53 protein-coding genes, 2 pseudogenes, 1 riboswitch and 1 other annotated feature (2 of these 57 running past the window's edge) are annotated in these 57,671 nt (G+C 40.8%); of the genes and pseudogenes, 43 read left to right on the top strand and 12 right to left on the bottom strand.

Going from position 1 to position 57,671, the window contains the following annotated elements:
- A protein-coding gene (locus tag R2B72_RS01130) for a M3 family oligoendopeptidase (protein WP_318614277.1) crosses the window boundary here: on the bottom strand, positions 1 to 161 show its 5' portion. 1,537 nt of this gene lie to the left of the window's left edge; only the first 161 of its 1,698 coding nucleotides appear in the window; its start codon is at positions 159 to 161; the stop codon falls past the left edge of the window.
- A 215-nt stretch (positions 162 to 376) separates the two neighbouring features.
- On the opposite strand from R2B72_RS01130, the gene R2B72_RS01135 reads away from it, so the two are divergent.
- On the top strand, positions 377 to 661 hold the full coding sequence (locus R2B72_RS01135; RefSeq protein WP_318614279.1) for a DUF6509 family protein: 285 nt from the start codon (positions 377 to 379) through the stop codon (positions 659 to 661).
- Between the two features lie 208 nt (positions 662 to 869).
- The gene (locus tag R2B72_RS01140; RefSeq protein WP_318614280.1) at positions 870 to 1,853 is read left to right on the top strand and encodes an NAD(P)/FAD-dependent oxidoreductase; all 984 of its coding nucleotides are present in this window, start codon (positions 870 to 872) and stop codon (positions 1,851 to 1,853) included.
- A gap of 44 nt (positions 1,854 to 1,897) precedes the next feature.
- Here the strand turns inward: R2B72_RS01140 and R2B72_RS01145 are convergent, their stop codons facing one another.
- From R2B72_RS01145 to R2B72_RS01155, 3 genes are all read right to left on the bottom strand, one after another.
- A complete protein-coding gene (locus R2B72_RS01145; protein ID WP_318614282.1) occupies positions 1,898 to 3,004 on the bottom strand; it encodes a DUF1648 domain-containing protein in 1,107 nt (368 codons plus the stop codon).
- 3 nt (positions 3,005 to 3,007) lie between these two features.
- Positions 3,008 to 3,391 (bottom strand): GntR family transcriptional regulator, encoded by a 384-nt coding sequence (locus R2B72_RS01150; RefSeq protein ID WP_318614283.1) that lies wholly within the window; start codon positions 3,389 to 3,391, stop codon positions 3,008 to 3,010.
- A 101-nt stretch (positions 3,392 to 3,492) separates the two neighbouring features.
- Positions 3,493 to 5,004 (bottom strand): polysaccharide deacetylase family protein, encoded by a 1,512-nt coding sequence (locus tag R2B72_RS01155; protein ID WP_318614284.1) that lies wholly within the window; start codon positions 5,002 to 5,004, stop codon positions 3,493 to 3,495.
- 404 nt (positions 5,005 to 5,408) lie between these two features.
- Here R2B72_RS01155 and R2B72_RS01160 point away from each other — a divergent pair, with 404 nt between their 5' ends.
- Positions 5,409 to 6,383, top strand: a complete 975-nt coding sequence (locus R2B72_RS01160; RefSeq protein ID WP_318614285.1) for a rhodanese-related sulfurtransferase — start codon at positions 5,409 to 5,411, stop codon at positions 6,381 to 6,383.
- A gap of 161 nt (positions 6,384 to 6,544) precedes the next feature.
- Here the strand turns inward: R2B72_RS01160 and R2B72_RS18595 are convergent, their stop codons facing one another.
- Complete coding sequence (locus R2B72_RS18595) at positions 6,545 to 6,712, bottom strand: hypothetical protein (protein WP_412177772.1); 168 nt, start codon at positions 6,710 to 6,712, stop codon at positions 6,545 to 6,547.
- A 195-nt stretch (positions 6,713 to 6,907) separates the two neighbouring features.
- Here R2B72_RS18595 and R2B72_RS01165 point away from each other — a divergent pair, with 195 nt between their 5' ends.
- From R2B72_RS01165 to R2B72_RS01260, 20 genes and pseudogenes are all read left to right on the top strand, one after another.
- On the top strand, positions 6,908 to 7,678 hold the full coding sequence (locus R2B72_RS01165; protein ID WP_318614286.1) for an SDR family NAD(P)-dependent oxidoreductase: 771 nt from the start codon (positions 6,908 to 6,910) through the stop codon (positions 7,676 to 7,678).
- A gap of 30 nt (positions 7,679 to 7,708) precedes the next feature.
- Positions 7,709 to 8,857, top strand: coding sequence for a thiolase family protein (locus R2B72_RS01170; protein ID WP_318614287.1), 1,149 nt, complete (start codon positions 7,709 to 7,711; stop codon positions 8,855 to 8,857).
- Between the two features lie 45 nt (positions 8,858 to 8,902).
- The gene (locus tag R2B72_RS01175; RefSeq protein WP_318614288.1) at positions 8,903 to 10,051 is read left to right on the top strand and encodes an acyl-CoA dehydrogenase family protein; all 1,149 of its coding nucleotides are present in this window, start codon (positions 8,903 to 8,905) and stop codon (positions 10,049 to 10,051) included.
- Between the two features lie 367 nt (positions 10,052 to 10,418).
- Positions 10,419 to 11,261 (top strand): AraC family transcriptional regulator, encoded by an 843-nt coding sequence (locus R2B72_RS01180; RefSeq protein WP_318614289.1) that lies wholly within the window; start codon positions 10,419 to 10,421, stop codon positions 11,259 to 11,261.
- A gap of 206 nt (positions 11,262 to 11,467) precedes the next feature.
- Positions 11,468 to 11,759 (top strand): annotated as a pseudogene (locus R2B72_RS01185) (substrate-binding domain-containing protein); the annotation flags it as partial.
- 167 nt (positions 11,760 to 11,926) lie between these two features.
- Positions 11,927 to 13,534, top strand: a complete 1,608-nt coding sequence (locus R2B72_RS01190; protein WP_318614290.1) for an extracellular solute-binding protein — start codon at positions 11,927 to 11,929, stop codon at positions 13,532 to 13,534.
- Between the two features lie 94 nt (positions 13,535 to 13,628).
- Positions 13,629 to 14,579 (top strand): ABC transporter permease, encoded by a 951-nt coding sequence (locus R2B72_RS01195; RefSeq protein WP_412177773.1) that lies wholly within the window; start codon positions 13,629 to 13,631, stop codon positions 14,577 to 14,579.
- 13 nt (positions 14,580 to 14,592) lie between these two features.
- The gene (locus R2B72_RS01200) at positions 14,593 to 15,483 is read left to right on the top strand and encodes a carbohydrate ABC transporter permease (RefSeq protein ID WP_318614293.1); all 891 of its coding nucleotides are present in this window, start codon (positions 14,593 to 14,595) and stop codon (positions 15,481 to 15,483) included.
- A 27-nt stretch (positions 15,484 to 15,510) separates the two neighbouring features.
- Complete coding sequence (locus R2B72_RS01205; protein ID WP_318614294.1) at positions 15,511 to 16,128, top strand: YesL family protein; 618 nt, start codon at positions 15,511 to 15,513, stop codon at positions 16,126 to 16,128.
- Positions 16,129 to 16,740: 612 nt separating this feature from the next.
- The gene (locus R2B72_RS01210) at positions 16,741 to 16,890 is read left to right on the top strand and encodes a hypothetical protein (protein ID WP_318614295.1); all 150 of its coding nucleotides are present in this window, start codon (positions 16,741 to 16,743) and stop codon (positions 16,888 to 16,890) included.
- 1 nt (position 16,891) lies between these two features.
- Positions 16,892 to 18,295, top strand: coding sequence for a sulfatase-like hydrolase/transferase (locus R2B72_RS01215; RefSeq protein WP_318614296.1), 1,404 nt, complete (start codon positions 16,892 to 16,894; stop codon positions 18,293 to 18,295).
- A 48-nt stretch (positions 18,296 to 18,343) separates the two neighbouring features.
- Complete coding sequence (locus tag R2B72_RS01220; RefSeq protein WP_318614297.1) at positions 18,344 to 18,583, top strand: hypothetical protein; 240 nt, start codon at positions 18,344 to 18,346, stop codon at positions 18,581 to 18,583.
- A 26-nt stretch (positions 18,584 to 18,609) separates the two neighbouring features.
- Entirely contained in the window at positions 18,610 to 20,499 is a 1,890-nt protein-coding gene (locus tag R2B72_RS01225; RefSeq protein WP_318614298.1) for a family 20 glycosylhydrolase, read from the top strand.
- Positions 20,500 to 20,586: 87 nt separating this feature from the next.
- Positions 20,587 to 21,972 (top strand): sulfatase, encoded by a 1,386-nt coding sequence (locus R2B72_RS01230; RefSeq protein ID WP_318614299.1) that lies wholly within the window; start codon positions 20,587 to 20,589, stop codon positions 21,970 to 21,972.
- 120 nt (positions 21,973 to 22,092) lie between these two features.
- A complete protein-coding gene (locus R2B72_RS01235) occupies positions 22,093 to 23,340 on the top strand; it encodes an anaerobic sulfatase maturase (RefSeq protein WP_318614300.1) in 1,248 nt (415 codons plus the stop codon).
- 2 nt (positions 23,341 to 23,342) lie between these two features.
- Positions 23,343 to 23,492, top strand: a pseudogene (locus tag R2B72_RS01240) (acyl-CoA dehydrogenase family protein); the annotation flags it as partial.
- A 198-nt stretch (positions 23,493 to 23,690) separates the two neighbouring features.
- Complete coding sequence (locus tag R2B72_RS01245; protein ID WP_318614301.1) at positions 23,691 to 24,518, top strand: DUF368 domain-containing protein; 828 nt, start codon at positions 23,691 to 23,693, stop codon at positions 24,516 to 24,518.
- A 164-nt stretch (positions 24,519 to 24,682) separates the two neighbouring features.
- Positions 24,683 to 26,578, top strand: a complete 1,896-nt coding sequence (locus R2B72_RS01250; RefSeq protein WP_318614302.1) for a PrkA family serine protein kinase — start codon at positions 24,683 to 24,685, stop codon at positions 26,576 to 26,578.
- A gap of 193 nt (positions 26,579 to 26,771) precedes the next feature.
- Positions 26,772 to 27,938 carry a sporulation protein YhbH gene (yhbH, locus tag R2B72_RS01255; RefSeq protein ID WP_318614303.1) on the top strand — a complete coding sequence of 389 codons (1,167 nt, stop codon included), beginning with the start codon at positions 26,772 to 26,774 and terminating at the stop codon, positions 27,936 to 27,938.
- The gene (locus R2B72_RS01260) at positions 27,935 to 29,332 is read left to right on the top strand and encodes a SpoVR family protein (RefSeq protein WP_318614304.1); all 1,398 of its coding nucleotides are present in this window, start codon (positions 27,935 to 27,937) and stop codon (positions 29,330 to 29,332) included. The genes yhbH and R2B72_RS01260 overlap by 4 nt, the downstream gene beginning before the upstream one ends.
- Before the next feature lie 87 nt (positions 29,333 to 29,419).
- On the opposite strand, the gene R2B72_RS01265 is transcribed toward R2B72_RS01260, so the two are convergent.
- On the bottom strand, positions 29,420 to 30,967 hold the full coding sequence (locus R2B72_RS01265; RefSeq protein ID WP_318614305.1) for a diguanylate cyclase: 1,548 nt from the start codon (positions 30,965 to 30,967) through the stop codon (positions 29,420 to 29,422).
- A 219-nt stretch (positions 30,968 to 31,186) separates the two neighbouring features.
- Between R2B72_RS01265 and R2B72_RS01270 the strand changes: the two genes are divergently transcribed.
- The 3 genes from R2B72_RS01270 to recQ all read left to right on the top strand — a co-directional run bounded on the left by R2B72_RS01270 (position 31,187) and on the right by recQ (position 34,587).
- Entirely contained in the window at positions 31,187 to 32,212 is a 1,026-nt protein-coding gene (locus R2B72_RS01270) for an LD-carboxypeptidase (protein ID WP_318614306.1), read from the top strand.
- A gap of 110 nt (positions 32,213 to 32,322) precedes the next feature.
- Positions 32,323 to 32,757, top strand: coding sequence for a hemerythrin domain-containing protein (locus R2B72_RS01275; RefSeq protein WP_318614307.1), 435 nt, complete (start codon positions 32,323 to 32,325; stop codon positions 32,755 to 32,757).
- Between the two features lie 51 nt (positions 32,758 to 32,808).
- Positions 32,809 to 34,587, top strand: coding sequence for a DNA helicase RecQ (gene recQ, locus R2B72_RS01280; protein ID WP_318614308.1), 1,779 nt, complete (start codon positions 32,809 to 32,811; stop codon positions 34,585 to 34,587).
- Positions 34,588 to 34,625: 38 nt separating this feature from the next.
- Here the strand turns inward: recQ and R2B72_RS01285 are convergent, their stop codons facing one another.
- From R2B72_RS01285 to R2B72_RS01295, 3 genes are all read right to left on the bottom strand, one after another.
- Positions 34,626 to 35,270 (bottom strand): queuosine precursor transporter, encoded by a 645-nt coding sequence (locus R2B72_RS01285; RefSeq protein ID WP_318614309.1) that lies wholly within the window; start codon positions 35,268 to 35,270, stop codon positions 34,626 to 34,628.
- Between the two features lie 16 nt (positions 35,271 to 35,286).
- Positions 35,287 to 35,784 (bottom strand): preQ(1) synthase, encoded by a 498-nt coding sequence (gene queF, locus R2B72_RS01290; protein ID WP_318614311.1) that lies wholly within the window; start codon positions 35,782 to 35,784, stop codon positions 35,287 to 35,289.
- A gap of 87 nt (positions 35,785 to 35,871) precedes the next feature.
- Positions 35,872 to 35,915, bottom strand: a riboswitch (PreQ1 riboswitch).
- A 26-nt stretch (positions 35,916 to 35,941) separates the two neighbouring features.
- Complete coding sequence (locus R2B72_RS01295) at positions 35,942 to 37,108, bottom strand: MFS transporter (protein ID WP_318614312.1); 1,167 nt, start codon at positions 37,106 to 37,108, stop codon at positions 35,942 to 35,944.
- Between the two features lie 158 nt (positions 37,109 to 37,266).
- Between R2B72_RS01295 and R2B72_RS01300 the strand changes: the two genes are divergently transcribed.
- The 3 genes from R2B72_RS01300 (at position 37,267) to R2B72_RS01310 (ending at position 39,858) form a co-directional block, all read left to right on the top strand.
- Positions 37,267 to 38,247: a diaminopimelate dehydrogenase gene (locus R2B72_RS01300; protein ID WP_318614313.1), complete on the top strand. Its 981-nt coding sequence runs from the start codon at positions 37,267 to 37,269 to the stop codon at positions 38,245 to 38,247.
- Positions 38,248 to 38,560: 313 nt separating this feature from the next.
- Positions 38,561 to 38,971 (top strand): nucleoside 2-deoxyribosyltransferase, encoded by a 411-nt coding sequence (locus R2B72_RS01305; protein ID WP_318614314.1) that lies wholly within the window; start codon positions 38,561 to 38,563, stop codon positions 38,969 to 38,971.
- 167 nt (positions 38,972 to 39,138) lie between these two features.
- Positions 39,139 to 39,858, top strand: a complete 720-nt coding sequence (locus R2B72_RS01310) for a TspO/MBR family protein (protein ID WP_318614315.1) — start codon at positions 39,139 to 39,141, stop codon at positions 39,856 to 39,858.
- A 154-nt stretch (positions 39,859 to 40,012) separates the two neighbouring features.
- Here the strand turns inward: R2B72_RS01310 and R2B72_RS01315 are convergent, their stop codons facing one another.
- A complete protein-coding gene (locus R2B72_RS01315; RefSeq protein ID WP_318614316.1) occupies positions 40,013 to 40,480 on the bottom strand; it encodes a DinB family protein in 468 nt (155 codons plus the stop codon).
- 154 nt (positions 40,481 to 40,634) lie between these two features.
- On the opposite strand from R2B72_RS01315, the gene R2B72_RS01320 reads away from it, so the two are divergent.
- The 5 genes from R2B72_RS01320 (at position 40,635) to argF (ending at position 44,815) form a co-directional block, all read left to right on the top strand.
- Positions 40,635 to 41,528 (top strand): PhzF family phenazine biosynthesis protein, encoded by an 894-nt coding sequence (locus tag R2B72_RS01320; RefSeq protein ID WP_318614317.1) that lies wholly within the window; start codon positions 40,635 to 40,637, stop codon positions 41,526 to 41,528.
- Between the two features lie 19 nt (positions 41,529 to 41,547).
- Positions 41,548 to 42,036 carry a diadenosine tetraphosphate hydrolase gene (locus tag R2B72_RS01325; protein WP_318614318.1) on the top strand — a complete coding sequence of 163 codons (489 nt, stop codon included), beginning with the start codon at positions 41,548 to 41,550 and terminating at the stop codon, positions 42,034 to 42,036.
- 32 nt (positions 42,037 to 42,068) lie between these two features.
- Positions 42,069 to 42,509, top strand: coding sequence for an NUDIX hydrolase (locus R2B72_RS01330; RefSeq protein WP_318614364.1), 441 nt, complete (start codon positions 42,069 to 42,071; stop codon positions 42,507 to 42,509).
- Positions 42,510 to 42,619: 110 nt separating this feature from the next.
- On the top strand, positions 42,620 to 43,708 hold the full coding sequence (locus R2B72_RS01335; RefSeq protein ID WP_318614319.1) for a M42 family metallopeptidase: 1,089 nt from the start codon (positions 42,620 to 42,622) through the stop codon (positions 43,706 to 43,708).
- A 144-nt stretch (positions 43,709 to 43,852) separates the two neighbouring features.
- Positions 43,853 to 44,815, top strand: a complete 963-nt coding sequence (gene argF / locus R2B72_RS01340; protein ID WP_318614320.1) for an ornithine carbamoyltransferase — start codon at positions 43,853 to 43,855, stop codon at positions 44,813 to 44,815.
- Between the two features lie 195 nt (positions 44,816 to 45,010).
- Here argF and sspI read toward each other — a convergent pair whose 3' ends face one another.
- A complete protein-coding gene (gene sspI, locus R2B72_RS01345; RefSeq protein ID WP_318614321.1) occupies positions 45,011 to 45,223 on the bottom strand; it encodes a small acid-soluble spore protein SspI in 213 nt (70 codons plus the stop codon).
- A gap of 92 nt (positions 45,224 to 45,315) precedes the next feature.
- Here sspI and R2B72_RS01350 point away from each other — a divergent pair, with 92 nt between their 5' ends.
- The 3 genes from R2B72_RS01350 (at position 45,316) to pheT (ending at position 50,201) form a co-directional block, all read left to right on the top strand.
- Positions 45,316 to 46,080 carry an RNA methyltransferase gene (locus R2B72_RS01350; RefSeq protein WP_318614322.1) on the top strand — a complete coding sequence of 255 codons (765 nt, stop codon included), beginning with the start codon at positions 45,316 to 45,318 and terminating at the stop codon, positions 46,078 to 46,080.
- A gap of 361 nt (positions 46,081 to 46,441) precedes the next feature.
- Positions 46,442 to 46,672 (top strand) — a binding site (T-box leader).
- Between the two features lie 67 nt (positions 46,673 to 46,739).
- Positions 46,740 to 47,777: a phenylalanine--tRNA ligase subunit alpha gene (gene pheS / locus R2B72_RS01355; RefSeq protein ID WP_318614323.1), complete on the top strand. Its 1,038-nt coding sequence runs from the start codon at positions 46,740 to 46,742 to the stop codon at positions 47,775 to 47,777.
- A gap of 12 nt (positions 47,778 to 47,789) precedes the next feature.
- Positions 47,790 to 50,201 (top strand): phenylalanine--tRNA ligase subunit beta, encoded by a 2,412-nt coding sequence (pheT, locus tag R2B72_RS01360; protein ID WP_318614325.1) that lies wholly within the window; start codon positions 47,790 to 47,792, stop codon positions 50,199 to 50,201.
- A 204-nt stretch (positions 50,202 to 50,405) separates the two neighbouring features.
- Here the strand turns inward: pheT and rnhC are convergent, their stop codons facing one another.
- Positions 50,406 to 51,341 (bottom strand): ribonuclease HIII, encoded by a 936-nt coding sequence (gene rnhC / locus R2B72_RS01365; RefSeq protein WP_318614326.1) that lies wholly within the window; start codon positions 51,339 to 51,341, stop codon positions 50,406 to 50,408.
- Between the two features lie 323 nt (positions 51,342 to 51,664).
- On the opposite strand from rnhC, the gene zapA reads away from it, so the two are divergent.
- The 6 genes from zapA to R2B72_RS01395 all read left to right on the top strand — a co-directional run.
- Positions 51,665 to 51,925 carry a cell division protein ZapA gene (gene zapA / locus R2B72_RS01370; protein WP_318614327.1) on the top strand — a complete coding sequence of 87 codons (261 nt, stop codon included), beginning with the start codon at positions 51,665 to 51,667 and terminating at the stop codon, positions 51,923 to 51,925.
- 9 nt (positions 51,926 to 51,934) lie between these two features.
- Positions 51,935 to 52,474 (top strand): CvpA family protein, encoded by a 540-nt coding sequence (locus R2B72_RS01375; protein ID WP_318614329.1) that lies wholly within the window; start codon positions 51,935 to 51,937, stop codon positions 52,472 to 52,474.
- A 48-nt stretch (positions 52,475 to 52,522) separates the two neighbouring features.
- Positions 52,523 to 54,229, top strand: coding sequence for a DNA polymerase/3'-5' exonuclease PolX (gene polX, locus R2B72_RS01380; RefSeq protein WP_318614330.1), 1,707 nt, complete (start codon positions 52,523 to 52,525; stop codon positions 54,227 to 54,229).
- Between the two features lie 10 nt (positions 54,230 to 54,239).
- Positions 54,240 to 56,600 carry an endonuclease MutS2 gene (locus R2B72_RS01385; RefSeq protein ID WP_318614331.1) on the top strand — a complete coding sequence of 787 codons (2,361 nt, stop codon included), beginning with the start codon at positions 54,240 to 54,242 and terminating at the stop codon, positions 56,598 to 56,600.
- An 81-nt stretch (positions 56,601 to 56,681) separates the two neighbouring features.
- Entirely contained in the window at positions 56,682 to 57,095 is a 414-nt protein-coding gene (locus R2B72_RS01390; RefSeq protein WP_318614333.1) for a DUF350 domain-containing protein, read from the top strand.
- A 252-nt stretch (positions 57,096 to 57,347) separates the two neighbouring features.
- Positions 57,348 to 57,671, top strand: the 5' end (the start) of a protein-coding gene (locus tag R2B72_RS01395) for a long-chain-fatty-acid--CoA ligase (protein ID WP_318614334.1). Its footprint extends 1,374 nt past the window's final position; only the first 324 of its 1,698 coding nucleotides appear in the window; the start codon lies at positions 57,348 to 57,350; the stop codon falls past the right edge of the window.

A 57,671-nucleotide genomic window follows, 5' to 3' on the forward strand; every position in this document is an offset into this window, starting at 1 on the left:
TGAGTGGAATAGTTGCGACCGATAGCATTAATCTTTTCCATCACTTCGTTTTGTTGTTCAAAAGAGCCTGCGGAGCGGAATTCCTGAAGTAGAGCTTCGAATTCATTTTTTAACGTCGCCATTTCAGGTCTTGTGTATTGATAGTCTTCAAATTTTAACATACGATTTCCCCCTGAATGTTTACTAGTGAAATACTTCACTGTTTCTATTGTTCACGAAGTTCGGACATATTGCAAAAGAAAATTGCTAGAAATGGAAAATTATTTAGGGGAAAGAGTTCATTGCATCTTTTTTTCGTCGAATGGGTTATGATTGGAGTAGTGTGCAAAGTGTGCATTGTTATGTGAAAAATTGTAAGTGAGAGGTTGTTGCAACTATGGAAATTAACGAACATATTGTCGATAAAATGCTTGATCCAACTGGAATTATTGCTGGGGAACGTTATCAATTTCGATTATACCTAACTTTGGATGAAGAAGATGAGCTTTACGCTGAAGGCGGAACGGGCCTACGCGTCATTTTTGCAGTTGATGGAGACGAAGAGCGAATTGCATCGTATCACTTTTTTGAGCGAGCTTCTGAAAAAGTCCTTGATTTTGAATTAGAGGATGATGAAAAAGAAATCGTTCTGGCGTTTTGTAAAGCGAACAAAGGAGAATAAGCAAGTTAAGCCTGTACATTAAATTGTGCAGGTTTTTCTCTACTTGGCCTTATTAATGTAAAACATATTATGTGTTTTTTTTAGCGAATTAGTAGATAATGAGTAAAGTGGATGCAGAGGGCTTTGTTTTTCATCCAGACTCCGGGCGCCAGACGTTCGGGTAACTCATCGAGACGAAAAAGAAAAACTATAACAGGAGTGTTTGCAGATGAATAACGAAATCGTCGATATTACAATCATCGGGGGAGGACCAACCGGGCTTTTCTCTTCATTTTACGCGGGAATGCGAGAGATGTCTGTTAAGATTATTGACAGCTTGCCACAACTTGGCGGTCAGTTGATAGAACTATACCCTGATAAATATATATATGATGTTGGTGGATTCCCGAAAATCCTTGCGAAGGATTTCGTTGCAAATCTAGTGACACAAGCACATTATGCCAAGCCAGAAATTGTTTTAGGCGAAACGGCTTTATCGGTTACACGTGATGGTGATCACTTCATCCTTCAAACAGATAAAGGTGTTCACTTGACGCGTACTATATTATTAACAGCTGGAATTGGTGCGTTCCAACCACGGAAAATTGGCTTGAAGGAAGAAGTCGATTACGAAGGAACAACACTGCATTACGGCATTAAAGATTTGTCGATTTTCAAAGATCAAAACGTTGTCGTTTGTGGCGGCGGAGACTCAGCAGTAGATTGGTCACTTATGCTTGAGGATATAGCGGCAAACGTGACACTTGTTCACCGTCGTGAACGTTTCACAGCGCATGAAACAAGCGTCAATCAGCTAATGGAATCCAAAGTGAATGTCAAAACATCACGTGCGATCAAAGCGATAGAAGGCGAAGCAGGAGCGATTAGCGGCGTTGTACTTGCTGATAAAGAAGGCGTGGAAGAACGATTAGCTGTCGATCACTTGATTGTCAATTATGGAAATATCTCATCACTTGGACCATTGAAAGAATGGGGTCTTGAGATGGATCGCAACTCTATTTTAGTCAATACACGCATGGAGACGAATATTGAAGGCATTTACGCAGCTGGCGATATTACGAACTATGATGGCAAGGTGAAGTTAATTGCTGTTGGATTAGGTGAGGCGCCGATTGCTGTCAACCATGCGAAATCACATATTGATCCTAAAGCAAGAGTACAGCCGCTTCATAGTACGAGTGTGTTTAGCTGAATAGATTAATTGAAAAAAAGCCGCAAAATTGCGGCTTTTTTGATTTATAATAGAAAAGAAATGACCAAGATTAGCACTAACGGAACAAATAAGATGATGTAGCCAAGAGGCTGCCCAAAGTTGATGGTCCAACCGATACCAAATCTTTTTTCCACGAAAATGGATGGGTCGTTTTTATTGACGTAAATGGCACCAAACTTCCAATATTGGTCATCGTCAACATCCGTGATGCCGGGTGTGGCTTCATCCTCAAATGCAACTGCTATGCGTGAACCACTTTGGCCAACTTTGAAGGCATAGACGGCTGTCCCGATAAGGATTAGTAATAGAAAACCGAGTGGCATGATGAGCATAAGCGCAGTGTTGCCAATACCTTCGTGAATCGTTGATAAGTGCAGAAAACTCATAAGAATTGTCGAGAGTACAGTTGTCATAAATAAAAACCAACTGCTATATTTTCGGAAGGACAGCTGTTGAACTTGGGAACTTTTACTTTTAGCGGCATTCAATTTAATGCCTGACCGTTTTATTAACGCATTGAATCCAAGTAACATCCCTTGCATGATTAATTGAATAAGTAAAAGGGCAATAACAGAAAATGGTGTTTTAGGGCTGAAAGCATCCGGTTGCCCATTAGGTCCCCAGTGCGTCGGAATCATATCGGGCATATTGCCGTATTGCGATGCGGTATAGGCGATCAGACCAATTGTGATCGCCATTGGTAAGGCATAGATAGACGATGGAAGCATTTCATCTTTCGTACGAATGGCTAAGTCGACAATTCGTATTTGCTTCAAGTCGGCACCCCAGTTATGAGCGCGTTTTAACTGGGTCGTTTTCGCGTGGAAATATAAATAAAGAGCCATGGTGAGAAAAAGAATACCAAATTGAATCGCTAATCCTATCAAGACAATTTGTTCTTCAGTAACGGTGTTGCTGTTGGCCCAAAATGCAAAACCGAAGAGCGAGATAAGTCCGATGCTACTGATGATTGCTGAATACATTTTTCTATAAGACGCAACAACCATATTATCCGTATAGCCTTCTGGAATAGTGACACCGAAAGCGATTGTCCGTCTTAGTAAAAATGGAATGGCAGACTCCATAACGACAATGAAGCCGAAAATAATCAAAAAAATGGTGATCGTCATTTTTTATTCCCCCTTGATGTCTGCGAAGATAGATGATGCAAGTGTTACAAGATCCTCTTTTCCCATCCCAAGCACGATTGCTTCAGCAAGTATGGGTTTCAATTCTTCTACAATTCTTGCGCGATGACTGTCCTGGATCCCAGCTTGGACAGGCGGATTAATAATCGCTCCTGATTTCGGCACAATTGCAATAATGCCTTTCTTTTCTAGCGTATGATAGGCTTTGTTAACCGTATGCATATTCATGCCAAGATCCGCTGCTAGCGAGCGGACGGAAGGCAAAGCATCCCCGCCGCTAAGTTCCCCCCGTGCAATCAATTCAATTAGCTGATTGGCTAATTGTGTATAAATCGGAATATCCGAAGAAGGCTCAATTTGAATAAACATGGTGACATCTCCTAACTGTTCTAATATTAGTATAACAAAATACGGGGCATTCCTCAAGGAAAAAAATCCCCTGAACAATTACTGTTCAAGGGACCTGATTATTATTCCATCTCTGAAACTGTCACAAATACATAGCCTTCACTCTGTAAATAAGCAAGAATAGCGTCAAGGCCATCAGCTGTTGCTTGGTGGATATCATGCATGAGAATGATACTACCATCCTTAGTTTTTTCTTTGACATTTGCTAACAGTTGATTTGGATCGCGGTGTTTCCAATCTAGTGTATCGACATCCCATAAGACGACAGGTAAGTTTGTTTGGCTGCGAACCGTTTGATTAATAGCACCATACGGCGGTCTGAAAGCTGTTGCTTTCGTTCCAGTTACCGTTTCGATAATGGATGACGTTCGATTAATTTCATTGCGTACTTTTTCTACTTCTGCTTTGGTCAAATCAGGGTGATTCCATGTATGGTTGCCCAGTTCATGACCTGCATCTTTGACATTTTTAGCGATATCCGGGTAATATTCAACTCGGCTACCAAGCATGAAAAATGTTGCTTTTGCATCGAACTTTTCTAATGTCTCAAGTATTTGCATCGTAACTTTCGGGTCTGGTCCATCATCAAATGTTAGCGCAACTTTTTTTACATCTGCATCCTCGGGAGCATCAGGTATTGTTGTTCCTTCAGAATCTTGCTCGATGCTATCTGACTCTTCCTTATCAATAGGTTGCTCGGGGGTTACGTTATCATTAGGATTTTCAATTACTTGATCCTCGTCTTGCTCCTGATTAGGTATCTCGACTTTTAACTTGAATTCATCCGCTAGCAAGTCGTTGATATCATGAAGTGCAATTGCCACAACTGGGGGTCCTACGGCTCCGGCAGCTAATTCATATTCATCGAAATAAAAGATGATAGAGTCATCCGTTAGAGCAAAATTAGAATAATTACTCCAAATAGGTTCTGTATTTATATGAAGCTCTTCCGGGAAAAGATAGTTTTTCAAAGCAACATCATTATACAGATGACCTCTTACTAAAGTGGCAACTGTCTCAAGTTGTTCCAAATCAGATCCAAAGACATCTTCAATTGAAATGATTTTTCCGGTTTCGGGATTCAAATGGAAGGAGCGGACTTCTGTCGAGCCATTCGCTCCACCGGTAGAACTATTATTGACGATAACAAATGAATAATTCCCGGAGTGATGGGACAACGTTTCAAAAGAAATATTCAATTCCCCCTTATAATGACTGGCTAGTTCACTGTTTTTTTCCATCTCTATCAAATAGTTTTGTTTGGCTTTTGAAATATAAGTGGAAATAGCATCGTTGAATGTATTATGTAAGCTTTGCGGATATTGAATGGCAAATGGAGAATAGGTATCATTGGATGTTTCTGTAATAATTTTGATGCCTGGATAATTAGAGTCAATCGTATCAATAAGGACAGAATCCGGATTGGCAGCTTGTGTTTTAGGGGGGGAAGCAGCTGCATTATTTTTATTGCCAAGGGAAAATAAATAAATGGCAGCAACGGTTAGCCCGATAATGGTAAATGAAAATGTAATGTCAATCCAGGTAGAACGGCGTTTGCGGTGTGTTTTTGTCATGCTGAGGGCTCCTTTATTGGTTGTAAAAAGTTAGACGGGCGAATCTAGTGGAAAGTTTCATAAAAATATAGAAAGATGTCGAATGGTAGTGATAAACATATTCTTTTAGTATACATGAAAGATAGTGCTAGACCAATGATAGAAACGAATTTGGAAGACACTTACTTTTCGATAGAGGAGAAACCATTTTAGTAGCTATTTTGCGGTATTGTGAATAACTTTTGACAATGACGATAGGAGTGGTTCGTATCAATGGAAATCCCTTTTGCACTTTGCGCTCATATGGTACAATAGCATCGTCTCGTATTGTGCATATACGGGCATCTTTTGTATGTTTACACTTAAAACCGATCCGGTTGTTGACTTATAACATGCAATTATAAAAAAACAAGGTGGTTGGAAAATTGGAAAAAAGTACTTATCGGGTTCTTCTGTATTACAAATACGTCCCTATCGAAGACCCAGAAACATTTGCGATGGAACATTTGAAGGATTGTAAAGAAATCGGACTAAAAGGTCGTATTTTAGTCGGTACTGAGGGTATCAATGGTACATGCTCAGGAACGATTGAACAGACGGATGCTTATATGGATCTTCTGAAAAAGGATGAGCGTTTTGCGGATATGGTTATCAAAATCGACGAGACAGATCGACATGCATTCAAGAAAATGCATGTGCGTGCACGTCAAGAAATTGTGAACCTTAGCCTTGAGGAAGATATTAATCCGAATGAGCTAACAGGTAAACGCTTGAGCCCAGAAGAGTGGTTCAAACAAATGCAAGAGGAAGATACCATCATCATTGATGCACGCAATGATTATGAGTTCGATTTAGGTCATTTCCGCGGTGCAGTTCGTCCGGATATTGAGAACTTCCGCGATTTACCAGAGTGGATTCGTGATAACAAGGAGCAATTTGAAGGGAAGAAAATCCTGACATATTGCACGGGTGGTATTCGTTGTGAGAAATTCTCGGGATGGCTTGTACGTGAAGGTTTCGAGGACGTATCCCAATTACACGGCGGAATTGCGACATACGGCAAAGACCCTGTGGCAAAAGGTCAGCTTTGGGATGGACAAATGTACGTATTTGACGAGCGCATTGCTGTGCCTATCAATCAAGTCGAGCAAGTCATTGTTGGACGTGATCATTTTGACGGGACGCCATGTGAGCGCTATGTAAACTGTGCGAACCCAGAATGTAATGCGAAAATCATTTCTTCTGAAGAAAATGAGCATTTGTATATGCGCAGTTGTTCAGATGAATGCCGTACGCATCCGCGCAATCGCTATTTCGTGGAGCATAATATGACGGTTGAAGAGTATGACGAACGTCTTAAAGCAATTGAAAAGCGTAAAAACGCAACGCACGTATTGTAACTAAAAAAGGTTGCCTGGACATTTTAATGTTTAGGCGACCTTTTTTATATTTCAATTTCTTTACGTCTACTAGAAAGAGGAATTCTTAGTTCTTCTCGGTATTTACTAATCGTCCATCAAGAAATCGTAATGCCTTCATCCGTTTTAAAATAATCAGCTATTTATTGATCGGAATACGGTTTGAATTTATTTTTTTGAGCCACAAAGCTTTGTAGCAGCAAGCATTCTGCTAAATAGCGAGCACCAATTTCAGTAGGTACCACTGTTTGTAACAGATGAATCCCTTCGTTAATTTGCTGTTCATTGAGCCTTGTAAGTCGAATATATATATTATTGCATTAGAGAGATTGTATGGTGACAAGGAAAAAGAATAGTCTGATAAAAGTGGTGCTTCCTGTTTACTATTCAATTCCAATAGTTTAGTATGAATCCAAATCCTGCTTACTTATTTATGAAAGCGTATACATTGTTTTGGGAAGATGAAGTATTCTTGGGTCGAAAATCAATTGTGGGGGAGTGGGACAATGGATATCAAAGGTAAGGTCGCAATTGTGACGGGTGGAGCTTCCGGATTAGGGCTAGGAACAGTGAGAGGTCTAGTAAGTAAGGGGGCGAAGGTCGTCATATTCGACTTAAATGAAGAGGCCGCCATTGAAATCTGTTTAGAACTAGGGGCAAATGTTGATTTTGCACGTGTCGATGTGACAAGTGAAAAGTCTGTTGAGGCGGGTATTCAAAAAGTGTTGGAAACGTTTGGTGCGATTCACATATGTGTAAATTGTGCCGGTGTGGCTCCACCGCAAAAAGTCGTCGGCCGAACGGGTGCAATGCCTCTAGCAAACTTTAAAAAAGTATTGGATGTTAACCTAAATGGTACGTTCAATGTCCTCCGATTAGCGGCAGCTGAAATGACGAAAAATGAACCTTTAACAGAGGATGGTGAACGGGGAATTATCATTAATACCGCATCGATTGCTGCATTTGATGGGCAGATGGGGCAAGCCGCTTATGCTGCTAGTAAAGCGGGTGTCACGGGGATGACGTTGCCCATTGCACGCGATTTGTCATCCTATGGCATTCGCATTAATACAATAGCACCGGGATTATTTCGTACACCGATGGCTGCGGGACTGGCTAAACCTGTTATAGAGAAATTAGAAAGTATGGTTGAGTTTCCAAAACGCTTAGGTATTCCGGCTGAATATGCCTCCTTAGCCATATTCATGATGGAAAATGGCTACATCAATGGAGAAGTCATTCGTTTGGATGCCGGCATTCGTATGTCGCCGCGATAAAAACTATAGTAAAGAGGGAGTGGGATGGTCATGATAGAAGTAGTAATTGTAGAAGGGGTTCGCACAGCAGTAGGGCGGAGAAAAGGAACGTTTGCAGGCTATCGACCGGATGAATTAGCAGCAGTTGTACTCGATGAGCTCGTACAACGTGCTGGAGTTTCGAAGGATGAAGTGGAGGATGTCATTTTAGGCTGTGTGACACAAACGGGAGAGCAGGCGAGTAATGTTGCCAGAACGGCTTTACTCATTGCAGGGTTTCCGATCGAAGTGCCGGGTGTCACGATTGATCGCCAATGTGGCTCCAGCCAACAAGCGGTTCATTTTGCTGCGCAAGCCATCGCTTCCGGCGATATGGATATTGTCATTGCAGGCGGCGTCGAAAATATGACACGCGTGCCGATGATGTCCAATATAGGCGCTATTAAACCAAGTGTCAAACTGACGGACAAATACGAAATTATTAACCAAGGTTTATCGTCAGAACGAATGGTTAAAAAATGGGGGTTGACGCGTGAGGCGTTGGATCGTTATTCAGTCGACAGCCACAGCAAAGCAATAGCGGCGATTGAAAAAGGCTATTTCCAGGCTGAAATCGTCCCGGTTGATGTTACTCAGGAAGATGGCACGATTATTCGTTTTGCTGTCGATGAAGGACCGCGACCTGGCACGACAATGGAAGTACTTGGTGATTTGAAAACAGTTTTTGATGAAAATGGCGTCATTACGGCTGGCAATGCGAGTCAAATTAGTGATGGTGCATCAGCAGTGTTGCTCATGTCGCGTGCAAAAGCGGACGAACTTGGGGTGAAACCGAAAGCGCGTATCGTCGCTCGCAGTGTAACAGGATCAGATCCAACACTGATGCTAACTGGTCCTATTGAAGCGACGAGAAAAGTGTTGCGAAAAGCAGGACTGACGATTGAAGATATCGACACGTACGAAGTGAATGAAGCTTTTGCACAAGTGCCGCTTGCGTGGTTGCAAGACATTGGGGCAGACCCCGAAAAACTGAATCCAGACGGGGGAGCCATTGCGCTTGGGCATCCATTGGGCGCAACGGGAACAAAATTATTAGTGACATTAATGAATAGATTGGAAAGAACGGGTGGCTGCTACGGCTTGCTGGCAATCTGCGAGGGCATGGGGATGGCTAACGCGACAATTATTGAACGATTGTGATGCGGATTATTAGTAGTACGGGCTGTAAGGGAAAGGGGAGTTTCAGTGGGGAGATATAAATTTGAAACAGAAGAACATATGATGTTCCGGGATTCGCTAAGAAAGTTTCTTCAAAAAGAAGCAGTCCCACATTATGATACATGGGAAAAACAGCGTATTATTCCGATTGCATTTTGGAAAAAGCTTGGGGAAATGGGCTTCCTTTGTCCGCAAGTGGCTGACGAATACGGTGGACTTGGACTGGACTTTAGCTTCGGTGTCATCATTTCCGAAGAATTAGAAAGAGTGGGTACGAGTTTGGTTGGAGTCGGCCTGCATAATGATATTGTTGTGCCTTATATCGAGTCGTATGGTTCAGCTGAACAGAAAAAACGCTGGTTGCCGGGTTGTGTATCCGCAGATATTATTACAGGAATTGCCATGACTGAACCAGGAACAGGATCTGATTTGGCGAATGTGCAGACGACTGCGATTCGTGACGGGGATCATTATGTCGTTAATGGGCAAAAGACGTTCATTACAAATGGCATTAATGGAAATCTTTTTGTTGTCGTGGTGAAAACAGATACACATGTGGAACCAAAGCATCACGGCATTAGTCTACTTGTTGTAGAAGAGGGAACACCCGGATTTACGAAAGGCCGTAAGCTTGACAAGGTCGGTCTTCATGCGCAGGATACGGCTGAATTATACTTTGAGGATTGCCGAGTTCCTGTTGGCAATTTGCTTGGTGAAGAAGGAAAAGGCTTCGGTTATCTCATGTCGAAACTCCAGCAGGAGCGGTTAGTCGTCGCGATTGCTGCACAAATTGCATCGGAGGATATGTTAGAGACGACCATTCGTTACGTGAAATCCCGTCAGGCGTTTGGCAAACCTGTCTCATCATTTCAAAATACACAGTTTAAAATTGCGGGGATGGCTACGAAGATTGAACTTGGAAAAGCGTTTTTAGAATCGCTGATTGAAGATCATATTGCCGGTAAAGCCGTCGTGACGAAAGTATCAATGGCGAAATATTGGCTGACCGAAACGGCGCAGGAGATTTCTACGGAATGTATGCGACTGCATGGCGGCTATGGGTATATGGAGGAGTATACGATTGCTAGACGCTATCGGGATATCCCAGTAGCCTCGATATACGCTGGAACGAATGAGATTATGAAAGTGATTATTGCGAAGAATATAGGGTTATAGATATTCTAAAAGTGCCAGTGAAACTTGCTGGCACTTTTATTACGTTAGTTGAAGAAATAAATGCTATTGAAAATTTAACTCTTGGGATATATTGTCTAAAGGGGATGATCAATCTGTTATTCGCAGCCATAATTGCCTACGTTCTGCTCAAATTTATTCACATACAAGGCGGTAAGCAAAAACACATCATATACTTGTCATTCGCAGGTTTTACACGCCTGTTTCTTTGTGATGACCTGCCAATTGAGTGGCGAAATGGTTTGAAAGAAACACTGGAATTTCCTTGGTGATTAAATCATTTAAAAGATGTATAATTTTGGTTACTCAACACGCGTGTTAAAAATACCGAATAATGGAGTGATTTCTCTTGTCATTTACGATTAGTGATCAGCTTAATATTACCTTGTTTGATGTGAAAAAAATTCGCTATAAATCTCGGATTGTTTTTGATTATGTACAGTCCTGCTATACGGTTGCTTATATTAAAGAGGGAGAAGTGATTACAACTTTTGAAGGTAAGGAATTTGTTGCGAAGAAGGGGGATGTGATGATTCATCGCCCGAATAAACCATTTAACGTTATTTCGAAGACGGAGGGAATCCATTATCTTTTTAATATCGATTTAAAGGTAATGGAAGAAATGGATTTTTTCAGTGTTTATTCATTAGGGAAAGTCGTGACAATACGAAACCCAGAGCTCTATGAAAAGACGTTCGACGAACTACACAGTATTTGGCTTCAGGAGGCTGTCGATTTAAGAACAGTCCAGTCTAGTTTTTTAGCATTTTCAATGTTGCATGAAATAGTGGAGAGCACAAAGCTTGGGGGGGAGAGTGACCCAAAAGAGCCTTATATAACGGACCGCTTTAATAATGTTTTGCATTATATTGGGAATCATTTAGGTGAAGTCATCACAAGAGAAGATCTTGCTCAAATCTGTCATTTAAATCCTGTTTATTTCAGCCGAGTATTTAAAGAGATTTACGGATTAACACCTATGAAGATGGTCAGAAAGTTAAGGCTTATCCATGCGAAACATCTACTTGAAACAACGGACCAATCGATTGAAGTGATTGCCCAAGCCTGTGGATTTTGTGATACTTCTCATTTTACAAAAGTATTTCGTAGTGCTTTTAAATCCTCTCCGAGCAACCATCGGAAAAGTATCAAAAGTACAAAAAGACCCTTCATCTCTACATTGTTAGTTTAAAGGAAGTTTATTAGTATAAAAGGTAAGGGTCTGTTCATTCGCGTAAATCTTTTAGTATATCTCACTTGTTTTTTCATAATTTTTTCTGTTTCGGATGAAACGCGTGAAAAAATTTACAAAAAAGCAAAACAGCTAAACTACCGTATGAAGAGGATACGACCATTGGTGAAAAATGTTGCGTTCTTATACTGGCTAACCGATATGGAAAAATGCCAACAGCTTTCTTTGTTGTAGCAGACCCAATAAGCTATTGGTTGTCTGCAAGCTTTTAATGAGCATGGTTTCGCAATACCTAAACAAGTAAGCGTTATCAGTGTGAATAATATTAGTGTTACAAAATATGTTTCTCCCCCACTGAATACTCTTCATATTAATATGAGGGAAATTTGCAAAGAAGCAATAGAGCTACTAATCGAACAAATAGTGGAAAAACGCAAAGTAGTTAAAACTCTCTTTATTGGAGCGGAAATAGTAATGAGGGAAAGTGTCAGAAGATAAAAATATTTACTATATGGTTCTATATTATTAGTAGTAACCGCTTTCATTATTAAGAGATTGGTTGCATTCGATAATAAATAATTATGAATGTACTTGAGGAGGTGACTTAACAAGTAAGGTTTCAATAATAAATGGGAAGAAATGAAAAAATACAGGGGGTTCGTTAGATGAAAAAAGGAAAAGCATTATTTGGTATATCTACAGCATTGATTTTACTATTGTCTGCTTGTAGTGGTGGTAACAACGAGGGAGAAAATGAAAAGGTTGATAAAGAAATACTGGAAAAAGTAAGTAAAACAGGATTTCCAATTGTAGAAGAACCACTAACTATTAAAATGTTTACAGGAAAATCAAATGCAAATTTGAATTTCAACTGGAATGACCCTTTACTCGTTTGGGACGAATACGAAAAAATGACAAATATTAATATAGAATGGACAGAACAAGTCTTAAAAGACAACCTTGAAGAGAAACGTAATCTAGCATTGGCTGGTGGCACTATTCCGGATGTTTTTTATTCTGCTAATCTATCAAATTTAGACATTTTTAAATATGGAAAGCAAGGTACTTTCATTGATTTAAGCAGTTATATTGAAGATTATGCGCCTAATTTACAGAAATTTCTGGAAAATAATCCGGATGTGAAAAAGGGTATTACATTCCCTGACGGAAAAATTTATTCATTGCCAGCATTAAGAGACAATGATTTTCTAGCTATCCGTATTTCAGCATTCCCTTGGATTAACAAAAGCTGGTTAGAAAAACTAGGCATGGAAGAACCTGGAACGACTGAAGAGTTCTATGAGTATTTGAAAGCGGTTAAAGAAAAAGATCCAAACGGTAATGGGGAAGCAGATGAGATCCCTTATGGCGGAGTGAACTTGGAATACTTAACAAACTGGTTAAGAGGTTCATTTGGTTTAGGAAATAGAGGTTCAGGTTTTGTTGATGTAGCTCCAAATGGCGATAAAACTCGTTTTATTGCGACTACTGACAATTATAAGGAACTTCTTCAATATGTTAATAAACTATATAGTGAAAAGTTAATTGAACAAAATATCTTCTCTATTAAATGGGATCAAATTATGGCAAATGGTGCCGAAGGTAAATATGGAAGTACCGTATTCTGGGATCCACAATCTACATTTAAAGGACCTGAAGGTGGAAACTATGTTGGTTTATCTGCTTTAAAAGGACCTTCTGGAGAACAACTATTTTCACCTGTATCATCTCCATTATTCTCTAATGGACAATTTGTTGTTACAAAAGAAAATCCAAACCCGGCAGCTACTGTAAGATGGTTAGATTATTTCTACAGTGATGAAGGTGCTAGATTACTGTATATGGGTATTGAAGGTGAATCTTTCGAAGTAGTAGATGGAAAATATAAATACTTTGATGAAACGATTGAAGCAAATGATGCATCTAAATTTGTACCTTGGGTAGGGGTAAATCCTCCAGGAATTGTAAAACAAGATTACTTTAGTGGAGCAGAGGGAACAGAAAAGTCCCTAACTGCAGCTGAAAAAATCAAACCATTCGTTCCAGAACAATTATGGCCATCAGAATTCACATATACCGAAGATGAGAACAAAACGCTCTCTACTATAGGTGCTGATATCGAAAAGTATGTTAAAGAAATGACGGATAAGTTTGTTTCTGGAGATGTTTCTTTTGATGAGTGGGATAAGTATGTGAAAACAATTGAAGATATGGGACTTGAGAAGTACATGGAAGTAAAAACAGAGGCCTATAACCGTTTCCAGAAAAACTAAATAGGCTATTGTATTACTTCATAGAAAAAGAAGGGGTATTTTTACCCCTTCACTCTCTTATACGACATTAAGTAAGGAGGTAAGGCACTTGGAAATATTGGAGAAAGAAAACAATGTGGTAGCCCCAACTGTACATTACAAAACCAGCCGTATTAAAAAGAACTTCTCTGCGAACTGGCAGTTATACGTATTCCTTTCACCTGCACTACTATACTTTATGATTTTTCATTATATTCCAATGTATGGTGTTCAGATTGCATTTAAAGAATTTTATGCCAATCTTGGAATCACTGGAAGCCCGTGGGTTGGCTTTGAACACTTTACACGATTCTTTGATTCCTACTATTTTTGGAGATTATTAAAGAATACCCTGGTTTTAAATGTATACGGATTAATCTTATTCCCCGTGCCAATCATTTTTGCACTAATGCTTAATGAAGTGAAAAATGGAGCAGCCAAAAAGTGGGCCCAAACATTAACCTATGCCCCACATTTTATATCCGTTGTCGTTGTCGTTGGAATGTTGGTTGCGTTTTTAGATCCAGTTACGGGTATTGTCAATAATACGATTGTGAAATTTGGCGGGGAGCCTGTCCTATTTTTAACAGATGCTGGATTGTTTAGGCATATTTTCGTATGGTCAGGTCAATGGCAATCACTTGGTTGGGGAACAATCATCTATTTAGCAGCGTTAGCGGGTGTAAATCCAGAACTTCATGAAGCGGCAAGAGTGGATGGTGCAACAAGAATGCAAAGAATCATCCATGTTAATATTCCAGCGATCATTCCAACTGTGGTCATTTTATTTATATTAAATATCGGAAACTTTATGCAGGTAGGTTTTGAAAAGGTATTACTATTGCAAAACTCCCTGAACTCTGAGACATCTGATATCATCCAAACGTTCGTCTATCAAGCGGGTCTGTTAGAGGGTCAATACAGTTTTGCTGCTGCAATTGGGTTATTTGAATCTGTCATTAATATTGTCCTATTAATTACGGTTAATCAGATTGCTAGGAAAGTAAGTGACAATAGCTTGTGGTAAAGGAGGTAATCTAGTGAGAAATTCTGGTTTATCAGATCGCACATTTGGGATAATTAATGGAATCGGTGTATTACTAATTACCATTATTATTACATATCCATTAATCTTCGTTATTAGTGCCTCTATCAGTGATCCTACAGCCGTAAATACAGGGAAAATGTGGCTGTGGCCAGTAGATATCACATTTGCAGGGTTCGAGAAGGTCTTTGAAAATAAAGCCATTTGGGTAGGCTATCGAAACACAATATTTTATACAATTGTAGGGACATTAATCCACTTATTTGTCTTGTTGCCTTGTGCGTATGCTCTTTCTCGAAAAGAATTAATGGGTAAGAAGATCATCCTGTGGATTATTTTATTCACAATGCTTTTTAATGGTGGCTTAATTCCTTCTTATCTATTAGTAAAGAATTTGAATATGCTTAATACAATGTGGGCAATCGTTATTCCGGGTGTTGTTGGGGCATGGTCAATCTTGGTAGCTAAGTCGTTCTTTGAACAAACAATTCCTGATACGCTTGTAGAAGCGTCCAAGATTGACGGGGCAACCGATTTTCAGATTTTCAGAAGAATTGTTTTGCCACTTTCATTACCGATTATTGCGGTAATGGCATTATTCCATGCTGTCGCATTGTGGAATCAATACTTTAATGCATTAATCTACTTAACAGACGAAAATAAATTTCCACTTCAATTAATTTTACGCCAAATTTTGATTTTAAGTCAGTTTGATGCATCTTCAGGTGTAGGTGGAGTAGTAGATTCTTATATCGAACAGGTAAAAGCAGCTAGTTTAATCAAGTACGCAGTCATTATTGTTTCAGCATTACCATTACTCATTGTGTACCCATTCTTACAGCGTTTCTTTGTTAAGGGTGTGTTGATAGGATCGGTAAAGGAATAATTGTATTGCTAACAGGAGGTAGGATGTATGAATAGGTTTGCGTTGGGGTTTTACCACTATTCTGAATGGATTGTTCGCCTAGCCTATGTAAATTTACTTTGGATTGCCTTTACAATAGCTGGTTTAGGTATATTTGGATTTATGCCAGCTACTATCAGTATGTTTGCTGTGATCCGTAAATGGAGAATGGGGGAAGTAAACGTTCCTATCTGGTCTACCTTTTGGAAGAATTATAAGAAGGAATTTATAAAGTCTAATGTTTTTGGAACGATCTTCTTTTTAATTGGTTATGTATTATCTATTGAATTTCAAATCTTGCGAAACACGGATCAACTCATCTACTTAATAGTAAGTTATGGTGTTTTAGGGTTATTTTTGTTATTACTTATAACTTTTATCTACTTCTTTCCAATTTTTGTCCATTTTAAATTAGAAAACATTCAGTATTTGAAATGGCCGTTCATCATGGGAATCATTCACCCAATACTAACAATAGTTCTGCTTGTCGTAATTGGAGGAATTACCTACGTAACCGTTCTCTATATGCCTGGAATGTTGCTTTTCTTCGGTGGAAGTGTAATCGCCTATGTTCTTATGTGGGGCGTAACTATGACTTTCCCGAAGTACGAATCTAAAACCCTGTAATAATGGAAACTGAAAAGATTATCATCATCTAAGTGATCTGTTAACATCATGACTCTAACTAACAAGGTGTGTTAACTGGACAGGCTACCCTACCTAAAGGGTTTAAGCCCAACATGGTAAGTTCAACTTTGATCGTAGTGATTTCAATTGGGAAAAGGAGAAATAACAGTAGAATTACGGGGTACTGTAGAGGAATATCTTGTGATTGGTACTTCAATAGTTACAGTTAAGTGATGAAATGGAAATGAGGATGTTTTTCTTACTTTATAAATCTTAATTTCGCTGGTTTTATAATCAGGGGGTAATATTCACAATCGACCAACTCCTCCAACCGTCTTTTGGAGGAGTTTCATTATATCTTTTTGTCACTAAATTGCTAAAAGGGAGGGCGACATGTCTAAATTTGAAAGAATCTATACAGCGAAAGCAATCAATTTGAGAAAGGAATGACCTACTATATTGGTGGTTGTTTAGATATTCAATTCCACCGTGATATTTATCAATTAATAAATAATTAATGAGTTATCACTTGAACCAGTATTTGCGGTTACACATGGCAAAGGTGTCTCTGTACAAGCTAGTAAGTCATCTGAAAGTGATTACATTTTCATAATGAATTTCACTGAAGATAACCAGCTTATTTCATTTGAATCCGTTGTGAAAGATTTGGTTACTGCGGAAGAATTAATTGGGGAGCTGTCATTGGAGCGATATGAACCGAGGGTTGTTGAGAGGAAAAGAAATTCAAACAGGAGTGAATAAAATGGAAGTACCTAGTCAACAAAAACCTAATATCGTGTTTATTTTAAGTGACGACCAAGGGGCATGGGCGCTTGGTTGTGCTGGTAATCACGAGATTCGTACACCGAATTTAGATCAGTTAGCATCGGAAGGCGTTCGTTTTTCCAATTTCTTTTGTACTTCTCCTGTCTGTTCGCCGGCACGTGCGTCCTTGTTAACGGGCAAAATTCCTTCTCAGCATGGTATACATGACTGGATCAGTGAAGGGAACATTGGGGAAAAACGAATTGAATATTTATCTGGGCAGACTGCATATACAGAGATTCTGGCTGAAAATGGTTATATTTGCGGAATTAGTGGTAAATGGCATCTAGGTGATAGTTTGACACCACAGAAAGGTTTTTCCCATTGGTTTGTCCATCAGTCGGGTGGTGGCGTTTACTACGATGCGCCAATGATTCGAAACGGTGAGCTTGTCAACGAGAGTGGCTACCTCACTGATGTGATAACAGATGATGCTCTATCATTTCTTGAAAAACAAGATTGCAAACAGCCCTTTTATTTAAGCGTGCACTACACAGCACCACATGATCCATGGATTAATAGCCATCCACAGGAAATTGTGGATTCCTATGATGATTGTTTGTTCGAGACCTGTCCACAAGAACAAACACATCCAAATCTAATTAGAACTGCACCTGAAGGAAGTAGGGAGAACCTAAAAGGGTATTTTGCGTCTATTACGGCTATGGACCAAAACATTGGAAGGATAATGGATAAGCTTGAACAGATGGGCATACGAGAACAAACGCTCATTTGCTTTTTAAGTGATAATGGATTTAATTGTGGGCACCATGGTATTTGGGGCAAAGGTAATGGAACCTTTCCACAGAACATGTATGATACATCAGTTAAAGTTCCAGCGATATTCTCTCACCTTGGGAGAATTTCAGAAGGAAAGGTTTGTGATGAATTGGTTAGTGGCTATGATTTTATACCCACCCTTCTTGAGTATGTTGGTGTAAATAACCTAGAGGGAGAGAAACTTCCGGGCACGAGTTTCTTACCATTCTTAATAGATCAACAAACAAGTGGACAGTCACATATTGTGGTTTTTGATGAATATGGTCCTGTCCGAATGGTTCGAACGAAAGAATGGAAGTATATTCACCGTTATCCATATGGTCCACATGAATTATATGATGTAGTGAACGACCCTGAAGAAAAGGTAAATCGAATAAATGATCTTCATGTCAATCAGCAACGTATTGATATGAAGGCAATATTAGAAGAATGGTTTTATCGTTATGTGGAACCAGCGAAGGATGCTACCCATGAAGCTGTAACAGGACTTGGGCAGATTGACTTGGCAGGGGTAGCTGGCAAGGGGAAACAAGCATTTAATGACTTTGAAAAAACTAATTAGTCAGTGGGGAGCTGTAAAATAGAAACTCAGAATTGGAGGGTTTATACAATGAGTATGAAAAATGATTGGGAAAACCTATCTGTTCTTGAAAAAGGCAGGTTGCCTGAACGAGCATATTTTCTATCATTTGCTGATGAACAATCGGCACTTACATATGAACGACAGAAATCTAAGGGATTTAAGCTTTTAAATGGGAAATGGAAGTTTCACTATGCTGAAAATCCCGCACTAGCACCTGAAGAGTTTTACAAGGAAGATGTTGATGTAAGAATAGATAAAAATCTCTAAGTACAAGACATTAGGAGGCTTCGGAAATGGATATTAAATTAATGGGTACAGAGAAGCAACTTGTAGAAGGTTTGAATGAAATGAGTCATCTAGTCGATTTTCAACTAACAGAAACAGGTATTCCGGTTGAGGTTGAACAATCAGGTTCTGGGATCAAGGTTGAATTTAATGGTGAAATAGGTAAAGTCACTTTTCAATACACCCATCAATTTTATCGTGCATTTGGTTTGTTGATAGAAGGCATTAAAAAGGGAGAGCCGTTCGAAGTAGTCGAAAAGCCGGTGTACAACAGCCTCGGTGTCATGTTTGATTGCTCAAGAAATGCAGTTCCAAAGGTGGAAACTTTTCAGAAGCTTGTCCGACATATGGCGTTAATGGGGTATTCAACTATACAGATGTACACGGAGGATACTTATGAAATTAAGGAATATCCTTATTTCGGTTACTTGCGAGGCCGTTATACTAGTGAGCAGCTGAAAAGTATGGATAAGTATGCGCAACTGTTTGGAATTGAGTTGGTTCCTTGTATTCAAACGCTAGCTCATTTAGGTACTGCTTTAAAATGGAGTGCCTTCTCCGATATCCTTGACTGCCAAGATATTTTGTTAATTGATGAAGAAAAGACCTATGAGCTAATTGATGGAATGTTTCGGACGATGTCTGAGAATATTACCAGCCGAAACATCAACATCGGTATGGATGAAGCCCATATGATGGGACTTGGAAAATACCTAAATAAGCATGGGTATCAAGATCGCTCTAAGCTAATGTTAAAACACTTTGGAAAGATTATGGAAATCGCTCGGAAGTATGGGTATAAACCAATGATGTGGAGTGATATGTTTTTCCGCTTGGCAAGCTCAGGTGAATATTATGACGTAGATAGTCCAATCCGCCAAGATGTCATTGATATGATTCCAGAAGATATCTCGCTCGTGTATTGGGATTACTATACAGTTACACCAGAAAAATACGATGGAATGCTAAAAAAGCACAAACAGCTTTGTGACAAGGTCATTTTTGCAGGTGGTGCTTGGAAGTGGATGGGCTTTGCGCCGAACAATCAATTTAGCTGCCATGTAGGGGAAATTGCACATAACAGTTGTGTGCAAAATGGGATAGATGAAGTATTAATCACAGCATGGGGTGATAATGGGGCGGAGGCTTCCATTTACTCAATTCTTCCAACCTTACAGCTGTGGGCAGAGCTATGCTATAGAAATCATGCCAAGACTGAACATCTTGAAGAACGATTCTCCACGTGTGTTCGAGGACAATTTTCCGATTTTATGAATTTAGATATGACAATGCTCGTTCCGGATAATCAATCATTGGATAAACATTCAATTAATCCACCGAAATACTTATTGTACCAAGATATCTTGTGTGGATTGTTTGATCGACATGTGACGCCTAAAGAATATGAGGCTCATTATCAAAATTGTTCAAACTATTTCAAAGAATGTATAAGTAGGAACCCAGAATGGAAGGCACTCTTCCAAACACAATATGCATTAAGCCGTTTGCTAACGTTAAAGTCAGAAATAGGCATTAACATTCGTGAGGCCTACCAAACGAACGACCGGGTTCGCCTATCAAATTATTGCTACACAGTCCTTCCGGAAATGAAAAAAAGGGCTGAGGAATTTATTTTAGATTATCGTGCCCAGTGGCTGGAGGAGAATAAGGTACTTGGTTACGACGTCTTTGATCTTCGAATGGGCGGGGTAATACAGCGTATCCAATCAGCGAAGCTTCAACTGGATGATTATCTAACAGGTAGAGTGGATGAATTGGAGGAATTAGAGCAAGAAATCCTATATTTTGACGGGCGAACTGAGGAAGGCGCAACAAAAGCAATAAGCGCAAATCTATGGCATACGATTGCCACCCCTTCTGTGATTGCTGGAGTATAGAATAGAAGGGTTTTGTCACTCTTGAATTGAATGACCTGAAATTTTTTCGGTCGATTTATTAAATACGAAAGAAGGTTTGATTACACTATGAGAATTCTATATCTAGATTTAGACTCACTTCGTCCAGACCATATCGGTGCTTATGGATACCATCGGGATACTTCACCAAATATCGATAAGATTGCAAAAGAGGGCGTAAAATTTACAAATTACTATTGTACAGATGCCCCGTGTTTGCCTTCTCGTACAGCTTTAATGTCTGGCCAATTTGGTATTCATAATGGTGTCGTTGGGCATGGTGGAACGGCAGCAGATATGAGACACGAAGGACCAAGCCGTGGCTTCAGCGATAAGCTTGCTCATCAAAGTCTTCCAGGTTCGCTAAGAAAACTCGGTTACAAGACAACGACAATTAGTACGTTTGCTGAACGACATTCTGCCTGGACCTTTAATGCAGGGTTTAATGAAGTATTTAATATTGGTAAAAATGGTGGAGAATCCGCGGAGCAGGTTCTACCGGTTGCACTGAAATGGTTAGAAGATAATGCCACTTCAGAGAATTGGTTTTTACATTTGAATTTCTGGGATCCACATACCCCATATCGTACACCCAACGAGTTTGGTAATCCTTTTGAAAATGACCCAATGCCGGAATGGTTGACAGAGGATGTCTTTAATGAGCATAAAAAAAGAGTAGGACAGCATAGTATTGACCATATGAATGAGCTGGCAAAAACTCATTACTTTAGATGGCCAAGACACGGCAAGCAAATTGAAAACTTTGAAGATTTACGACTGATTATCGATAATTATGATACTGCGATTCAATATATGGATCAACATGTTGGTCAGGTGCTTCAAAAACTAGAGGAACTTGGAATTATGGAGGATACGGCAATCCTTATTAGTGCGGACCATGGGGAAAATATGGGAGAACTAGGCATTTACTCAGAGCATGGTACTGCGGATGTAGGGACATGTCGAATTCCGATGATTATCCGTTGGCCAAATGGTACGAAAGGGATTGTTGATGACGGGTTCCGATATCATATCGATCTTGCACCTACATTAGCAAGTTTGCTAGGTGGAACAAAATCTCCTTCCTGGGACGGCGAGAGCTATGCGGATTCGATTATGAAGGGTGAGAGTAAGGGGCGAGAGTATCTCGTCATCTCACAATGTGCCCATGTATGTCAGCGTAGTGTGAGATTTGATGATTGGCTTTATATCCGAACGTATCATGATGGGAATAACGGTTTCCCAAAAGAAATGCTTTTTAATCTAAAGGATGATCCGTACGAGCAGCATAATCTAGCAGAAGAAAGACGGGATATTTGCAAAGATGCGGTGTATTATTTAAATGAGTGGCATGATGAAATGATGTCAACGATGGATTTTGACGTAGATCCATTGTGGACCGTCATGAAAGAAGGCGGGCCGTTACACGCAAAGGAATTTAAGGTAGATAAATAGAATGTAAAAATAGGGGGCTTAATTTCCATATAAACCTGAGAAGTACATGTGAATGTGTGCAGAAAAGGTTATGGGGAGACAGCTCCTCTTTTGGTTTTTATGAACAAGGGGGATTCATCAATGAGTACGGGTTGCATGACAACAGAACACCGTAATATAAGCGTAATGTGGAAAACCGTGTCGGAAGATTGTAATTTAGCTTGTGACTATTGTTATTATAGCACTTGTGGTGGGAAACCAGGAAAGAAGATTAATCGAATTGATTCAGTCATCCTAGAAAAGTTTATGAAAGAATATATGGAGCGATCGAATGGTTCTGCGACATTTGCTTGGCAAGGGGGAGAACCATTGCTAGCGGGTCTGGATTTTTTTGAGGAAGTGGTTACACTTCAAGCAAAATATGCTCCAAAACATACGATGATCGGAAATTCTTTGCAAACGAATGGTACCCTTGTAACAGAAAAATGGGCCTCTTTTTTTAAGCAATATAATTTTTTAATCGGAGTAAGCTTAGATGGACCGCGTGAAATCCATGATGCGAGAAGGGTCGATTCTCGTGGGCAAGGCAGCTTTGACCGGGTGATGAAAGGGATTCAAAACTTAAGAAAGCACAATGTTGATTTTAATATTTTATCGGTTATTCACCGTGGAAATGTAACAAAGGCAGTTGAACTGATGAAGTTTTTTGAAACTGAGGACTTTAAGTTCGTTCAATTTATTCCGTGTATGGATTTTCGGTCACAGGAAGTGGACAAGCCTGGCGTATATGATATTACACCAGAAGAATATGGTACCTTTTTATGTGAAGCCTTTGATTATTGGTATAACAATGGGGACCCACGAACGTCGATACGCTTTTTTGATGAAATGCTGAATGTGTATGTGAACCGTTCTCCTGGCTTATGTATCCATCGAGATGTATGCCCACAAACTATCATTTTAGAACAAAATGGGGATGCATTTCCATGTGATTTTTATATTAATGATGAGTGGAAGGTTGGTAATGTAGGAACCCAGTCCATTGAGGAGATTCTAAACCACCCTATCTACGAAAAGTTCCTAAAAATGAAGCCAACCTTACCTGAGGAATGCAAGACATGTGAATGGAAGTCGTTATGCCATGGTGGTTGTCCAAGAAACCGGAAGTGGAGTGAGAATCTCGCATCCTCTGAAGTAGACTACTTTTGCTCAAGTTATAAGCAAATCTACAGCTATGCAGATGAACGGATGAAAGAATTTGGTACCGCGCTTCGAAAGCAAATGTTTGAACTAAATGTTGAACAATACTTCAAGGGGAAAATGCCAGTACTAAATGACCATTGTCCATGTGGCAGTGGAAGGAAATATAAAAGCTGTTGCCATGAGTAAATTCGACGGAATGTATGCGACTGCATAGTGGCAATGGATATATGGAAGAGTATACGATTGCGAGACGTTATAGAGATATCCCGGTAGCCTCGATATACGCCGGGACGAATGAAATTATGAAAGTAATAATAGCGAAGAATATGGGGTTGTAAAGTGTAATAAAAGTGCCAGTGGAACTTTGCTGGCACTTTTTTGGGTTTCATTGCAAATAATGAAATGATGGCGGTATGAAAAAAAGACTAACTAACTTTACTTCTAACGTTAACATTTTCGTAACGACTACACTTACTAAAAAAGCTGCTAAAGTGGTATACTATAAACATTGATTTAAAATTGGAGGAACGCGCTTTATGCAATGGAGAAATTTATATCGAGGATTCTTTATGGGAATCAGCGATCTGATTCCTGGAGTGAGCGGGGGGACCATTGCGTTCATTCTCGGGATATATGATGAATTATTAGCGGCTATTAGCGGGTTTTTTAGCCGTGATTGGAAAAAACATATCGGGTTTTTATTGCCACTTGGTATCGGAATTGGGGCTACCCTTTTACTATTCAGTAGAGTCATTGAGTTTTTATTGAAAAACTATCATGCACCTACCCAGTTTTTCTTCATGGGGCTTATTCTTGGTGTGCTACCTTTTATCGCAAAACAAGCTGGTGTTAAAAAGAATTTTAAATGGACACACTTCCTATTTATTTTATTGGTCGGCACTGCGCTTGCTATGACCGCCTTTATAAAACCGGTAGAACCGACGCCAATTACGACATTGACAGCTACCAATACGATTGGCTTGTTTTTTGCTGGCTGGGCAGGCAGTATGGCAATGCTACTGCCAGGGATTAGCGGCTCATTCATCTTGTTGCTACTAGGTGTCTATTCGACAGCGATTGGTGCATTATCCAATTTGAATTTGCCAATCATCGCAGTCATCGGTTCTGGCGTCATTGTTGGTTTCATCGTCAGCAGTAAAGTGATTAGCTATTTACTAGCCAAATTCACGTACATAACCTTTGCGGCTATTATTGGTCTAATCATTGGTTCAGTGTTCGTCGTCTATCCTGGCATTCCAGAAAGCGGTACGCCATTTGTCATGAGTGTCATTGCATTTATCACAGGTTTGATTGTTGCAAATATGTTCAGTTCGCCAAATAAGGCTTCTATTAAGAATCACTAATGACTTATAAGCACCCGATTCCAAACAATTGTATATTGTTTTGGAATCGGGTGCTTTTGTGTTATCTAACTGCAAACGCCCTGCGCTTTTCTTGATTGCCCTGCATCATAAGCTCTTCCTACGCATACTATGGATAAAACCATGCCCTGACTGGAGGGAATATGATGGATATATTAAATCAAGTGAAAAGGTTCCGGGAAGAAGAAAACAAGCTGAAATGGCAAGGCACGTTTGCTGAATACTTGGACATTGTGAAAGAAAGAAAAGAAGTTGCTCAAACGGCACATTCACGTGTATACCATATGATTAAAAGTTCCGGTTTAGTGGAAAGAGACGGGCACAAGCTGTACGACTTTTTTGGAGCAGAAATATTCGGTCTTGAAGAGGCAATTGAAAGGCTCGTTGAAGAATATTTCCATCCCGCTGCTAAAAGGCTCGATGTTCGTAAACGGATTTTGTTGTTAATGGGGCCGGTCAGTGGAGGGAAATCGACCATTGTAACCTTGTTGAAAAGAGGCCTGGAAAGCTATTCTAGAACGGATGAAGGCGCAGTTTACGCCATCAAAGGCTGTCCGATGCATGAGGATCCCCTGCATTTAATCCCACATCATTTACGCAAGGACTTTATGGAACAGTATGGCGTCCGCATTGAAGGCAGTTTGTCTCCACTCAATACGATGCGATTGGAACAGGAATATGACGGTCAAATTGAAAATGTTATTGTCGAACGTATCTTTTTCTCAGAGGACAAACGAGTCGGTATTGGTACGTTCACGCCTTCTGATCCGAAATCACAAGACATCGCCGACTTGACAGGCAGCATCGACTTTTCAACGATTGCCGAATTTGGTTCCGAGTCAGATCCGCGTGCTTATCGCTTTGATGGCGAATTAAACAAAGCGAATCGTGGCATGATGGAGTTCCAAGAAATGTTGAAGTTAGATGAGAAATTCCTATGGCATTTATTGTCCTTGACGCAGGAAGGGAATTTTAAAGCAGGCCGATTTGCATTGATCAGTGCAGATGAGCTTATCGTTGCCCACACAAACGAGACAGAGTATCGTTCCTTCATTGCCAATAAAAAGAATGAGGCTTTGCACTCACGAATCATCGTGATGCCGATACCGTACAATTTGAAAGTAAGCCAGGAAGAACGGATTTATGAAAAAATGATTAAGGAAAGTGATATTGCAGACGTTCATATTGCACCACATGCCTTACGAGTGGCAGCGATTTTCTCCATTTTGACTCGACTAGAAATTTCTAAAAAACAAGGCATTGATGTTGTGAAAAAGATGTATCTATATGATGGAGAAAGTGTAGAAGGCTTTAACCCGATGGACGTAGATAGCCTGAAGAAGGAGTTTCCGAACGAAGGAATGAATGGCATTGATCCACGTTATGTCATTAATCGTATTTCTTCAGCCATTATTCGTAAGGAAATACCAGCCATCAATGCACTTGATGTCTTGCGCGCATTAAAAGATGGACTTGATCAGCATGCTTCGATTTCACAGGAAGACCGTGCGAAGTATATGAATTATATCGCGGCTGCCCGAAAAGAATATGATGAAATTGCCAAGCAAGAAGTGCAAAAAGCATTTGTTTATTCATACGAAGAATCGGCAGTGAACATGATGGATAACTATTTGGATAATGTAGAAGCCTTTTGCAATAAAAATAAATTGAGGGACCCGTTAACGGATGAAGAAATGAACCCGGACGAAAAACTTATGCGTTCCATCGAAGAACAAATTGGGATATCAGAGAATGCCAAACGAGCATTTCGAGAGGAAATACTCATTCGTATATCTGCATATGCGCGCAAAGGAAAGCGTTTCGATTATAAATCGCATGACCGTTTACGTGAAGCTATTCAAAAGAAATTATTTGCCGATTTGAAAGATGTCGTGAAGATTACAACGTCTTCTAAAACGCCTGATGAGTCACATCTGAAGAAAATCAATGAAGTCGTTGCGAGGCTAATTGATGAACATGGTTATAATTCTATTTCGGCCAATGAATTACTACGGTATGTCGGAAGTTTGTTGAACAGATAATGGCGTTGCACTGACAGTTAAGGGGATTGTCCTCAGCGTTTAGCCGATTGGCCTTATAGTCTGGTAGTTTGCCTTTAGAGTTTCAAAGAATCCACTCTCCCTGCAGATTACGCATCTACCCAGTCTGCAGGGGCAATAAATAATTAGGAAAGAGTTTGGTACCATAACGCTCAATAGATAGGTGTGAATGGGAATGAGCGAACAACAAAATCAATTTGTCGTGTCACAGGAAAACTGGTCCCTTCATCGGAAAGGTCATCTAGATCAAGAACGTCATATGGATAAAGTGAAAGAAGCAATACGTAGTAACTTGCCAGATTTAATTAGCGAGGAAAATATTGTTATGTCCAATGGGCGAGATGTTATCAAAATTCCAATCCGTTCCTTGGATGAATATAAAATCCGCTATAATCATGACAAGTCAAAACATGTCGGGCAAGGCGATGGTAGCAGCCAAGTCGATGATGTTGTTGCAAGTGGAGGTAAGCAGGCACAAAATGGTCAAGGGCAAGGAAAACAAGCTGGCGATCAAGCTGGGCAGGATTATTATGAAGCGGAAGTATCGATGGAAGAAATTGAGGATATTCTTTTCGATGAACTGGAATTACCGAACTTAGAGCAAAAAGAACAGGCTGAAATAACAGACGAGGAAATCGAATTCAATGATATCCGAAAAAAAGGATTACTGGGCAATATTGACAAAAAGCGGACCATTTTAACGGCCATTAAAAGAAATGCCATTAAAGGGAAAGCTCAAATTGCGCCGATTCATAATGATGATTTGCGCTTTAAAACATGGAATAACATTGAAAAACCGGAGTCTCAAGCAGTTGTGCTCATGATGATGGATACGAGTGCGTCGATGGGGAACTTCGAAAAATATATGGCTAGAAGTTTCTTTTTCTGGATGATGAAGTTTTTGCATACAAAGTACGAAACGGTCGAAATCGAATTCATTGCTCATCATACAGAAGCAAAAGTGGTGACACAGGAAGACTTTTTTTCGAAAGGGGAGAGCGGGGGAACGATTTGTTCATCGGCTTATGAGAAGGCATTGGAGCTCATTAAACAGCACTATCATCCCTCGCGCTATAATATTTATCCATTCCACTTTTCTGATGGAGAAAATATGTCCTCGGATAATGACAAGTGTATGAAGCTAGTGCATGAACTGATGGAAGTCTCTAGTCTTTTTGGGTATGGCGAAGTTAATGCCCATAGCCGGTTTTCGACATTAATGGCTACTTATAAAAAAATCGAGCATCCGAAGTTTCGTCATTATATTTTGAAGGAAAATAAAGATGTGTACCATGCGCTGAAAAAATTCTTCAATAATGGAGAATCGGAGGGATCCGATTGACGAATCAACGTGCACTTGAGTATGCGATCGACGAAATTACGGAAATCGCCAGTGGGTTTGGCTTGGATTTCTATCCGATGCGCTATGAAATATGCCCGGCTGATATCCTTTATACATTCGGTGCATATGGCATGCCTACACGTTTCACGCATTGGAGTTTTGGCAAGCAGTTTCATAAAATGAAGCTGCAATATGATCTCGGGTTAAGTCAAATTTATGAATTAGTCATTAACTCCAACCCATGTTACGCATTTTTGTTGGATACCAACAGCCTGATTCAAAATAAGCTCATTATTGCCCATGTCCTTGCACACTGCGACTTTTTCAAAAACAATGTCCGATTTTCGAATACGAGGCGGGACATGGTGGAAAGTATGACGGCGACGGCAGAGCGGATTGCGAATTATGAAAGGCTCTACGGCAAAGATGAGGTAGAACGTTTTCTAGATGCTGTTTTAGGGATTCAGGAACATATTGACCCTTCCATCCGAAGGCATCAGTTACCAGAAGATGTTGTGGAAGAGAAAGAGGTTGCACGAAAAACAGCCTATGATGATTTATGGAATTTGGATCAGCAACAAGCTGATAACAGTAAAAAGGCTCATCCGATTCATAAAATACCGCCAAAACCAGAAAAAGATCTCCTGTTATTTATTTTAAAATATAGTCGTCAGTTGGAAGAATGGCAACGTGATATTTTAACGATGATGCGCGAGGAAATGCTTTATTTTTGGCCGCAGCTGGAGACTAAGATTATGAATGAAGGCTGGGCATCCTATTGGCATCAGCGGATTATTAGAGAAATGGATTTAACGACGGATGAGACTATCGAGTTTGCGACGTTAAATGCCAACGTTGTACAGCCTTCTAAAACAAGCATCAATCCTTACTATCTCGGCGTGAAAATTTTCGAAGATATCGAAAAAAGATATAATCATCCGACGGAAGAAATGAAAAGGTTTGGTGTCAAACCGAATTCAGGTAGAGAAAAAATGTTTGAAGTGAGAGAAATTGAATCGGATATTTCTTTCATGCGCAACTATTTAACTAAGGATTTGGTTCAGCAAGGTGACTTGTATTTGTTTGAAAAAAAGAGGGGGGATTACCGCATCACAACGAAAGATCATGAAGAGGTAAGAGATCAGCTTGTTGCGATGCGAGTGAATGGAGGATTTCCCTATATTGTCGTTGAAAATGGGGATTACTTGCGTAATGGAGAATTGTATTTAGTCCACCAATTTGATGAAAAGGAACTGGATGTCCGTTATTTGGAGCATGTACTCCCTTATATTCATCGATTATGGGGACGTATTGTCCATCTAGAAACGTATGTAGAGAATAAGCAAATCATCTTTTCGTATGATGGGAAAAAAGTTTACCGGCGTTTTGTTTGATGGATTTAATTTGTGAATAAAGAAGTCCACTCCATTCAATTGGAGTGGATTTTGTCGTAAATATCATTCAGTCTATTCATCATTATTTCAAGATTGTAATTTATGTTCATACATTTTTGAATCTGCCAATTGGAACAAATCCTCGAAATTATCCGCATCTATTGGGAAGTGGGCAATACCGATACTAGGCTTAATTTGTAAGGTTATAGAACCGGATACAAATAGGTTTTGGGTAAAGCTCTCTTCAAATCGTTTTCTCCAATCGACAACAGATCGTTGTGTCGGGAGATTCTCCAAAAAAACAACAAATTCGTCTCCTCCTAATCTGGCAACTAAATCATTTACTCGAACAGATTGTTTTAATAGCATTGCAGTATGTTGCAATACCTGATCCCCTATGGCATGTCCATAAGTATCATTTATTCGTTTAAACCGATTTAGATCGATCAATATAAGGGCAGCTTCTTTTGATGAGCTAGCTGCAAGTTTCGTCAGCTGTTCTTTTACTTTAGGAACGAAATAGGCGCGATTATGCAATGTAGTAAGTGCATCGTGATATGCTAAATGTTCGATTAATCGATCATTTTCAATCTCCTCGGTTACGTCTCTCCACACTAAATAAAATAGCTTCTCTTCCTCCAGGGAAATCGTTGATGCTTCCACAGTATAATGAATCGTCTGTAATGTATTATTCATTAGGAAGGTTATTGGATAATTATGCAATGTCACCTTTTCTTGTAGAAGTTCAATGAAATTATGCAGTACCTTTTTGTTCTCATCGGTACAGACAAAATCTAGCAAATTGAGTGTTTTATAGCCATGTTGAAAAATGGTTTTTCGAGAGTAGTCATTTAACTCTAGTATTTCCCAATCACTATTCACGAGTGTAATCGAAATGGGGATCAAGTTAAACATCGTTCGATACTTTTGAACGGCAGACGGTAAAAGATTGAATTTAACAGCAGAAATGGTTAGTAAAATAGGGAAAATGATTCCTAATATTAAAAATGGATGGGGAGGAAAAGGCCAACCGAAATTTGGATACTCGAATACAAATGTAATGACTAAACCGAAAAAAGTTCCACCTATAAATAAGCGCAATATCTTGCGACGAGCGGGAGAAGTTGTATGTTTGAGGCCGTTCAATAAAATTGCTATAAAAACGACCATGATTATGTTAGCAATTAACAGTGTTTGATAGTAAGGAAGATTGAAGATGGATATAGTCCACATCCCTTCTTGGATATTTTCTGTAGGTGTAAAATCATTTATAGTAGAGAGTAGAACAAGTGAGATGATGACGAAAGGGATATAGCATATGGCAGGGTACAAGGGTATCTTGATGCGTTCAGCAAATTTGGTTATATGGATAAAGAAATGAAATGTAATCGAAATGATTAGTATACCTATAGGTCCGAAAGATAAGTGGAGCATAATATAATCATAGGAAGCTGGGAGTAAATTTCTGATAAACTCTTCGAAAAAAATAAAACTATAAAGAAATACTAATACCGCAATTAGTCGATTCGTTGTACTTCGGTAATTCTGGGTAATAATCACACAGGCAATGCTAAATAAAATAATGCCAGGAATACCGTAAATAATTATAGAAGGACTCAGTTGTTGAATTGACATGCTGCTCACTCCTTATGAAGAATATAATCAGTAAATGAATATTTATAACTATGTAAATAGGGACTTTTTAGTTGTTATTAGTATTATAGTCCTTTTAACCGATAAAATAAAGTAGGTTTTTAGAATTTTCTGTCGAAATTTATTTATTTCGGAAGTGAGTTGACTAAATTATTAATGAAGTCCATGATAAATAAAATAATTAAAGTAACAAGGAGGAGAATGACGATGATTCGATATCCTGAAACACTTGTAAAAGGTCAAACAATCGGCGTAACCGCAGCATCATCGGGTGTTGCGAGTGAATTGCATCATTTACTAAGACAGGCAGCACATCAATTCGAGCGAAGAGGTTATATGGTAGAGCTCGGAGAAACAGTTTGGACGGATGACAAACTAACATCTGCGCCAAAAGATATTCGATTGGCGGAATTTATGAAAATGATGGTGGATGATGAAGTTCATGCCATTATCCCTCCTTGGGGTGGTGAGTTTTTATCAGAAATTCTACCGTTTCTTCCTTTTGACGAATTAACACCAAAATGGGTTGTCGGTTATTCGGATACTAGTACGTTATTGTTACCAATTACATTGATGACAGGTATTGCAACAGTCCATGCTACGAACTTCATCGATGTGAGGAGTGATGAATGGGATCCTGTCACATCTAAATTTTTGGACGTACTTAAGGCTTCTAAGGGAGATACGATTATTCAGCAATCATCCGAAAAATTCCAATCGGAGTGGCAGCATTTCGCACCTCCAGATCCATTTGTTTTTAAACTAGATTTGGAGACAGAGTGGAAAACGATTGGTAATCGACCTGTCCAGTTCGAAGGCCGCATCTTGTCTGGTTGTATCGATACAGTTCGTCATCTTGTTGGCACGCCTTTCGGTGATGTCAAAGCATTTCGTGAAAAATTTATTGCAGGCGATAAAATTATTTGGGCACTCGAAAATTGTGATATGGATGCGCCTGATTTTTATCGTTCCATTCTTCAGCTACACAATGCCGGCTGGTTTGATCACACGGCTGGAATCATTTTTGGTAGAACAGCTGCTGGTCAAGCACAAGATGGCTTTACCGCTGTCGATGCAATGGAGCGGTTGGCTGAGATGACAGGACTTCCGATTGTCTATGACGCAGATATTGGGCATGTCCCTCCGCAAATGACGTTCGTCAATGGTGCTTTCGCACAAGTCAAAGTAGCAGAGGGGAAGGCTGTCATGACGACGACATTTGTTTGACTTGAATCGACAGGGTTTCATTCCAAAATTCTTTTCAATCTGGTATTGTTAGTGTATGTTTATCTCTATTCAGTAAGTTTCAAAACTTATATGATGAAAGGATGATTGGAATGACAGCATCTAATTCAGTACCTAAATCAGGACCCGCATTAAAACAACTTTCTTCCCATCACGCAATCCACGAAGGTGGCTTAGCTGGAGCAATTGATAAGACCAATGATATGATGGATTACTTAAAAAAAGGTGATTTAGAAACGGCTAATAAAGCAGCGGATGCGCTGGTAGATTACTGGACTACTCGCATTATTGCACATGCAGATTCGGAAGAGGCTGGATTTTACGATGAAGTTGCAACGAAGAAGCCGGAGTTGAGAGATACGGTCATTCAGTTGACACGCGATCATGATTTAATGCGGATTATCGTCAAAGATATCGGAGAGCTTCGCGCGACAGAAAACTTGAGCCCAGCTGTGCTTCACCGTTTTCATTCATTACTAGTGGTGAATGAAATACATAGTCGTGACGAAGAAAGATTGCTTTTTTAACTTAACAAGCACCCATCCCGGTGCTTTTTTCTTTGACGAAAGAACGAGGAGATGATTCACATCGAACAAGCTTTAAACATTTTAACCACATACTTTGGCTATCCTTCCTTTAGAACGGGGCAGGAGCAAGTCATTCGTGGGGTTATGCAAGGGCAAGATACCCTATGCGTTATGCCTACAGGAGGCGGGAAATCGGTCTGTTACCAAGTGCCAGCACTTGTCATGGAAGGGACCGTTCTCGTCATTTCACCGCTTATTTCCCTCATGAAAGACCAAGTCGATGCACTCCATCAAGTAGGCATTCCCGCAGCTTACATTAACAGCTCATTATCATCGGAAGAGTATTTCGGCACGATGGAGCTAGCGATGGAAGGCAAGTATCAGTTGCTCTATGTGGCACCGGAACGGCTTGACTCACCAGCCTTCAAAAATCAGTTGCGCCAAATGAACATTCCGATGATTGCTATCGATGAAGCGCATTGTATTTCCCAATGGGGCCATGATTTCCGTCCAAGCTATCGCAATATTAGTAGTATCGTTTCTTTATTTGAGGACAAGCCGGTCGTCCTGGCACTGACGGCAACTGCGACACCAGATGTACGAGAAGATATTTGCCGACAGCTCGGCATTAGTGAAGCGAATACGGTGATGACTGGCTTTGAACGGGCCAATCTCACTTTTTCCGTCGTTAAAGGGCAGGACCGTGAGAAATTCGTCAAAGACTATGTGAAGAAAAATGATGGGGAAGCTGGTATCATTTACGCAGCAACACGCAAAGCCGTTGATTCTGTGCACGAAACATTGCGCAAAAGCGGGGTAGCCGTTGCGAAATATCATGCAGGCTTAGGAGACGTTGAACGGCAATCCGAGCAAGATCGTTTTTTGATGGATGAAGCAACAGTGATGGTCGCGACGAATGCCTTTGGTATGGGAATCGACAAATCTAATATAAGATATGTGATTCACTACCAAATGCCGAAAAACATGGAGAGTTATTACCAGGAAGCAGGCCGTGCTGGGCGAGATGGACTGGATAGTGCTTGCACATTATTATTTTCATCACAGGATGTCCAAACACAACGTTTCTTGATTGATCAGTCCCAGGATGAAAACCGCATCCCGGCAGAACTGGAAAAATTACAGTCGATGATTGATTTTTGCCACACGGAAGCGTGTCTGCAGAAATTTATCATTACGTATTTCGGGGAAACTGATGTTGTGGATTGTGGTCGTTGTGCAAATTGTACCGATACGCGTGAAAGTTCAGATGTCACGGTAGACGTTCAAAAGGTGCTGTCCTGTGTCATCCGCATGAAGCAACGCTTCGGCAAGACCATGATCGCGCAAGTATTGACGGGGTCCCGTAATAAGAAAGTGCTCGAATTCGGATTTGAAAAACTACCTACTTATGGCTTGATGAAAGATCGGAGTGCAAAAGATATCTCCGATTTCATTGAATTCATTATTTCGGAAAACTATCTCGGGGTCGAAAATGGGCCATTCCCGATTATTTATGTTAGTGAGCGGGGGAAGGATGTCTTAACGGGAGGCGTGAAAGTACATCGCAAAGTGTCTGTCATTACGAAACAAATTACAGCCGACAATCCATTGTTTGAGCAACTTCGTGCCTTGCGGCGCCAACTGGCACAAGACGCAGGTGTACCGCCATTCGTTGTCTTTTCGGATAAATCCTTGCAAGACATGGCGGTGAGAATGCCTGTTACCGAAGAGGATTTCCTCGAGGTGAATGGAGTCGGACAGGCCAAACTGGAACGTTATGGCGAAGCGTTTATGCAAGAAATTAAAGCGTATACGATAGTAAGAACATGAAAAAGAGTAGGCACATGCACCTACTCTTTTTGTAATGGTTAATAAATCTGTACAGGAACTGATTTGCTACCATGTATAGCTTCTTTTTTTCTGCAAATCGAGACCAGTAGATAGACAATAGGTGTATCCAAAATGGCCACGACAAATTTGAACGCATATTGTGTCGCGATAAGAGTTAGTAACGCGCCGAGTGGCATAATTCCATAAAACGCGATTGTAATGAATATAGTTGTATCCACAAGTTGACTAGCCATTGTCGAAGCGTTGTTACGTATCCATAATTTCTTGTCACCGTGTCGGCTTTTCAGTTTATTGAAAATCAGCACATCAAGATTTTGACTGACGAGATAAGCAACTAGGCTTGCGATCGTTACACGGAATCCGGCAGTGAAAATCGTTTCGAAAGCTTGTTGATTTTCGTAAAAGGACGCCGCGGGCAATTGAATCGCAATCCAGATAAAAATAATGGCAAAAAGTTGTGTCAGAAAGCCGGTTAATACAGTTCGATGTGCGGCTTTTTTACCGTATACTTCTGTAATGACATCTAAAATCGGATAAGTGAACACATAGACGATAACTGCGGCAGGTAAGACAATCCAGCTGCCAAAACTAAATAATTTTACCGCCAATATGTTAGATAAAATCAATAACCCGACGAAAAGTCCATTTAAATAATAAAGCATTTTGTTATCTCTCCTCTTATCGGTTATCGATTGTTTCCGGATACATATCATGATTCATCATCCGGTGATCGGCCATTTGTTCATATTTTGTGCCCGGTACCCCGTAGTTGCAGTAAGGGTCGATGGACAAGCCGCCACGTGGTGTGAATTTACCCCATACTTCTATGTAACGCGGTTCAATCAGTTTTATCAAATCATTCATAATAATATTGATGCAATCTTCATGAAAATCGCCATGATTGCGGAAACTAAACAGATATAGCTTGAGCGACTTACTTTCTACAAGCTTTTTATCTGGAATAAAACTAATATAGATTGTTGCAAAATCCGGTTGTCCTGTCATCGGACAAAGTGATGTAAACTCAGGACAGTTGAACTTTACAAAGTAATCGCGATTGACATGCATACTATCGACCGACTCTAGTACTCCAGGGTTGTACTCATATAAGTACTTCGTGTTTTGATTGCCGAGCAAAGTTAAGTCGGACAATGTTGCTTCATCTCTTCCAGCCAATTAAAAAAACCTCCCGTATAATTTGTCAGGGAGGTCCATAGGTGCCGAATAAAAGAGCCATATCGAAAGCACATGGCGTAAATCTCGTCATCCATAGTTTTTTATAGAGGGTCGCTATGAACCTCTCCCGAACAGGGTATTCATTTCGTTTATGACATTAACCTAACGATGAGCTTTTGTCAATAGACCTAGTTTTTTTCATGCCGAGCAATGTATATAAGGCAACTGCCAGTAAGATGATGCTCGTCAACATGAAACCGCCCTTGTAGGTAAGGTCAAGGAACCCGATAACACTAGAACCTGCAACGACACCCATCGAGAAGAAGGCATAGAAATAGCCATATGCTTTCCCGCGGAACTCTGCGGAAGAAGAATCGATGAGCAATGAGTTGATGGAAGGGAACAGAAACGCGAATCCAGACCCGTAAATGGCCATCGCGATGTACAAGTAATTTAATTGCTCAATTTGGCTCAGGAATAACATAGCTACTCCCATTAAAGAAATACCGAAAGCTAACGTGACCATCGGACGAACCCGGTCAAAAATCCGGTTAATGGGCAATAAAAAGATCAGAATGGCGACAACACCAAATGTACTCAGTAACATTCCACTCGTTTTTGTATCAAAGCCAAGTGCTTCCACTTTCAGTGGCAACACAAGTGCCAGTACGCCTTGTGAAAACATTAAAAAGAATGCCCCGGCAAATGCACGTACCATACCTGGGTGACGAAATAAATACCTGACTTTAAAGTTCTGTCCTCGTTTAGTAGAATGCTTGCTAACATATGTAAATGAGCGGAGGACAAAGAAAGCAGCTGTGGCTAGCACAAGCATGATGCCGCCGTTGACAGCCATTATGAAAGGGGTACTTGTCTTAGCAGCAACAATCCCTCCGTAGGCTGGGCCAACGATGGCAGCCATTCCGACAAATGCCCCGGAAATAGCCACGCTTTTACCACGTTTCGATTCTTCTGCACGATTTGCAAGGAAAGTGAAAGCCGCTGGGACAATCAGTCCTTCCATAAATCCATGGACAAAACGGACAGCGAGTAATGATAGAGGTCCAGTTGCGAAAGAATAAAGGAAAAGTGATAATGCAGCTGCAAAAAGTCCAATCATTAGAATAATAAAGGGTCCTTTTTTATCGGTCATGAAGCCTGAAATTATATTTCCAATTGTGTTAGAGAATGAATACATACCAACGGCAAGTCCTATTAAAAATGGCGATGCACCAAGAGACAATGCGAATGGACTCATAACAGGTAATTGTGAAAATAAGTCAAAGAACGAGAAAAATACAATCAGATAGACAAAACCACGCATAATGAAGCCTCTTTTCATTTGAATATACCGTCTTCTACCTTACCATTTTTTATGCCTGATTGGAAAAGGTAAGTTTGTGAACGATAATAATGATAGCTTTTCATTTGCCAGAACGCTAAAATCGTAAGATAGAGGAATTGTGAAAGGGGAAATGAACAATGACAATTAGAGTGGGTATTGCGGGATACGGAAATTTAGGGCGCGGAGTGGAATACGCGATTGGCCAAAATAAAGATATGGAATTGGTTGGAGTATTTTCAAGAAGAAATCCAGCAGATGTGCAATTGTTAAATAGTAAAGTACCAGTGCATACAATGGATGATATTCAAAATTTCACGGATGCAATTGATGTCCTTATTCTTTGCGGCGGCTCGAAAAACGATTTACCTGAACAAGGACCGGCATTAGCTGCGTTATTTAACACAGTGGATAGCTTTGATACGCATGCGAAAATTCCTGAATACTTCGAGGCAGTCGATGCAACGGCAAAACCGAATGGCAAGACAGCAATTATTTCTGTCGGCTGGGATCCAGGTTTATTCTCCATTAATCGTTTGTATGGCGAAGCGGTGTTGTCGGAAGGCGCGACGTACACGTTTTGGGGCAAAGGCTTGAGCCAAGGACATTCCGATGCAGTTCGAAGAATTCCGGGTGTCAAAGGGGCCGTCCAATATACAATCCCTGTTCCAGATGCAGTGGATCGTGTGCGTAGTGGGTCATTACCTGAACTGTCGACACGTGAAAAGCATACGCGTGACTGCTATGTGGTGTTGCATGAAGGCGTGAATGCTGAGGAAGTCAAACAAGCGATTGTGACGATGCCTGATTACTTCACAGATTACGACACGACAGTCACATTTATTACCGAAGAAGAGTTGGCACGTGATCACGCTGCTATGCCACACGGCGGGTTTGTCATTCGCAGTGGCAAAACAGGTGAAGGCAATGCACAAGTGATGGAGTACTCGTTAAAACTCGACAGTAACCCAGAGTTTACATCTAGTGTTTTGGTTGCCTACGCACGAGCAGCTTATCGTTTAAATCAAAACGGTGAGACAGGTGCAAAAACAGTGTTTGATATTGCACCGGGATTGTTGTCACCGAAAAGTGCGGCTGATTTGCGTAAGGAATTGCTGTAAACAATTGAAATGATAACTAAACTACGGTGAATGTCTAGCTAGTTTGATAAGCTAAAGGTCCCGAAATGACGATAACTCTGCCCAATTGATCGATAACTTTGCTGAAATGATTGATAACCTTCGGCATTTGATCGATAATGCCAAGGAAATGATCGATAACCTCCGGCAAATGATCGAAAAGTTTTCAATGGTGCTTGTCGAGGGATGGATAATAGTCTTTTGGTGATTTATAAAGCTGGGGCTGTTCAAAAAGTTTGTGAAAACTGACTTTCTGGACAGTCCCTATTTTTCTAAAAATATGGGAGTGGAGCATATGAAATTTTATCTTGCATCAGGTTTTCAGAACAAAAAAGCTGTCAACTATGTAAGTGAAAAGTTGATAGCAGCAGGCTATGTACATACATACGATTGGACGAAAAATGATAGGGCCTCGACGCTTGAGGAATTAAAGGTAATTGGTGAAGCAGAGAAAAATGCAATATTGGCATCAGATGTTGTGATTATAATATTGCCCGGAGGAAAAGGAAGTCATATTGAATTAGGCATTGCACTTGGTAGGGAAAAGAAAATCTTTTTATATTCGGCTGATGAAAAAGTGAATGACTTTGACACAACGAGCACCTTTTATCATTTGCCTGAAGTTGAACAGGTGATTGGTACGTTAGATGAGTTGGTGAATAAAATTAATAGTTATTTTAGCGAGCTGTACCCGAAGGTCAAATAATCAGCTTGGTTTATTTTTAATAGTGTTGATATCGGCGGGGTAAACGAGTTTCCTGAAACAGATAGGGTATACACTAGACTATTTATTTATAGCATCTAAACTTCTGCATGTATATTCAAATAATTTGTAGTATATAGTGTTAGAAATACTGTTTTGGAGGTACCCAAATGAAGTGGCTTGGACTATTAAGTTACCTGTTCATGATAGTTGTCAATGGAATAGCTAATACAATAGGTATTAATGGCAAAAAAACAGGTGAAATTTCAGGTCAAATTGATGTTTTATTTACTCCTGCGCCATATGTATTCTCTATTTGGACCGTTATTTATATTGTATTAGCTATTTGGATTTTTCTACAGTTTCGTTCGCCGACCCAGAATCAGGATTCAACTTTATGGCTTCTTTTCATAGCAACCTGTTTTTATAATGTTGCATGGTTATTAAGCTGGCATTATGAATACTTTATCGTATCTGTTATCGTAATGGTTGGCTTACTAATAAGCTTGATACTCATTTATAGAAGCTATCCAATAGGAGATTATCATTTTTCTGGAAGATTGCCCTTTTCAATCTATCTAGGTTGGATTAGTGTGGCACTGATGGCGAATATAAGTTTTGTATTAAAGTACTATGAGTGGTCGGGTTTTGGTATGTCAGAACAATTCTGGGCCAATATTTTACTCCTACTCGCAACATTACTTGCGATGTATATCCGTTTTTACTATAAAGATATACTGTTCCCACTCGTCATTATTTGGTCCTTTATCGGTATTTCTGTTCAAAATGGAAAAGATGCGGGAAGTCTCTTCTATATGCCATTGGTCTATTGCGTAATCCTCTTCATTTGGATATTTATCGGGAAGAATAGCCACGAAAAACGTAAGTAATTTTACTGAGAAGTGTAGTTGATATATGGGGATTTTAGTGGGAATTCAATATTCAAAAGCCAAACTATTGCATCGATTGAATCACAATTGCCCAGTGGATGGGAATCTGTCTATCCTTGGTACCGCATCGATGCAACAGTGTCGGTGTGGTCTTTTACTTTTCTCTAAACAATAAATCCGAAGATACAGGTCTTATTTCAAGCTCCCTAGACCAGACAGAAAGTTGCCCAATATGATGAATTTCATGTGAAATGATATGCCGCATTATTTTCCCGTAAGTGAATCTGGATGTATCCCCGTTTCGCCTTTTCATTTCCAAGACTTTGTCCTCCCAATCAGGCGTCCATGATTGAATGAAATCTTCGGTGGTCAATTTTGTACTGTTAGAGAACTCAATCACCTCATGTAGAGTTGAAATTTCATTTAAATCTTTCAGGATAACTGGGGTTCCATTCATTTGATTAACCCAAATCTGTTCACAATCAATTACATGAAATAAATTATGCAATATACTTCCCATACCACCCGCACGTTTTTGTGTAAGTTCTTCGATAGAAATCTGTTGACTCCAATCAAACCAGTCATCTCTAACTTGCCAATTATAAGAAAACATCCCCAACATAGACGACTCCTCCTAAATAACAATTAATTTTCTTAATAGTAACCTAAAGATTGATAACTTTGTTAAAATTCTTATGATGTGTGCTGAAAAATGAAACAAAGAATGTGCACGAGAATTTCATGCCTATTTAATTGAAATATTGGGGGAATAAAAAATGAAAGCAGTCACGGTTTACCATTATGACGCATTTAGCACAGAACCGAATAAAGGAAATCCTGCGGGAGTCGTGTTAAATGGAGATAACTTAACAGAAAAAGATATGCAAGAAATCGCTGCTAAGGTTGGTTTCAATGAGACTGCATTTCCGGTTCAATCAGCCGTGGCAGACCTTAGAATCCGTTATTTTACACCGGGATTTGAAACGGATTTATGTGGACATGCAACAATGGCTACGCTATTTGCTTTGAAATCTAGAGGTTTATTAACTGAAAAAGATGACTTCACAATTGAAACAAGAGCAGGCGTTTTGCCGATACGTATAGAGTCGCTAACGGACGGCACGTTCCAGATAACGATGCAACAGGCTTCACCACAGTTTGAAGAATTTAAGGGTTCTTCCGAAGAATTGGCTCAAGCAATTGGACTTGAGAAAGCCGATATTGACGGAGATTTGCCGATTGTCTATGGTAGTACAGGAATATGGACGCTATTAGTGCCGATTAAGACACTTAGTGCTTTCAAGAGAATGGAACCAAATACTGAAATATTCCCAAGCATTTTAAAAGAAATACCAAAAGCATCGATCCATCCTTTTTGTTTGGAAACGTACGATGCACATGCCGATATGCACGCTCGTCATTTTTCATCCCCTTATTCAGGGACAATAGAGGATGCAGTGACAGGAACGGCTTCAGGCGTCATGGGTGCATATTATGCAACTTATATCGACAATGTTTTTGAAGAACGCTTGAATCTTGTGGTAGAGCAGGGCTATGAAATTGACAAAGATGGTCGTGTAAGGGTTAGTGTTTCTAAAAATCAAGATAGTTATGACATAGAGATAACGGGAAATGCAGTATATGTGAAAGAATTTGAGATTGTTATTTAATTATATAGGGGGGACATTCGTGAGGACAATAACCTTGTCGAACGGAAAGACCATAGAAGTAGAGTGTTTGAGTTGTGCACTAACAAGTGGGGTGATTGAACCAGATGGAGGTGTAGTAGTTGAAACTGAATACTTCCATGCGCATCAAGATGTTGCCTACCCGATAAGGGGACTCATTATTTTAGCTTCTAAACGCCATATTAAGTGTTTTGATGAGTTAACTGAGGAAGAAAAGCTTGATTATATCAACATACTCTCAAAAATTCGAAAGGCGCAAAGGGACGTTTTAGGCATTGAGTATGTTTATTATTTTTACAATGAAGATACTATACACCATTTCCATACGTGGATGGTTCCTCGCTATGAATGGATGTATGAATTTGGGCGTTCAGTTGAATCAGTGAGACCTGTTCTGCTACATGCGAGGAATGAAATGAATACTGTAAAGAATTTGAAGGAAGTCATGGAGGCTATTAGGGTGCTGACGAAGGAGTTGACACTTCAATGACAGTCACCAAAATGAAGAGAAGATTTGAAGAGATGAAAAGAGTAGATGTTGCGTATGTACTGCTAGTTGACGAACACGAGAAGAATGTCTTATTGGTCAAAAATAAAGGACCTGGGGCTTCTTACTACACGCTCCCAGGCGGAGCAGTCGAGCAGGGAGAAACACTCGAAGAGGCTGCTATTCGTGAAGTAAAAGAAGAAACAGGATTAGATGTACAACTTGGTGGGATTTTTAGTGTGGGTGAAGCGTTTTTCAAAGAAAGAGGCCATCATGCTATTTTCTTTACTTTCACAGGGAGAATAATCGGTGGGGAAATAAATATTTCACTACCAAAAGAAATTGAGGAAATTACTTGGATGAGCACAGAACTGGCGGAACAGTATGTACATATTTCTAACGGATTTGAGGGTTTGATAGATAGCAAAACGACGGTTCCGTATATTCTTAGGGGAGCGGGTAGGCCTGAATCTTAATTGTGTACGGTTATCCATAATTTATTCGATTCTTAATCCGAAATGTTTTGATAATAGCAACCATTTCGCATATAATACTCATGTACGATTTATTTAGGGGGTCGAATTAATTGACGAAATTAGATGAAACACTAGAAATGTTGAAAGCGCTCACAGATGCAAAAGGAATTCCCGGAAATGAACGTGAACCGCGCGAAGTGATGAAGAAGTACATAGAGCCGTTTGCTGATGAAATTGACCAGGATGGTCTTGGTTCATTGATCGCTAAAAAAACGGGTGATGCGAATGGTCCTAAAATTATGCTGGCAGGACATCTCGATGAAGTTGGTTTCATGATTTCTAAAATCGACGACAAAGGGTTTCTATCCTTCCAAACGGTTGGTGGCTGGTGGTCACAAGTTATGCTGGCACAACGTGTGACGATTGTGACGCGCAAAGGGGATACAGTGACAGGGGTTATCGGATCGAAGCCTCCACATATCCTGACGCCTGAAGCACGTAACAAACCGGTTGATATTAAAGATATGTTTATTGATGTCGGGGCAACTTCGAAAGAGGAAGTTATGTCGTGGGGTATTTTACCGGGAGATATGGTTGTCCCTTACTTCGAATTCACAGTGATGAATAATGACAAATACCTGCTAGCGAAAGCATGGGATAACCGTATTGGTATCGCTATCGCAATTGAAGTTTTGAAAGCATTGAAAGCTGAAAATCATCCGAATATTGTATTCAGCGTGGGTGCAGCACAAGAAGAAATTGGTCTTCGTGGCGCGCGTACAGCTGCTACGAAAATCCAGCCAGACATCGGTTTCGCAGTTGACGTAGGCATCGCTGGTGATACACCGGGTGTTACATCGAAAGAAGCGACAGGTAAAATGGGCGATGGTCCACAAATCTTGCTATTCGATGCTTCTATGGTATCCCACAAAGGATTGCGTGACTTCGTTGTCGATACAGCTGAAGAACACGGCATTCCTTATCAGTTCGAAACGATTCCAGGCGGTGGTACGGATGCAGGCGCTATCCATCTATCAGGACATGGTGTGCCGTCACTTGCTATCTGTATTCCAACACGTTATATTCATTCGCATGCAGGAATTTTGCATCGTGATGATTTCGAAAACACAGTGAAGCTGATTGTTGAAGTCATTAAAAAGTTAGATCGTGATGCGGTCAAGGCAATTACATTTGATTGAATGAACAAATAAACTGCTCTAGCTAGTAAAATAGCTGGGCAGTTTTTTTATTTTTGTAAATCTATAAAAATGCACTTGACTTTATAATTATGCATATTATATACTGTGATATACAAAGTGAAAACAGTGATTGGGGATGACGATATGATGAAACTTGAAGAGAAAAACAGTGATATTGCTAATGGATTGAAAGGGAAGGACCTACTATCCCTTCTTGATTATACAAGCGAAGAAGTTGCATATTTATTGGATTATGCGAATAACATGAAAAAAGAAATGCTGGCAGGCAATATGCCACCTATTTTAGCAGGCAAGACACTCGGGATGATTTTTGAAAAGCATTCAACGCGCACACGTATCTCATTTGAAGTTGGAATGATTCAACTTGGGGGCCATGCGATGTTCATGAACGCGCGTGACTTGCAAATCGGACGCGGGGAGTCGGTGTATGATACAGGGCATGTATTGTCGGAGTATTTGGATGGTGTTATGATTCGTGCGAACTCACATGAAATGGTCAAGGAATTGGCGGAGCATACGTCAGTCCCAGTTATTAACGGCTTAACGGATATTTTTCATCCTTGTCAGGCATTAGCAGATTTACTGACGATTTTGGAAGTGAAAGGATCATTGGCAGGTAAGAAAATTGCCTATGTTGGGGATGGCAATAATGTAGCACACTCACTCATCATCGCCGCAGCACATATGGGGATGCATGCAGCGGTTGCAACGCCAGTAGGATTTGAATATAACGCAGATTTGTTGGTTAAAGCACAAGAGCTAGCGGCTAAGAATGGTGGTAGCGTAGTAACAACAACGAACCCAGTAGAAGCCGTACAAGATGCTGATGTCGTTTATACAGATGTCTGGACGAGTATGGGTCAAGAAGAAGAGGCGGCAGCACGTCTTGAAGCGTTTAAAGATTTTCAAATCAATGATGCATTGGTAGCGCATGCGAAAGAGGATTACATGTTCTTGCATTGTCTACCAGCTCACCGTGAGGAAGAAGTGGCGACGTCTGTTATTGATGGACCGAATTCATACGTCTTCCAACAAGCAGGCAATCGTCTACATGCACAAAAAGCAGTTTTGGCTAATGTGTTGTAATTGAATAGACTTAGGAGTCCAGGTCATGACTGACTGGACTTTTTAGTGTTAAAGTATTGTTTAGTTTGCGTGAACGATGCATAGTTTTTGGAAAATGTTGTTTAGTTTTTCGTAAATGTTGCCTAGTCTGTAGTAAACGTAGTTTAGTTAAAGAAAAGCGTGGATGCACTGGCACCCACGCTCTTCTTTAACTATTCAACTCGCCGCAAATACTTGTGCTAGTTCTCCAGCCATCTTCGCCTTCTCTTGTTCACCCGAATTATTCCACAATTTTTCAAAGAACACGCCGAGCCCTGGTAATAGGTGTTCTTCGCCTCGTTTGATGGCATCTTCGACGACGTTACGGACATCTTCCGCTGAATTATTTTTCATGTTTGTCGTAATCGCGTCTCGAATTTGGAAATCCATTTTATCAACCTCCTATCATCATTTTGGACACAAATATCGCCAACTATACGGGCATTTGTTACACTGAAAAGAAAAAGGCGGTAACGACGATTATGAAACGCATTGAATCACCACAAAACTCACTTGTGAAACATTGGAAAAAACTCGTAACAACACGAAAAGAACGTGACAAAACGGAAGAATTTCTCGTAGAAGGCTTTCATCTTGTTGAAGAAGCTTTAAAAAAAGACGGGGCGATACTTGCATTAATCATCCGAGACGGCGTTGAGTTTCCTGCGGGCTGGTCGACAGAAGGTGTACATATTGTTGAAGTCAACAGTGCTGTTGCGAAAGAAATTTCAGAAACGGAGCACTCACAAGGCGTCTACGCACATTGTCGTCAGCCCCAACATGCTGAGGGAGATTTCGTATCATGGAAAAAACTTTTGCTTGTTGACGCGGTTCAAGATCCAGGAAATGTCGGAACAATGATTCGTACAGCGGACGCAGCTGGAATGGATGCGGTTATACTTGGCAAAGGCTCAGCTGATCCGTATAATCCGAAAACAGTACGATCTGCGCAAGGCTCTCATTTCAATATCCCGGTTGTCCGGGGAGATTTAATGGAATGGGTGACGAAATCAAAAGAAGCCAGTATTAAGGTACTTGGTACAGGGCTACAAAATGCAGTCAACCATTCTGATATTGAACCACAAACTGAATTCGCCTTGATTCTCGGCAATGAAGGCAGCGGTGTTGATCCTGAATTATTGGCATTAGCAGACGCAACAGTTAAAATCCCGATGTATGGCAAAGCCGAGTCCCTAAATGTTGCGGTCGCAACGGGAATCTTGCTTTATTCGTATTCGAGGAATTAACTAGAATATAGTTACCCAACAGGTACGGTGTTTGTTTGACGTCGTAGAGTTCACGTGCTAGGTCGCTCAGTTTTCTCGCTGTCGTCCAGTTTGATACCAGGGTCGTCCAGTTTCTGTACTTCGTCGTAGAGTTCACGCGCTAGGTCGCTCAGTTTTCCTGCTGTCGTCCAGTTTGATGTCAGGGTCGTCCAGTTGCTGTAATTCGTCGTAGAGTTCACGTGCTAGGTCGCTCAGTTTTCCCGCTGTCGTCCAGTTTGATGTCAAGGTTGCCTATTTCACTACAGCAGATTCAAAGGAAATATTTAGTTCCTCTGTTGATGAACAAAATGATTTCGGGTATACTACTAGTTATGAATTAAAATAAAAAGCAATGATTGGGAAAAGTAAACATCACACGAACCGAAAGGGAATCTGCGCCTTGACTGAAAGCGTAGATGGGCAAGTGTTTGTTGAAGTTCACCCCATGAGCTGCCATCAGGACCAGCGTGAGCTGTAAAGATGTGCCGGCGCCGGACCGTTATTCCGATTTGAGTGATCATGCCTTCGGGTGTGATAATCAGGGTGGTACCGCGAAATCGTCCTCGTCCCTTTTATAGGGGCGAGTTTTTTTTTTTTGGCAGGTGTACTACACTTTTGTTAATTTCGAAAGGAGAATCACAATGGAAGCACAATTAGAACAGTTGAAAGATGAGGCCCTTGCAAAAATTGAGGCTGCATCAGATGTAAAAGCATTAAACGAAGTCCGCGTTGCCTACTTAGGGAAAAAAGGGCCGATTACCGACCTTCTTAAAGGCATGGGGAAATTACCGGCTGAGGAACGTCCGAAAATGGGTGCGCTTGTCAATGTCATTCGTGAAGCAGTAACAGAAGTATTGGAAGTACGTATGGCGAAACTTGAGGAGCAAGCGATTAACGAACAGCTTGCCACTGAATCGATTGATGTAACATTGCCAGGACGCCCTGCGCGCACGGGCAATCATCATCCGTTGACACGCGTTGTTGAGGACATTGAAGACTTCTTCATTAGCATGGGCTATGAAATTGCAGAAGGTCCTGAAGTGGAGAAAGATTATTATAACTTTGAAGCATTGAATTTACCGAAAGATCATCCAGCACGCGATATGCAGGACTCATTCTATATTTCAAAAGACATCCTACTTCGCACACAAACATCGCCTGTTCAAGCACGGACGATGGAAGCGAAAAACGGTGCACCGATTAAAATTATTTGCCCTGGGAAAGTGTACCGTCGTGATAGCGATGATGCGACACATTCGCATCAGTTTACACAAATCGAAGGACTTGTCGTCGGTGAAAATATCCGGATGAGTGATTTAAAGGGAACTCTTGATTTATTCGCTAAGAAAATGTTTGGAACAGAGCGCGAAATCCGCTTGCGTCCAAGCTTCTTCCCATTCACGGAGCCATCGGTTGAGATGGATATTTCTTGCTTTAAATGTGGTGGATCAGGCTGTAACATTTGTAAGAAAACAGGCTGGATTGAGATTTTAGGTGCAGGTATGGTGCACCCGAACGTCTTAAGAATGTCAGGTTATGATCCAACGGTCGTGTCAGGTTTTGCTTTCGGTATGGGGCCTGAACGGGTTGCAATGTTGAAATATGGTGTGGAAGATATTCGTCATTTCTATACGAATGACGTGCGTTTTGTATCACAATTCCACCGGACGGAAGTTTAAGGAGGGCATAACATGTTAGTATCTACAAAATGGTTAAGTGATTACGTAAATATAGAAGGTATTGCCGAAGCGGAACTTGCGGAAAAAATTACACGCGCAGGAATTGAAGTCGATACAATTATTGACCGTTCCCAAGGCATGACCAATGTAGTGGTTGGCTATGTCAAGGAATGTGTGAAACACCCAGAAGCGGATAAATTGAATATTTGTCAAGTGGACGTTGGGGAAGAAGTAACACAAATTATTTGTGGGGCGTCAAACATTGCCAAAGGACAAAAAGTTATCGTAGCACGTCCTGGTGCAGTTTTACCGGGTGATTTTAAAATTAAAAAAGCGAAACTTCGCGGCGAAGAATCGAACGGCATGATTTGTTCACTACAAGAGCTTGCTGTTGAAGGTAAACTCGTCCCGAAAGCATACGCAGAAGGCATTTATGTACTTCCTGCCACTGCGGTACCTGGAGAAAATGCGTTGCCACTTATTGGACTTGACGACATCGTGCTTGAATTTGATTTGACACCGAACCGTTCTGATGCGCTTAGCATGTTAGGTGTTGCCTATGAAGTTGGCGCGATTTTATCACAAGGTATTCAATTGCCGGAAATTACGTATACGGAATCGGCTGATAAAGCTGAAGATGTGCTGAAATTGCGCATTGATGCAAAAGCAGACAATCCGATGTACGTAGCAAAAGTCGTGAAAAATGTAAAAATTGCTGAATCACCATTATGGTTGCAAAACCGTTTAATGGCGGCGGGCATACGTCCGCATAATAACGTAGTCGACATTACGAACTACGTATTGATGGAATACGGTCAGCCACTGCATGCGTTCGATTATGACCGTCTTGGAACGGGTGAAATCGTTGTTCGTTTGGCAGAAGAAGGCGAAAAGATAACAACGTTGGATGAAACAGAGCGCACGTTGAAATCGCATAACCTTGTCATTACAAATGGCAAAGAACCTGTCGCTATTGCAGGTGTGATGGGCGGGTTAAATTCTGAAGTGCATGATGGAACGACAACAGTTGTCATTGAATCGGCTTATTTTACGCCGGGATCTGTCCGTCAAACGTCGAAAGAAATCGGTCTACGAAGTGACGCGAGTACGCGCTTTGAAAAGGGTGTCGATCCAGCACGTGTTATTGCAGCGGCAGAACGTGCAGCTCAGTTGATGGCTGAACTTGCAGGCGGCGAAGTGTTAAGTGGTTCAGTTATTGTGGATGAACTTGACAAGACACCTGTGCGCATAACGGTTTCACCAGATTATATTAATCATCGTCTTGGGATGAAAATCTCGCTGGAAGAGATGCTGTCTATTTTAGATAGATTGCAAATCAGCACAGAAGCTGTCAATGGCTTGCTCGTAATTGACGCGCCGACACGCAGACAGGATCTGCGTATTGAAGAAGATATTATCGAGGAAATTGCACGTATGTACGGCTATGACCATATCCCAATGACACTTCCAGTTACGGAATCAACTCCAGGCGGTTTGACTCCGTATCAGGCGAAACGCCGTACAGTGAGAGCGTTCCTTGAAGGAGCAGGACTGTATCAGGCACTGTCGTATTCATTAACATCGAAAGAGCAGGCGCAAGCCTATGCACTTGAAACGGCACCTGTGACGGAGCTATTGATGCCGATGAGTGAGGACCGCAGTGTACTTCGCCAAAGTATCATTCCACATCTTTTGGAAGCAGCAACATATAACGTGGCACGCCGTATGGATTCTGTTGCGTTGTATGAAACAGGTTCGGTATTCCTTGGAGAACAAGAAGATGGTCTACCACAGGAAGTAGAGCATGTGGCAGCGGTGATAACGGGTAAATGGGTGGATCACGCATGGCAGGCTGAAACGAAAATGGTTGATTTCTTCGTGCTAAAAGGCATTGTCGAAGGCATGATGGATAGCCTTGGATTAGTGGAAGGTCTATCATTCGAACAAGCTGTTATTGACGGTATGCATCCAGGTCGCACAGCAAATATTTTCTATGATGGCGAACGTATTGGTTTGATTGGCCAAATTCATCCGACAGAACAGAAAAAACGCGACTTGAAAAATACCTATGTGATGGAAATGAATCTTGCGAAAATCCTTGCGATTGAAACGGCTGAATTGGTCTATGTACAAGTTCCGCGTTTCCCATCGATTTCAAGAGATATCGCACTTGTTGTATCGAGTGAAACATCCGCAGGCGCACTTGAGCATGTCATTCGCAACGCGGGCGGCAAACTGTTGAAAACAGTTCGTTTGTTCGACTTGTACGAAGGAGCGAATGTTGAGGAAGGCAAGAAATCTGTTGCATTCTCGTTGACGTACGCAGATCCAGAACGCACATTGACTGACGAAGAAGTTGTCAAAGCACATGATAAAGTGTTGAATGCATTAACAACTGAAGCAGGGGCATTGCTTCGAGGGTAAATATAGTAGAGCCGCACATGGTAATTCCATGTGCGGCTCTTTTTTTTGTAAAATAGGGTTCGATTTGGGCATTCATTGTAAAATTTCCGCTTATGGCGCGGAAATTTTACAAACCGAACTCTTCGTTGTTCGGTTTGCAATTAGAATTCATTAGTTACAATTAGAGTCATGCCACGGCATTCATTGCATAAATTCCTCGAAAAATTACTTCCTCTTCCTCGCAGCAATCTCCTTGGCCTTCCCCGCATTCGCAAAATGCCATTTCGTCAGAGATTTGAGCGTATCTTCGCCACTTTTTAATAAAATTCTAGCAGCGACGTCGTCAACTTTGGCTCCTGCTCCTTTCGGCAACTCTACTCCTGCGATTCCGCTAAGCCGATCCATCTCTTCAAGAAATGCCACGCGTGCAATAATGGATGCGGCTGCAACGGACATATGCAACCCCTCTGCTTTTGTTGAAAATAGTACGTTTTCACGCACAATTTCCTTCTCGTTTTTAATATGATTATAATAAATGCCGCGTTCTGCAAATTGGTCAATCAAAATATAATCAGGTTTTTCCTCGTCCATTTTCCGTAGGACATGCTTGAGTGCTTGGTTATGAAGAAGGGCTTTGATTTTCCCTTGCGACCATCCTCGGGCTTGCACTTCATTATATTTGTCATTTTTCAACGTCAACACACTATAAACCAATGCTGCTTGTAAATCGGGTGCAATTTTTCGCATCAGGTCATCCGTTAATTGTTTAGAGTCCTTGACGCCCAATTCTCGCACAAGTTCGACTTGGTCAGCACGGACAAAACAGGCTGCAACCGTTACAGGACCGAAGAAATCACCAGTACCTGTCTCGTCCGAACCGACGACGGATAGTTCCGCAAGACGATTGGGTAAAGTGTCACCTTTTGTTGTATCTTTTGTAGAAGCTTGATTCCCTTCAGCTTTGCCCCAACGTGCGGCCTCTCTTTCAGCCCCGCCACCTTGAAAGAGGACTTTGCCAGATTTATAGGCTGTAATCGATGTATCCGTTAGCTTTGCCGCGAAAACGACACCGGGTGCATTACGGACAATTTTTGAAGAGGCATAGTGCGCCATTACTTTTTTTAATCCTTGATCATCTACTAAAATGACTTGATTACTCAAATTAAAACTTCCTTTCGTCGACTTTATTCATTAGTAAACTCGGTGATTGCCGAGCTGAAAAGAGAAGGCAGTCTAAGTTCGCTACGTCCTGTAGCAACAAAGAGGGATGAAGTTCAATTTCTCTCCACTGCATGACCTACATCCTAATAGGTCCGCGACAGCAGAACCATAGTTGCCCTTTTAAGGTCATCCATGAACTTAAATGATTGGACGTTACAACTAAATCAGTTTCGTGGTATGATTGATAACAGAGTTTTTTATCTTCATTCAGCAAATGCTTTTGTATTGAAGGCAAAGCGTAATTGATGTGGGAGGTCTTGCCATTGACAGACGAACAGAAGACACGCATAACCGTTGATATTTACGGGCAGACTTATACAATTGTTGGTACCGAAACTAGCAGTCATGTGCGGTTGGTCGCCTCGATGGTTGATGATCGAATGAGAGAAATCAGTGCCCGCAATCCTTATCTCGACAGTTCGAAAATTGCTGTGCTTACCGCTGTGAATAGTGTACATGATTATCTTAAATTAAAAGAGCAAGTTGAACAAATAGAAGAAGAATTGAATAAGTTGAAGGGTTGACGGTCTTACATGCTTGATTTACTTATCTTATTTCTCCTTTTTGGAGGGCTCGTCACGGGATTTAGACGTGGACTGATTGTCCAAGTTATACATATGACGGGATTTATCGTAGCACTAATAGTTGCTTATACGTATTATAAACAACTTGCGGACAAATTTGTCCTGTGGATTCCCTATCCGGGTGTGACAGCCGGCTCGAAGCTATCGATGTCTGTTGATCGACTCGATTTGGATGGGACGTTTTATCAATTACTGGCATTTGTCCTCATTTTTCTTGTTGTCAAATTCGGTTTGCAATTAGTTGCCTCGATGTTCGATTTCTTAAAATATTTACCTGTCTTAGGTTTCGTTGCACGATTTGCAGGAGCGATGTTTGGATTTATCGAGTTTTATATTCTCATATTCCTTGTACTCTATCTGCTAGCAATGGTGCCAATAGACTTTGTCCAGGGACTGTTAAGCAACTCAATGCTTGCGAAAACGATGTTTGAACACACGCCGTTGTTTTCTGAAATGGTGAAAAACTGGTGGTTCGTGTACACAAAATGACAGCTTCCCCCTTTCAGGAGGGAAGCTTTTTTCAAGGGAGGACTTTAGGTGAATAAAAAAACAATCATTCGTACGTTTGAAAAAATCGCTTTATATATGGAGTTGCTTGGGGAAAACCATTTTAAAATTTCTGCTTTTAGGAAAGCAGCTAATGTGCTCGAACTCGATCCACGTAGTTTAGCCGAAATGGATGATATCCTAACACTAAAGGGCATTGGTAAAGGAACAGGTGCAGTTATTACGGACTTGCTGGAAAAAGGGGAGTCAGAGCTACTGACAGAGCTGGAAGAGACGGTTCCCAAAGGACTGGTCCCCCTATTGAAAATCCCAGGACTTGGTGGTAAAAAAATAGCCAAATTGCGTGAAGCACTCGGTATTGATTCGGTCGAATCATTACGCAATGCATGTACTGCTGGGGAAGTCAGTAAAGTCCCCGGCTTTGGTAAAAAAACTGAAGAAAAACTGTTGGCGGAAATAGAATTACTAGGTACGCGCCAAGGCAAATTTCCGATATGGCAAGTGGAGAAAGTTGTATCATTTGTGGAGCAGGAACTACAAGTAATCCCTGAAATCACCCGTTTTTCTGTGGCAGGCAGTTATCGTCGGACAGAAGAGCAAAGCAGTGATGTGGACTTCATCATTGTGACGGACGAACCTGGCACTGTACGGGAGAAATTACTAGCCTCTTTACCTCTCGCTGCGACAATCGGGGCGGGAGATGCCAAATTATCCGTCACACTCGACTTAGAGGAGCAAATCGATGCGGATTTCCGTTTTGTGAAGGAAGAGCAATTCGCTACTGCTATTCATCATTTTACAGGTTCCAAGGACCATAATGTCCGTATGCGCCAGTTGGCGAAATCCAGAGGACTGAAAATTAGTGAATATGGTGTGGAGGATGAAAAGGGAGTTGTCACGACATTTGGCTCGGAAGCTCAATTTTTTGCTCACTTCGATTTGCCTTTCATTCCACCCGCGCTTCGTAGAAATGGCAGTGAAATTGACCGTGTAGAGGAACTCGCTGGCTTGATTGCGCTAGAAGATATCCGCTCGGATCTGCATATGCATACGACTTGGTCGGACGGAGGCTATTCCATTCGTGAGATGGTAGAAGCATGCCGTGCGAAAGGCTACTCCTATATGGTCATCACGGATCATACGCAGTACTTGAAAGTGGCGAATGGTTTAACACCAGAACGCGTGCGTCAACAAATTGCAGAAATCCGTGCATTAAATCAGGAATATGATGACATTGAAATCTTTTGCGGAACGGAAATGGATATTCTTCCCGATGCCACACTCGATTTTGACGATGAATTGCTAAGTGAGCTCGATTTTGTCATTGCTTCGATCCATTCAAGCTTCAGTCAACCGCAGGAGCAGATTATGGAGAGGCTTCATACGGCGATGAAAAATCCGCATGTTGATATGATTGCACACCCAACAGGGCGTATTGTCGGTCAACGTGAAGGCTATGACCCAGACATTCCCCAACTCATTCAATGGGCAAAGGAATATGGTAAAGTGTTAGAATTAAATGCAAATCCTTACCGATTAGATCTTGCGACAGAACATCTGATGTTGGCGCAAGAAGCTGGCGTTCCCATCGCCATTAATACAGATGCCCACGCCATTGATCAATTAAAATATATGGATATTGGTGTGAAATACGGCCAAAAAGCTTGGCTAAAAAAAGAAACGGTCGTTAATACATGGCCGCTAGATAAATTTCTCCGTGACATTGTCCGGAAATGAAAGGAAGTGTATGACATTGGAAAACCGTGTCTTAAAAACACTTGAGTTCGATAAAATCCGGGATATTGTGGCTACACACTGTACGTCATTTGCCGGTCGTTCTTATATAGAAAAGTTAGTGCCAGTTCGTGAGTTTGAAGAAGTTGTTCGACTGCTTGAGGAAATGGATGAAGGATTGTCCATTCTCCGTGTTCGTGGCAACGTGCCGATGGGTGGAATTAGTGATGTTAGACCCCATGCAAAACGTGCACAACAGGGCGGTATGTTAAGCGCTTATGAATTGATGGAAGTTGCCAATACAATTCGTGCAAGTCGGATTTTGCGTCAGTTCATCGAAGCGATTGTAGCTGATGAAGATATTGATATTCCTCATTTTGTCGCTAAAAAAGATTTAATTCCCATCTTGACGGGATTGGAGCATGAGATTAATGCGTGCATTGATGACAATGGACATGTTGTCGATAGTGCATCAGGTTCGTTGCGTTCAATTCGACAAGGATTACGTATGCAAGAAGGGCGCGTACGTGAAAAGTTAGAAAGCTATACACGCGGGCGCAATGCGGCGAAAATGCTGTCCGATTCCATCGTAACAATTCGTAATGATCGCTTCGTGATTCCTGTTAAAGCGGAGTATCGTTCGCATTATGGCGGTGTCATACATGATATGTCGTCATCAGGACAGACGCTATTCATCGAACCGGATGCCGTTGTTCAGGCGAATAATGAAATTAGACGCTTGAAAATGCAGGAGCAAGAAGAAATCGAGAAAATTCTCCTTGAATTATCTGCCAAAGTGCAAGAAATCGCACATGAATTATTCATTCTCGTCGCTGTCTTAGCAGAAATTGATATCATTTTGGCGAAAGCGAAATTCGGTATCGCACATAAGTGTACGAAGCCAGAAGTGAATAATGAAGGCTATATTCGCTTGGCGAAAGCACGGCATCCGTTGTTGCCAATTGAAACTGCAGTGGCGAATACCATCGAATTCGGCAATGACATTACGACAATCGTCATTACCGGACCTAACACAGGCGGTAAAACAGTGACGTTGAAAACAGTTGGCCTGTGCACATTGATGGCACAAGCTGGGCTGCCGATTCCTGCACTTGACGGTTCGGAAATTGCCGTCTTCGATTCAGTCTATGCCGATATTGGGGACGAGCAGTCTATTGAGCAAAGCCTGAGTACATTCTCTTCTCATATGGTCAATATTGTCGACATTATAAAAAAATACGATGATCGCTCGTTAATTATTTTCGATGAGCTCGGTTCAGGTACGGATCCACAAGAAGGGGCGGCACTGGCCATCTCTATTTTGGATGAAGTACATGGGCATGGTGCACGGGTAATGGCAACGACCCATTACCCAGAGTTAAAAGCGTATGGCTATAATCGCCCAGGCGTTGCCAATGCGAGTGTCGAATTTGATATCGAAACGTTAAGCCCGACCTATCGTCTATTAATTGGCGTTCCGGGTCGCAGTAATGCCTTTGAAATTTCGAAGCGACTTGGCTTACAAGAGCGCATTATCGAGCGCGCAAAAACATTTACCGGGACAGATCGCGGGGAAGTCGATTCGATGATTGTGTCGCTTGAAACAAGTCGTGTTCAATCAGAAAAAGATGCAGAACAAACACATGAAGTGTTGTTGGAGACGGAACGCTTGAAACGTGAATTAGAAGAACGTTTAGCTGAGTTTGAGAGTATGAAAGAACTTTTGGAAGCGAAAGCGAAAGAAAAGGCTAAAAAAATCGTGGAAGAAGCCAAGCGGGAATCGGAAGCGGTAATTTCAGACTTACGGGCAATGCGTTTAAATGTCGGAGCGAATATTAAAGAGCATGAATTGATTGAAGCGCGTAAACGTCTAGAAGGGGCGGCGCCAGTCGAAAAGAAAAAAGTGATTAAAGCAAAAGCAGCGCCAAGACCTTTGCAAGTTGGTGATGAAGTGAAAGTGCTTAGCTATGGTCAGAAAGGTACGCTCATTGAAAAAGTATCCAGTAAGGAATGGGTCGTCCAAATCGGTATTTTGAAGATGAAACTGGATCAGTCTGGCTTAGAATACGTTAAACCAGAAAAAGAGAAGCCGACTGTCGTATCGACTTCTGTAAGAGGAAGAGATTCGCATATCAAACTAGAACTCGATCTGAGGGGAGAGCGCTACGAAGATGCGATTTTCCGTACGGAAAAATATTTGGACGATGCACTGTTATCGAATTATCACCAAGTTTCGATTATCCATGGTAAAGGTACAGGTGCATTAAGACAGGGTATCCAACAATTCTTAAAAAACCATTCACGCGTCAAGAGCTATCGTTTTGGCGAAGCGGGTGAAGGTGGATATGGTGTAACTGTGGTGGAATTGAAATAAAAAAAGATGCCCCTTTTTGAAACCTTTTTCGCCTTTAACCGTATAGGTAGGAATGACTAAATGTAAAAGGGGCTTAATACGATGTCAAACACGGGTTTTTGGAGTAATCCATTAGTAGAAACAGCAGGCTATTTCAGTGTTGTTGTCCTTTGTCTTATTGTTTCAATGGTGCTTTTTGAGCTCGTTACGAAATATAAGAACTGGGAAGAAATTCGCAAAGGGAATCTATCCGTTGCTTTTGCAACGGGTGGGAAGATTTTTGGTGTCTGTAACATTTTCCGTTACTCGATCGAAAGGCATAATACATTACCTGAAATGATTGGCTGGGGATTGTTTGGATTTGTCCTGCTCATCTTTGCTTATGTTCTGTTTGAATTCCTAACACCGAAGTTCAATATCGATAAGGAAATTGCGGCAGATAATCGTTCCGTCGGCTTTATTTCCTTAATAATTTCAGTGGGATTGTCATTTGTCATCGGAGCAAGTATTTCATAGGAGTCGTTATTTGTGGAAAAATTAGCAAAAGTATTACTCGTCGTTTGTGTTATTTTTATTGCAGTAGGAATTTACTGGCTATCTTCTGGAGCGTCAAACTAGTTATTCATGAAAGTGCCTTGACCGAAATATGCTGGTCAAGGTATTTTTTTTATCTTTTAAAAGAATCTCGTTGTAAGCGGATACAAATAGCACTATAATTGAAATAGGAATATTCGAAGTTGTTTAAAAATAGGGGGAAGGGGTTATTACATGACGGAGAAACCGTGGTTGGATTTGTATCCTGCTGAAATTGCAAAGACGTTGGATTATGAACGGATTCCAATTCAAGAATTTCTAACAAGATCGGGCAAGAAGTATCCCGAAAAAACGGCCATGCATTTTATGGGTAAGGATATTTCCTATAAGGAATTCCATGAATCTGCATTGAAGTTCGCAAACTACCTGAAATCGATAGGGATAGAAAAAGGGGATCGGGTGGCGATTATGCTGCCAAACTGTCCGCAAGGTGCAATCGCCTATTATGGCATCCTCTATATAGGGGCTATCGTTGTACAGACAAATCCACTTTATACG

It is taken from the genome of Sporosarcina sp. YIM B06819 (assembly GCF_033485175.1).
In the GTDB taxonomy this organism is placed as follows: Bacteria; Bacillota; Bacilli; order Bacillales_A; family Planococcaceae; genus Sporosarcina.

What these genes read in the sequence shown, in the direction of transcription:
- R2B72_RS01250 (WP_318614302.1), top strand. Translation starts at nt 24,683, where the DNA reads ATGGATATATTAAATCAAGTGAAAAGGTTCCGGGAAGAAGAAAACAAG.
- R2B72_RS01305 (WP_318614314.1), top strand. Translation starts at nt 38,561, where the DNA reads ATGAAATTTTATCTTGCATCAGGTTTTCAGAACAAAAAAGCTGTCAAC.
- R2B72_RS01235 (WP_318614300.1), top strand. Translation starts at nt 22,093, where the DNA reads ATGAGTACGGGTTGCATGACAACAGAACACCGTAATATAAGCGTAATG.
- R2B72_RS01390 (WP_318614333.1), top strand. Translation starts at nt 56,682, where the DNA reads ATGTCAAACACGGGTTTTTGGAGTAATCCATTAGTAGAAACAGCAGGC.
- R2B72_RS01245 (WP_318614301.1), top strand. Translation starts at nt 23,691, where the DNA reads ATGCAATGGAGAAATTTATATCGAGGATTCTTTATGGGAATCAGCGAT.
- R2B72_RS01295 (WP_318614312.1), bottom strand. Translation starts at nt 37,108, where the DNA reads ATGCGTGGTTTTGTCTATCTGATTGTATTTTTCTCGTTCTTTGACTTA.
- R2B72_RS01150 (WP_318614283.1), bottom strand. Translation starts at nt 3,391, where the DNA reads ATGTTTATTCAAATTGAGCCTTCTTCGGATATTCCGATTTATACACAA.
- R2B72_RS01270 (WP_318614306.1), top strand. Translation starts at nt 31,187, where the DNA reads ATGACGATGATTCGATATCCTGAAACACTTGTAAAAGGTCAAACAATC.
- R2B72_RS01155 (WP_318614284.1), bottom strand. Translation starts at nt 5,004, where the DNA reads ATGACAAAAACACACCGCAAACGCCGTTCTACCTGGATTGACATTACA.
- R2B72_RS01220 (WP_318614297.1), top strand. Translation starts at nt 18,344, where the DNA reads ATGAGTATGAAAAATGATTGGGAAAACCTATCTGTTCTTGAAAAAGGC.
- pheS (WP_318614323.1), top strand. Translation starts at nt 46,740, where the DNA reads ATGGAAGCACAATTAGAACAGTTGAAAGATGAGGCCCTTGCAAAAATT.
- R2B72_RS01205 (WP_318614294.1), top strand. Translation starts at nt 15,511, where the DNA reads ATGAATAGGTTTGCGTTGGGGTTTTACCACTATTCTGAATGGATTGTT.
- R2B72_RS01275 (WP_318614307.1), top strand. Translation starts at nt 32,323, where the DNA reads ATGACAGCATCTAATTCAGTACCTAAATCAGGACCCGCATTAAAACAA.
- R2B72_RS01165 (WP_318614286.1), top strand. Translation starts at nt 6,908, where the DNA reads ATGGATATCAAAGGTAAGGTCGCAATTGTGACGGGTGGAGCTTCCGGA.
- R2B72_RS01135 (WP_318614279.1), top strand. Translation starts at nt 377, where the DNA reads ATGGAAATTAACGAACATATTGTCGATAAAATGCTTGATCCAACTGGA.
- R2B72_RS01170 (WP_318614287.1), top strand. Translation starts at nt 7,709, where the DNA reads ATGATAGAAGTAGTAATTGTAGAAGGGGTTCGCACAGCAGTAGGGCGG.
- R2B72_RS01215 (WP_318614296.1), top strand. Translation starts at nt 16,892, where the DNA reads ATGGAAGTACCTAGTCAACAAAAACCTAATATCGTGTTTATTTTAAGT.
- argF (WP_318614320.1), top strand. Translation starts at nt 43,853, where the DNA reads ATGATGAAACTTGAAGAGAAAAACAGTGATATTGCTAATGGATTGAAA.
- R2B72_RS01385 (WP_318614331.1), top strand. Translation starts at nt 54,240, where the DNA reads ATGACATTGGAAAACCGTGTCTTAAAAACACTTGAGTTCGATAAAATC.
- yhbH (WP_318614303.1), top strand. Translation starts at nt 26,772, where the DNA reads ATGAGCGAACAACAAAATCAATTTGTCGTGTCACAGGAAAACTGGTCC.
- R2B72_RS01225 (WP_318614298.1), top strand. Translation starts at nt 18,610, where the DNA reads ATGGATATTAAATTAATGGGTACAGAGAAGCAACTTGTAGAAGGTTTG.
- R2B72_RS01230 (WP_318614299.1), top strand. Translation starts at nt 20,587, where the DNA reads ATGAGAATTCTATATCTAGATTTAGACTCACTTCGTCCAGACCATATC.
- R2B72_RS01375 (WP_318614329.1), top strand. Translation starts at nt 51,935, where the DNA reads ATGCTTGATTTACTTATCTTATTTCTCCTTTTTGGAGGGCTCGTCACG.
- R2B72_RS01190 (WP_318614290.1), top strand. Translation starts at nt 11,927, where the DNA reads ATGAAAAAAGGAAAAGCATTATTTGGTATATCTACAGCATTGATTTTA.
- R2B72_RS01310 (WP_318614315.1), top strand. Translation starts at nt 39,139, where the DNA reads ATGAAGTGGCTTGGACTATTAAGTTACCTGTTCATGATAGTTGTCAAT.
- sspI (WP_318614321.1), bottom strand. Translation starts at nt 45,223, where the DNA reads ATGGATTTCCAAATTCGAGACGCGATTACGACAAACATGAAAAATAAT.
- recQ (WP_318614308.1), top strand. Translation starts at nt 32,809, where the DNA reads ATGATTCACATCGAACAAGCTTTAAACATTTTAACCACATACTTTGGC.
- R2B72_RS01315 (WP_318614316.1), bottom strand. Translation starts at nt 40,480, where the DNA reads ATGTTGGGGATGTTTTCTTATAATTGGCAAGTTAGAGATGACTGGTTT.
- R2B72_RS01330 (WP_318614364.1), top strand. Translation starts at nt 42,069, where the DNA reads ATGAAAAGAGTAGATGTTGCGTATGTACTGCTAGTTGACGAACACGAG.
- R2B72_RS01300 (WP_318614313.1), top strand. Translation starts at nt 37,267, where the DNA reads ATGACAATTAGAGTGGGTATTGCGGGATACGGAAATTTAGGGCGCGGA.
- R2B72_RS01265 (WP_318614305.1), bottom strand. Translation starts at nt 30,967, where the DNA reads ATGTCAATTCAACAACTGAGTCCTTCTATAATTATTTACGGTATTCCT.
- R2B72_RS01320 (WP_318614317.1), top strand. Translation starts at nt 40,635, where the DNA reads ATGAAAGCAGTCACGGTTTACCATTATGACGCATTTAGCACAGAACCG.
- pheT (WP_318614325.1), top strand. Translation starts at nt 47,790, where the DNA reads ATGTTAGTATCTACAAAATGGTTAAGTGATTACGTAAATATAGAAGGT.
- R2B72_RS01285 (WP_318614309.1), bottom strand. Translation starts at nt 35,270, where the DNA reads ATGCTTTATTATTTAAATGGACTTTTCGTCGGGTTATTGATTTTATCT.
- R2B72_RS01350 (WP_318614322.1), top strand. Translation starts at nt 45,316, where the DNA reads ATGAAACGCATTGAATCACCACAAAACTCACTTGTGAAACATTGGAAA.
- R2B72_RS01140 (WP_318614280.1), top strand. Translation starts at nt 870, where the DNA reads ATGAATAACGAAATCGTCGATATTACAATCATCGGGGGAGGACCAACC.
- R2B72_RS01145 (WP_318614282.1), bottom strand. Translation starts at nt 3,004, where the DNA reads ATGACGATCACCATTTTTTTGATTATTTTCGGCTTCATTGTCGTTATG.
- R2B72_RS01210 (WP_318614295.1), top strand. Translation starts at nt 16,741, where the DNA reads ATGAATTTCACTGAAGATAACCAGCTTATTTCATTTGAATCCGTTGTG.